At 59.8% G+C, this 56473-nt stretch carries 56 protein-coding genes (2 of these 56 running past the window's edge); 33 read left to right on the top strand and 23 right to left on the bottom strand.

What is annotated here, in order from left to right; translation table 11 throughout:
- Nucleotides 1-313, top strand: the 3' end of a protein-coding gene (locus tag FHX16_RS14890) for an adenylate/guanylate cyclase domain-containing protein (protein ID WP_259129350.1). The gene continues 755 nt to the left of window position 1, outside the view; the window shows 313 of its 1068 coding nt (coding positions 756-1068); its start codon lies off the left edge, out of view; its stop codon occupies nt 311-313.
- 45 nt (nt 314-358) lie between these two features.
- Entirely contained in the window at nt 359-1717 is a 1359-nt protein-coding gene (locus tag FHX16_RS14885; protein ID WP_259129348.1) for an esterase-like activity of phytase family protein, read from the top strand.
- A gap of 92 nt (nt 1718-1809) precedes the next feature.
- On the opposite strand, the gene FHX16_RS14880 is transcribed toward FHX16_RS14885, so the two are convergent.
- Together FHX16_RS14880 and FHX16_RS14875 are read right to left on the bottom strand one after the other, a co-directional pair.
- Entirely contained in the window at nt 1810-2430 is a 621-nt protein-coding gene (locus FHX16_RS14880) for a YdeI family protein (RefSeq protein ID WP_183859340.1), read from the bottom strand.
- 186 nt (nt 2431-2616) lie between these two features.
- Entirely contained in the window at nt 2617-3582 is a 966-nt protein-coding gene (locus tag FHX16_RS14875) for a DMT family transporter (RefSeq protein ID WP_259129346.1), read from the bottom strand.
- Between the two features lie 176 nt (nt 3583-3758).
- Between FHX16_RS14875 and FHX16_RS14870 the strand changes: the two genes are divergently transcribed.
- Complete coding sequence (locus FHX16_RS14870) at nt 3759-3926, top strand: hypothetical protein (protein ID WP_259129344.1); 168 nt, start codon at nt 3759-3761, stop codon at nt 3924-3926.
- 118 nt (nt 3927-4044) lie between these two features.
- Here FHX16_RS14870 and ppx read toward each other — a convergent pair whose 3' ends face one another.
- The 4 genes from ppx to FHX16_RS14850 form a co-directional block, all read right to left on the bottom strand.
- The gene (gene ppx, locus FHX16_RS14865; RefSeq protein ID WP_183859346.1) at nt 4045-5568 is read right to left on the bottom strand and encodes an exopolyphosphatase; all 1524 of its coding nucleotides are present in this window, start codon (nt 5566-5568) and stop codon (nt 4045-4047) included.
- Between the two features lie 12 nt (nt 5569-5580).
- Complete coding sequence (locus FHX16_RS14860) at nt 5581-7785, bottom strand: RNA degradosome polyphosphate kinase (protein WP_183859348.1); 2205 nt, start codon at nt 7783-7785, stop codon at nt 5581-5583.
- Between the two features lie 65 nt (nt 7786-7850).
- Nucleotides 7851-8564: a DnaA regulatory inactivator HdaA gene (hdaA, locus tag FHX16_RS14855; RefSeq protein WP_259129342.1), complete on the bottom strand. Its 714-nt coding sequence runs from the start codon at nt 8562-8564 to the stop codon at nt 7851-7853.
- A complete protein-coding gene (locus tag FHX16_RS14850) occupies nt 8561-9682 on the bottom strand; it encodes an AI-2E family transporter (protein WP_183751507.1) in 1122 nt (373 codons plus the stop codon). Before FHX16_RS14850 ends, hdaA begins: the two co-directional genes overlap by 4 nt.
- A 246-nt stretch (nt 9683-9928) precedes the next feature.
- Here FHX16_RS14850 and purM point away from each other — a divergent pair, with 246 nt between their 5' ends.
- Together purM and purN are read left to right on the top strand one after the other, a co-directional pair.
- Complete coding sequence (gene purM / locus FHX16_RS14845) at nt 9929-11002, top strand: phosphoribosylformylglycinamidine cyclo-ligase (RefSeq protein WP_183859352.1); 1074 nt, start codon at nt 9929-9931, stop codon at nt 11000-11002.
- Nucleotides 10999-11673, top strand: a complete 675-nt coding sequence (gene purN / locus FHX16_RS14840; RefSeq protein ID WP_183859354.1) for a phosphoribosylglycinamide formyltransferase — start codon at nt 10999-11001, stop codon at nt 11671-11673. The genes purM and purN overlap by 4 nt, the downstream gene beginning before the upstream one ends.
- Before the next feature lie 100 nt (nt 11674-11773).
- Here purN and FHX16_RS14835 read toward each other — a convergent pair whose 3' ends face one another.
- The 3 genes from FHX16_RS14835 to FHX16_RS14825 form a co-directional block, all read right to left on the bottom strand.
- Nucleotides 11774-12937 (bottom strand): alpha-D-ribose 1-methylphosphonate 5-triphosphate diphosphatase, encoded by a 1164-nt coding sequence (locus FHX16_RS14835; protein WP_183859356.1) that lies wholly within the window; start codon nt 12935-12937, stop codon nt 11774-11776.
- Nucleotides 12938-13035: 98 nt separating this feature from the next.
- The gene (locus tag FHX16_RS14830; protein ID WP_183859358.1) at nt 13036-13629 is read right to left on the bottom strand and encodes an NUDIX domain-containing protein; all 594 of its coding nucleotides are present in this window, start codon (nt 13627-13629) and stop codon (nt 13036-13038) included.
- On the bottom strand, nt 13626-15764 hold the full coding sequence (locus FHX16_RS14825) for a molybdopterin-dependent oxidoreductase (RefSeq protein ID WP_183859360.1): 2139 nt from the start codon (nt 15762-15764) through the stop codon (nt 13626-13628). Before FHX16_RS14825 ends, FHX16_RS14830 begins: the two co-directional genes overlap by 4 nt.
- Before the next feature lie 83 nt (nt 15765-15847).
- Here FHX16_RS14825 and FHX16_RS14820 point away from each other — a divergent pair, with 83 nt between their 5' ends.
- Complete coding sequence (locus FHX16_RS14820) at nt 15848-16717, top strand: 23S rRNA (adenine(2030)-N(6))-methyltransferase RlmJ (protein ID WP_183859362.1); 870 nt, start codon at nt 15848-15850, stop codon at nt 16715-16717.
- A gap of 58 nt (nt 16718-16775) precedes the next feature.
- Nucleotides 16776-17372: a glutathione S-transferase gene (locus FHX16_RS14815; RefSeq protein WP_183859364.1), complete on the top strand. Its 597-nt coding sequence runs from the start codon at nt 16776-16778 to the stop codon at nt 17370-17372.
- Here the strand turns inward: FHX16_RS14815 and FHX16_RS14810 are convergent.
- Nucleotides 17363-18268 (bottom strand): LysR family transcriptional regulator, encoded by a 906-nt coding sequence (locus tag FHX16_RS14810; RefSeq protein WP_183751521.1) that lies wholly within the window; start codon nt 18266-18268, stop codon nt 17363-17365. The genes FHX16_RS14815 and FHX16_RS14810 overlap by 10 nt on opposite strands.
- 113 nt (nt 18269-18381) lie before the next feature.
- Here FHX16_RS14810 and FHX16_RS14805 point away from each other — a divergent pair, with 113 nt between their 5' ends.
- A complete protein-coding gene (locus FHX16_RS14805) occupies nt 18382-19215 on the top strand; it encodes an oxidoreductase (RefSeq protein WP_183859368.1) in 834 nt (277 codons plus the stop codon).
- Between the two features lie 64 nt (nt 19216-19279).
- On the opposite strand, the gene FHX16_RS14800 is transcribed toward FHX16_RS14805, so the two are convergent.
- Nucleotides 19280-19912: an outer membrane protein gene (locus FHX16_RS14800; RefSeq protein ID WP_183751523.1), complete on the bottom strand. Its 633-nt coding sequence runs from the start codon at nt 19910-19912 to the stop codon at nt 19280-19282.
- 361 nt (nt 19913-20273) lie between these two features.
- Here FHX16_RS14800 and FHX16_RS14795 point away from each other — a divergent pair, with 361 nt between their 5' ends.
- From FHX16_RS14795 to FHX16_RS14775, 5 genes are all read left to right on the top strand, one after another.
- Entirely contained in the window at nt 20274-21041 is a 768-nt protein-coding gene (locus FHX16_RS14795) for an SDR family oxidoreductase (protein WP_183753819.1), read from the top strand.
- Nucleotides 21038-23074 carry an excinuclease ABC subunit UvrC gene (gene uvrC / locus FHX16_RS14790; protein ID WP_183859370.1) on the top strand — a complete coding sequence of 679 codons (2037 nt, stop codon included), beginning with the start codon at nt 21038-21040 and terminating at the stop codon, nt 23072-23074. Before FHX16_RS14795 ends, uvrC begins: the two co-directional genes overlap by 4 nt.
- A gap of 110 nt (nt 23075-23184) precedes the next feature.
- On the top strand, nt 23185-23775 hold the full coding sequence (pgsA, locus tag FHX16_RS14785) for a CDP-diacylglycerol--glycerol-3-phosphate 3-phosphatidyltransferase (protein ID WP_183751525.1): 591 nt from the start codon (nt 23185-23187) through the stop codon (nt 23773-23775).
- A complete protein-coding gene (moaD, locus tag FHX16_RS14780) occupies nt 23772-24026 on the top strand; it encodes a molybdopterin converting factor subunit 1 (protein ID WP_183751526.1) in 255 nt (84 codons plus the stop codon). Before pgsA ends, moaD begins: the two co-directional genes overlap by 4 nt.
- 1 nt (nt 24027) lies before the next feature.
- Complete coding sequence (locus FHX16_RS14775; protein ID WP_183859372.1) at nt 24028-24495, top strand: molybdenum cofactor biosynthesis protein MoaE; 468 nt, start codon at nt 24028-24030, stop codon at nt 24493-24495.
- Here FHX16_RS14775 and FHX16_RS14770 read toward each other — a convergent pair whose 3' ends face one another.
- Nucleotides 24496-25392 (bottom strand): branched-chain amino acid ABC transporter permease, encoded by an 897-nt coding sequence (locus FHX16_RS14770; protein WP_183859374.1) that lies wholly within the window; start codon nt 25390-25392, stop codon nt 24496-24498.
- A gap of 63 nt (nt 25393-25455) precedes the next feature.
- Between FHX16_RS14770 and FHX16_RS14765 the strand changes: the two genes are divergently transcribed.
- Entirely contained in the window at nt 25456-26007 is a 552-nt protein-coding gene (locus FHX16_RS14765; RefSeq protein ID WP_183751530.1) for a CGNR zinc finger domain-containing protein, read from the top strand.
- The gene (locus FHX16_RS14760; protein ID WP_183859376.1) at nt 26004-26507 is read left to right on the top strand and encodes a hypothetical protein; all 504 of its coding nucleotides are present in this window, start codon (nt 26004-26006) and stop codon (nt 26505-26507) included. Before FHX16_RS14765 ends, FHX16_RS14760 begins: the two co-directional genes overlap by 4 nt.
- A gap of 70 nt (nt 26508-26577) precedes the next feature.
- Here the strand turns inward: FHX16_RS14760 and ndk are convergent, their stop codons facing one another.
- On the bottom strand, nt 26578-27000 hold the full coding sequence (ndk, locus tag FHX16_RS14755; protein WP_016553456.1) for a nucleoside-diphosphate kinase: 423 nt from the start codon (nt 26998-27000) through the stop codon (nt 26578-26580).
- A gap of 337 nt (nt 27001-27337) precedes the next feature.
- On the opposite strand from ndk, the gene FHX16_RS14750 reads away from it, so the two are divergent.
- From FHX16_RS14750 to FHX16_RS14730, 5 genes are all read left to right on the top strand, one after another.
- A complete protein-coding gene (locus tag FHX16_RS14750) occupies nt 27338-28390 on the top strand; it encodes a diguanylate cyclase (RefSeq protein ID WP_183859378.1) in 1053 nt (350 codons plus the stop codon).
- 47 nt (nt 28391-28437) lie between these two features.
- On the top strand, nt 28438-30321 hold the full coding sequence (locus FHX16_RS14745) for an ABC-F family ATP-binding cassette domain-containing protein (protein ID WP_183859380.1): 1884 nt from the start codon (nt 28438-28440) through the stop codon (nt 30319-30321).
- A 128-nt stretch (nt 30322-30449) separates the two neighbouring features.
- A complete protein-coding gene (locus tag FHX16_RS14740; protein WP_183859382.1) occupies nt 30450-31277 on the top strand; it encodes a polysaccharide deacetylase family protein in 828 nt (275 codons plus the stop codon).
- A 95-nt stretch (nt 31278-31372) separates the two neighbouring features.
- Nucleotides 31373-32299 carry a Gfo/Idh/MocA family protein gene (locus FHX16_RS14735; protein WP_183859384.1) on the top strand — a complete coding sequence of 309 codons (927 nt, stop codon included), beginning with the start codon at nt 31373-31375 and terminating at the stop codon, nt 32297-32299.
- Between the two features lie 59 nt (nt 32300-32358).
- Nucleotides 32359-32904 (top strand): GrpB family protein, encoded by a 546-nt coding sequence (locus FHX16_RS14730; protein WP_183859386.1) that lies wholly within the window; start codon nt 32359-32361, stop codon nt 32902-32904.
- 1 nt (nt 32905) lies between these two features.
- Here FHX16_RS14730 and FHX16_RS14725 read toward each other — a convergent pair whose 3' ends face one another.
- Nucleotides 32906-33355, bottom strand: coding sequence for a DNA polymerase III subunit chi (locus tag FHX16_RS14725; protein ID WP_183751541.1), 450 nt, complete (start codon nt 33353-33355; stop codon nt 32906-32908).
- Entirely contained in the window at nt 33352-34845 is a 1494-nt protein-coding gene (locus FHX16_RS14720) for a leucyl aminopeptidase (RefSeq protein WP_259129333.1), read from the bottom strand. Before FHX16_RS14720 ends, FHX16_RS14725 begins: the two co-directional genes overlap by 4 nt.
- Before the next feature lie 219 nt (nt 34846-35064).
- Here FHX16_RS14720 and FHX16_RS14715 point away from each other — a divergent pair, with 219 nt between their 5' ends.
- From FHX16_RS14715 to rsmA, 7 genes are all read left to right on the top strand, one after another.
- A complete protein-coding gene (locus FHX16_RS14715; RefSeq protein ID WP_183860710.1) occupies nt 35065-35802 on the top strand; it encodes a phosphatase PAP2 family protein in 738 nt (245 codons plus the stop codon).
- 101 nt (nt 35803-35903) lie between these two features.
- A complete protein-coding gene (lptF, locus tag FHX16_RS14710) occupies nt 35904-37073 on the top strand; it encodes an LPS export ABC transporter permease LptF (RefSeq protein ID WP_183859390.1) in 1170 nt (389 codons plus the stop codon).
- Nucleotides 37070-38158 carry an LPS export ABC transporter permease LptG gene (lptG, locus tag FHX16_RS14705; protein WP_016553446.1) on the top strand — a complete coding sequence of 363 codons (1089 nt, stop codon included), beginning with the start codon at nt 37070-37072 and terminating at the stop codon, nt 38156-38158. Before lptF ends, lptG begins: the two co-directional genes overlap by 4 nt.
- On the top strand, nt 38158-40515 hold the full coding sequence (locus FHX16_RS14700) for an LPS-assembly protein LptD (protein ID WP_183859392.1): 2358 nt from the start codon (nt 38158-38160) through the stop codon (nt 40513-40515). The genes lptG and FHX16_RS14700 overlap by 1 nt, the downstream gene beginning before the upstream one ends.
- A gap of 185 nt (nt 40516-40700) precedes the next feature.
- Entirely contained in the window at nt 40701-41651 is a 951-nt protein-coding gene (locus tag FHX16_RS14695; RefSeq protein WP_259129323.1) for a peptidylprolyl isomerase, read from the top strand.
- 5 nt (nt 41652-41656) lie between these two features.
- Nucleotides 41657-42682, top strand: coding sequence for a 4-hydroxythreonine-4-phosphate dehydrogenase PdxA (pdxA, locus tag FHX16_RS14690; protein ID WP_183859396.1), 1026 nt, complete (start codon nt 41657-41659; stop codon nt 42680-42682).
- Nucleotides 42682-43509, top strand: a complete 828-nt coding sequence (rsmA, locus tag FHX16_RS14685; protein ID WP_183859398.1) for a 16S rRNA (adenine(1518)-N(6)/adenine(1519)-N(6))-dimethyltransferase RsmA — start codon at nt 42682-42684, stop codon at nt 43507-43509. Before pdxA ends, rsmA begins: the two co-directional genes overlap by 1 nt.
- 101 nt (nt 43510-43610) lie before the next feature.
- Here the strand turns inward: rsmA and gmk are convergent, their stop codons facing one another.
- From gmk to fabD, 7 genes are all read right to left on the bottom strand, one after another.
- Entirely contained in the window at nt 43611-44276 is a 666-nt protein-coding gene (gmk, locus tag FHX16_RS14680) for a guanylate kinase (RefSeq protein WP_016553441.1), read from the bottom strand.
- A gap of 3 nt (nt 44277-44279) precedes the next feature.
- Complete coding sequence (locus FHX16_RS14675) at nt 44280-45167, bottom strand: YicC/YloC family endoribonuclease (RefSeq protein WP_183859400.1); 888 nt, start codon at nt 45165-45167, stop codon at nt 44280-44282.
- Nucleotides 45168-45181: 14 nt separating this feature from the next.
- Nucleotides 45182-46423: an endolytic transglycosylase MltG gene (mltG, locus tag FHX16_RS14670; protein WP_210296582.1), complete on the bottom strand. Its 1242-nt coding sequence runs from the start codon at nt 46421-46423 to the stop codon at nt 45182-45184.
- A gap of 111 nt (nt 46424-46534) precedes the next feature.
- On the bottom strand, nt 46535-47797 hold the full coding sequence (gene fabF / locus FHX16_RS14665) for a beta-ketoacyl-ACP synthase II (protein ID WP_183751556.1): 1263 nt from the start codon (nt 47795-47797) through the stop codon (nt 46535-46537).
- Nucleotides 47798-47890: 93 nt separating this feature from the next.
- Nucleotides 47891-48127, bottom strand: a complete 237-nt coding sequence (locus FHX16_RS14660) for an acyl carrier protein (protein ID WP_003547058.1) — start codon at nt 48125-48127, stop codon at nt 47891-47893.
- A gap of 290 nt (nt 48128-48417) precedes the next feature.
- Nucleotides 48418-49155, bottom strand: coding sequence for a 3-oxoacyl-[acyl-carrier-protein] reductase (gene fabG / locus FHX16_RS14655; RefSeq protein WP_183751558.1), 738 nt, complete (start codon nt 49153-49155; stop codon nt 48418-48420).
- 29 nt (nt 49156-49184) lie between these two features.
- Nucleotides 49185-50129 (bottom strand): ACP S-malonyltransferase, encoded by a 945-nt coding sequence (gene fabD, locus FHX16_RS14650; RefSeq protein WP_183859402.1) that lies wholly within the window; start codon nt 50127-50129, stop codon nt 49185-49187.
- Nucleotides 50130-50335: 206 nt separating this feature from the next.
- On the opposite strand from fabD, the gene FHX16_RS14645 reads away from it, so the two are divergent.
- The 6 genes from FHX16_RS14645 (at nt 50336) to rplI (ending at nt 56031) form a co-directional block, all read left to right on the top strand.
- Nucleotides 50336-51379, top strand: a complete 1044-nt coding sequence (locus tag FHX16_RS14645; RefSeq protein WP_183859404.1) for an aldo/keto reductase — start codon at nt 50336-50338, stop codon at nt 51377-51379.
- 168 nt (nt 51380-51547) lie between these two features.
- The gene (locus FHX16_RS14640) at nt 51548-53323 is read left to right on the top strand and encodes an adenylate/guanylate cyclase domain-containing protein (RefSeq protein WP_183751566.1); all 1776 of its coding nucleotides are present in this window, start codon (nt 51548-51550) and stop codon (nt 53321-53323) included.
- Nucleotides 53324-53574: 251 nt separating this feature from the next.
- Nucleotides 53575-54033, top strand: coding sequence for a 30S ribosomal protein S6 (rpsF, locus tag FHX16_RS14635; RefSeq protein ID WP_183751568.1), 459 nt, complete (start codon nt 53575-53577; stop codon nt 54031-54033).
- 12 nt (nt 54034-54045) lie between these two features.
- Entirely contained in the window at nt 54046-54294 is a 249-nt protein-coding gene (rpsR, locus tag FHX16_RS14630; RefSeq protein ID WP_007531286.1) for a 30S ribosomal protein S18, read from the top strand.
- A gap of 156 nt (nt 54295-54450) precedes the next feature.
- Nucleotides 54451-55434 carry a DUF2232 domain-containing protein gene (locus FHX16_RS14625; protein ID WP_259129222.1) on the top strand — a complete coding sequence of 328 codons (984 nt, stop codon included), beginning with the start codon at nt 54451-54453 and terminating at the stop codon, nt 55432-55434.
- A 21-nt stretch (nt 55435-55455) separates the two neighbouring features.
- The gene (rplI, locus tag FHX16_RS14620) at nt 55456-56031 is read left to right on the top strand and encodes a 50S ribosomal protein L9 (protein ID WP_016553431.1); all 576 of its coding nucleotides are present in this window, start codon (nt 55456-55458) and stop codon (nt 56029-56031) included.
- A 59-nt stretch (nt 56032-56090) separates the two neighbouring features.
- Here the strand turns inward: rplI and FHX16_RS14615 are convergent, their stop codons facing one another.
- A protein-coding gene (locus FHX16_RS14615) for an HlyD family secretion protein (protein WP_183859408.1) crosses the window boundary here: on the bottom strand, nt 56091-56473 show its 3' end. The gene runs 682 nt beyond the window's last position; 383 of the gene's 1065 nt are visible here — the last part of the coding sequence; the start codon falls outside the window, past its right edge; it ends in the stop codon at nt 56091-56093.

The raw sequence follows: 56473 nt of genomic DNA, 5'->3' as shown, positions 1-56473 counted from the left end.
GCGCGCCGCCTTGCACGGTGGCACAGTCATCACGGCTGAAATCGGTGTCGACCATCACAAGATCACCTATTTCGGCGACACCGTGAACACCACGTCCCGACTGGAATCGCTTTGCAAGACGTTGAACCGCTCGGTCCTGATCTCCTCCGACCTCGCTCAGCGCATCAAGATGCCGGAGACGGTCTCGGCGCAGGACCTGGGAAACCATGCCGTCAAGGGTCGCGGCCAGAGCCTCGGCGTCATCTCGCTCGTCAAGGCGGACAACCGGCTGGCGTCACCAAAGCTTCACGCAAGCGTCAACGCGCCGACATGAAAGCATTGCTAATCGAAACCCGCATTCCATCCTTTGGGGGTTTCAATGAAAAATGCTCTTCTTGCTTCCGTTTCATTTGTTCTTTTGATCGCCGGTTCGGCCGCTGCTGACCAACAGGAATTTCCCGCCAAGCTCGCGGGCCAGGCGATCCTGCCGGCCAACACGCTGGTTGCGGCTCCGGCCGATGCGCCTGAGTTCCTCAAGCACTCCGGCAAGTTCACCACCGCCGACCGCAAGCGCACCGAAGCGCTCGGTAGCGTTCCCGGCAAGGACGGCGTTCGCGTCACTGATCTGAAGCTGCCGTTCGACGGCCAGCCGATCCAGGGCTTCTCCGGCATCAAGACGATGGCTGACGGCAGCTTCTGGACGCTCTCCGACAACGGCTTCGGCTCCAAGGCAAACTCCAGCGACGCGATGCTCTTCCTGCATCAGGTGAAATTCGACTGGCAGACCGGCAAGGTCGATGTCGTCAAGAACCTGTTCCTGTCCGATCCCGACAAGAAGGCCCCCTTCCCGATCGTGCTCGAAGGCGCGGACAAGCCCTATCTGACGGGTGCTGACTTCGATATCGAATCTGTACAGCCTGTCGCCGACGGCTTCTGGATCGGCGAGGAATTCGGACCCTATCTCCTGAAGTTCGACACCGAGGGCCGCCTGACCGACGTGGTCGCGACCACTGTTGACAACAAGCCTGTCATGTCGCCCGACAATCCGGTCCTCTCCGTTCCGGCGAACCCGACCGCCAAGATGCCGGTCTTCAACCTGAAGCGTTCGGGCGGCTTTGAGGGTCTTGCCATGTCGAAGGACGGTAGCAAGCTCTACGGCCTTCTGGAGGGCGCCCTCTATCAAGACGACGGCAAGATGGAATCCGTTGACGGCCATACTGCCATCCGCGTCATCGAGTTCGACACGGCTTCCAAGAAATGGACTGGGCGCACCTGGTTCTATCCGTTCGAGGACAAGGGCGTTTCGATCGGTGACTTCAACATGCTCGACGATGCGACCGCCCTCGTCATCGAACGTGACAACGGCGCCGGCACGAAGGACAAGGCTTGTGCCGATCCCAAGCAGCCGAAGCCCGATTGCTTTGAGGCTCCGGCTGAACTCAAGCGCATCTACAAGATCGAGTTCAACGACGCCAACGTCGGCAAGGCTGTCCGCAAGATCGGCTACATCGACCTGCTGAATATCAAGGACCCCGACAACAAGAAGAAGGCCGGCAACAAGGATGGCATCTATGACATGCCTTTCGTGACGATCGAAAACGTCGACCGCGTCGATGCCACCCACATCATCGTCGGCAACGACAACAACCTGCCCTTCTCTGCGGGCCGCGCCATCGACAAGGCTGACAACAACGAGTTCAGCCTGCTCGAAGTCGGTGAACTCCTGAACGCGAAATAAGCTTAAGTCTCACAAGGAAGGTCCCGCTTGAAAAGCGCGGGGCTTTCCAGAAATGAACGACGCCTGAGCGGCAAGCCTTTAGGAACCTCGAACTATCGCTCCGTAGCACCCTTTCCAGCGAGAATGTGATCTCGGAATTTAGCGATCCGCGTCGTTCGCGTTTCCGACTTCTTCACCCCGTTGAGATTGATCACGTAGCTCTTCTGTCGGCCAGGTGTCAGATCGTAAAACGCCTCGGCAAGTTCAGGATCGGAATCGAGAGCCTCAACCAGCTCATCGGGCAGATCGACTTCGCCTTGCCTTTTCGATGGCTTGATGCCCGCCTCGGCGTAGCCCATCGCTTCCTTCAGGTAGGACCGGATGACAGGTTCCATCTTTACGACCTGTGCGTTCTCCACAAAGCGGAGCATGTCGGGATGTTGAGTGTTCGGCCCCTGCTTCTCGAGGACGCCCTCGGAATCTCTCAGCAATGCGGCGTTAAAGAAAGTCAGGCGATAATCGCCGCGAAAGGCGCCCATTATGGCGATGTTGCGGCCTTCATGCATGTAGCAGGGATGCGCCCATTTCACCGTCTCGACGAGACCCACCTCACGACAGATGCGGCGGAGCTCGTTCAGGCCGTCAATCCATTGCCGCGTCGAACAGTCCGGCGTCGCAAAGCGCTCGCAGCGTCCGCATCCTTTCGTGAAAAAGTCCTCAATGTCGGTGATCATCACTCTCGCCCAAGCTCCTTTCGCAGTGGTTGGCTGCTCACTTGAAGCATCCCAAAGCAATACGTCAACTTAGGGCCGAAATCTTTACGAATGCGACGCAGGCGATTAACGCCTCCCCGGTGAGGGGCAAAGAGAGACGGCCGGCTTGTCGCGGGCAGGTTCGACTGTCGACGGTGGCCCGCACCCTCAGGCTTTTGCGGCCTGTGTCTTCGGCTTCAGGAAGATGATCAGAAGCAGACCGGCGACGATGAGAGCCGCGCCCTCGAGATGATAGCGTTGCAACTGTTCCCCGAGGATCAGATAGGCGAGGATCGCGATGAAAATCGTCTGGATGTAGAGAAGCACGCCAGCCCGCGCCGCACCCAGGGCCTCGATGCTACGATTGAACAGATAATACATGATCGCCCCGCCGGGGATCGCGACGTATGCGAGCGCAATGAGCCCGCTGGTATTGAGCGTCGAGCGTTCGTCCGAGGCAAGCTCATAGAGGTAGAAGGGCAGCGCCGTCAGCACCGCGGCGCCAAGAAGCAGCACAAGCAGCGCTAGGCGGTTCAAATCGAATTTCGCCCGGCGAAGCAACACCGTATAGAGGCTGAAACAGAACGCGCCGGCGACGATCCACAGTTCGCCCGGATTGAGATCGAGACGCATCAACGCAGCCGGGCTGCCTTTGATGATGATGACCACAATCCCGAAAAAGGCCAGGATCGATCCGATCACCTGCCAGCTTCCCATCGGTTCGGCGAGAAACAAACGGGCGAGGATCATGGTGATGATCGGGATCAGTGCGATAATGATGCCCGCAGTCGTGGCCTCGGCATGCTCCAGGCCGACAAAAATCAAGCCTTGGCAGATCGCAAGTCCCATGCCACCGACGACAAGCAGTTCCAGGCCGCGGGCTCGGATAAGAGCGACCATGTCGCCGAAATGCCGGCGCACGATGGGCATCAAAATCGCCCAGGCAATCAACACGCGCCAAAAGCAGAGCGTCCAGGGCGGCATCTCAGTCGAGACCCATTTCGCGGCAATATAGACGCCCGCCGATAGCAGCCAGCAGAGGATGCCCACGGAATAGGCGGTCGCAAGCGAACCGCCCGCTGCCTCTCCCGTTCCAACCGTGTCGCGATGGACCGTCACGCCATGTATCGCCATGGGTCAAAGTTATGCCACAGTTCCCCGCCTCTGCACAGGCGCTCCGCCACCATGATTGGTCTTGGCTCGTCGAGGTTGTTTTGCGGCTCGCTCCAACCACCATTCCTCGAAAAATTTGAACGAAATGGGCGTGGATTGGTTGTTCCAAGGTCACCACCTCAACAATGGAGACACTTATGAGCAAGACAGACGTGAAAGAAATCCAAAAGCGCACCGAGCGTCAGGTCGAAAACACCAGCGGTGGCGGCCATCTCGGCGGAACCTATTTTGGGCAACAACCTGACGGCAAGACTGCATCGGTTTCCAGCAAGGAAGGGCCGAAAGCAAGAGCCAACGATGGCTAAAACGGAACCCCGCCAAGAGCGGGGTTCCTCCGTTCTGGCATGAAGCATCCACATCGAGCCAAGATTAGCCAGCGGAAGATGCTTTTCGCCTCGCACCTCGGTCGTGCGTCCCCAATCGCTATTCGAAGCGGAAAGCCAAACGGTGGTTGGTCAGCTTGGCAAGTTGTTGCAGCCGGCCTTCAAGGCGCTCGCCGGCGAAGTCATGATATTCCGCCGGAACCACGAACTCCAGGTCGAGATCTGGTTGGGACGACTTCTGGAAGGTCAGGTTTCGCACGATTCCCGGCATGGATGCCGAAAAGAGATAGACCACCCGCAACAAACCGCCGAGCAGCTTGGCGCGCTCGATGAAGCGCGGAGTCGCGATCGCCGCAAGCGGGCCTGTGGCACCGTCATCGTACGGTCCTTCGAACCGGTAGTAATTCGTTAGCGCAATGAAGGCGCGGCCAGGATGACTGATGCCAACAAAGGACGAGTGCGCAATGATATTCAGCGCCTGTAGTCCACGGTAATCAGGGTGCGCGCGCCAACTGATGTCGGCAAGCAGGCAGGCTGCCTGACGATAGCGCGCCTCCTCCTCCGTCTCAGTGATGCCGAAATAGGGCATCATGCGGCCGGTCCATCCCGCCAGCTCTCTGGCGTGCTCTGGCGAACGTGCACGCAGAATGGCGAGTTCGCCGGCGGCCGCCAGCAGCGGATCGGTGCGACGCTCACCGTCCGAGAGCAGTGAATAGAGATAGCCTTCGCGCACGCCCTGCCCCGAAAACGAGATAACAGAGGGCTTCATTGCGCTTAGAACCTCTTTCATGGCCACGGCGCCGAAGGGAAGCAACGCGCGGCGATGCTTCGAAACAGCCATCCACGCAGGATCCTTTGAATCCCGTGCAATCTCCACCTGATCGAGGAAGTGCATCATCGCCTCGAGCGAAACTTCGTAGCCCTGCATCATGTGCAGCGGATACTGCGTCATCTCCATGTGCAGCTTGGCGATGTTTCGCCAAGTGCCGCCGACCGCGTAGAACGTTCGCCCGGCGCCCTTAGCGAGCAGCTTGGAACTGGTTTTCACATGCTTGCGGGCAAAGGTTCGAGCCTTCTCCAGCGAGCCGCCTGCATATTCCGAGAGGCGAAGGCCACCGAGCGGCAAGGTTACCCCCTTGCCGATTTCCTTACCCTTGATGTCGATCAATTCGAGTGAGCCGCCACCAAGGTCGCCGGCAATGCCGTCAGGCTCATAAAAGCCGCTGACGATGCCGAGTGCGGAGAACTTCGCCTCCTCCTCGCCGGAGAGAACACGAACTCTGCGCTGAAGGATCGTTTCTGCCTGATGGATGAAGTCTGGACCGTTCGATGCTTCGCGCGCCGCCGCCGTTGCGAGCACATACATCGTGGAAGCGCGCGCCTGGTCGGACAAAGCCTTGAAGCGATGGAGGGCGGCCAGAGCGCGCTCTACGCTCGCCTCATCCATCTTGCCGGTCAGCGCAATACCGCGGCCCAGGCCGCACAACACCTTCTCATTGAAAAGGATCGTCGGCGAGCGGGACATGCCTTCATAGATGACCACACGGATCGAGTTCGACCCGATGTCGACGACGGAGACCGGGGCAATCCCTGGAAGGCGCCCCTGGGCTTCTGATTCAACCATGCAGGTCCAATTTTACTTGTTGTTTCGACCGGAGAGGAGCCCGGCAATCAGCTTGGGTGCACTGGACTTCAAAGCTTCACCACGGCCGGACAGGCTTGGGTTTGTCATGAAATACTGCTGCGCGTTGAACGGCTCTTCGCCCTTGCGCACTTCCATGCGCCTTGACGTTCCGTCGGGCAATATCTCGTAGCTTTGCTGATTGTCAATAATATTGCCCAGCATAATCTGTGAGAGAACCTGCTCGTGCACGGTCGGATTGGTCAGCGGTACGAGCGTTTCGACACGGCGATCGAGGTTCCGCGGCATCATGTCGGCCGAGCCGATATAGACCAGGGCCTTGTCGGACGGCAGCCCATGACCATTGCCGAAGCAGAAGATACGGCTGTGCTCCAAAAAGCGCCCAACAATCGACTTCACCCGGATATTTTCAGAGAGGCCGGGCACTTGCGGGCGCAGGCAGCAGATGCCTCGGATCACAAGGTCGATCTCGACGCCGGCGCGGCTTGCGGTATAGAGCGCATCGATGATCTCGGGGTCGACAAGCGAATTCATCTTCATCCAGATCGCCGCTGGCGCGCCGTTCTGGGCATGCTTGATCTCTTCCTCGATGTGGCGAACGATGCGCGAGCGCAGCGTATACGGAGACACCGCCAACTTCATGCTCTGTTCCGGCTCGCCGTAACCGGTGATGAAGTTGAAGATATTCGCCATGTCGTGGGCAATCACCGGGTTGCAGGTGAAGAACGACAGGTCGGTATAGATTTTCGCGGTGACCGGATGATAGTTGCCGGTGCCGAGATGGCAGTAGCTGCGCAGCTTGCCTTCTTCGCGGCGGACGACCAGCGACATCTTGGCGTGGGTCTTCAGTTCGATGAAGCCGAAGACGACCTGCACGCCGGCGCGCTCCAGGTCGCGCGCCCAGCGAATATTCGCCTCTTCGTCGAAGCGGGCCTTCAGTTCGACGAGAGCTGTAACCGATTTGCCCGACTCGGCTGCATCGATCAGCGCACGGACGATCGGACTGTCGTTCGACGTGCGGTAAAGCGTCTGCTTTATCGCCAAAACGTCAGGGTCGCGTGCAGCCTGGAGCAGAAACTGGACCACCACGTCGAAAGACTCGTAGGGGTGGTGAACCACCATGTCCTTTTCCCGGATTGCGGCGAAGCAGTCGCCGGCGTGCTCTCGGACTCGTTCGGGAAATCGCGCATTGTAGGGCGGAAATCGAAGGTCTTCGCGCGGCGCCTTGGTGATCTCGGACAGCGTATTCAACGCGAGAAGTCCCGGCAGAACGGCAACCCGGTTTTCCGGAACACTCAGCGCCTGTACGACGAACTGGCGCAGCGACGCCGGCATTTCTGAATCGGTCTCAATACGGATCACCGATCCGCGGCGGCGACGCTTCAGCGCGGTTTCGAAGAAGCGCACCAGATCTTCGGCCTCTTCCTCAACTTCGATATCGCTATCGCGGATGATCCGGAATGTACCCGAGCCCTGCACCTCATATCCGGGATAGAGCCGGTGAATGAAGACGTTGGTGACGTCTTCAAGGGTGATGTAGCGGATCGTGTTACGGTCATCCGGCAGCCGCACGAAGCGGTCGAGTGCCGGCGGCAGGCGCAGCAGCGCCGTCATCGGTTCACGACCGTTCTTGCTGATCAACTGCAGGCCAATCGAGAATCCGAGATTCGGGATGAAGGGGAATGGGTGCGCGGGGTCGATCGACAGCGGCGTCAGTACGGGGAAAATGGCCTGCTCGAACTCCGTCGCGAGCCACGCGCGGTCAGTTTCACTAAGCGCTCCGGGGCGCACGATCAGGATATCTTCCTTGGCGAGATACTGCTGAAGCACGGCAAGCGATGCCTGTTGCTCCATCTGCAGATTGTCAATCTCCTGGAGGATGGCGTCGAGTTGCTCGGCTGGTGTCTTGCCATCAGGCGTACGCACGACGATATTCTGACGCACCTGACCTTCGAGACCGGCTACGCGGACCATGAAGAATTCGTCGAGGTTTGCGGCCGAGATCGACAGGAACCGAACGCGCTCTAGCAGCGGATGCTCGGTATTCAGCGTTTCCTCGAGAACACGGCGATTGAACTGTAACCAGGAGAATTCGCGGTTGATGAAGCGCTCGGGACTGGTCAGCAATTCTTCTAGAGAAGGCACAGCCTCGTTGGTTTCCGGAGTAGGTTCGTGATGCTCCGTTACTGCGCTATCCATGGTCTGATTGTCCCGTTTTCTTCGGTCAAGCGAATTATATCAGTTTCACGACAGAACTGTGACGGTCAATCCGCCGACTCCGAATTACCCAATTCATTCAATACCTCAGCGGCAAGAGCTCGGGTAATCTTAGTGCCTCTGGAAAGGGCAAGTCGATCAAGCCTGTCGACGATCGTCTGGGCCGCATTCAGGGATCGCTCCATCCGGTTAACGATATAGAGGACCAGTTTGTCATCAATATAAAGCTGTCGGTCGGCGAACAGCTTTACAATCACCTGGGACAGCAGTTCCTCATCCGGCTCACCGATCTCGACGACCGTCGCCGCCTTCAGACGCGAGCGCAAATCCGCCAGTTCGACGGGCCACGACATCGGCCAAAGGCGGCTCGTCATGAGAAGGCTGTGACCGTTTTCGCGCACACTGTTGATGACGTGAAAGAGTTCGTTGTCGTCGAAGCCAAGCCGATCGACATCCTCGAACAGGACCGGCCCATTGGCTGCATCGACGGCCGCGTTGGCGCCCGCCTTCGGATGAATCTCAATAGCACCGCTGTGATCCTTCCAGATGTTCGCGAGGTGCGACTTTCCGGAACCCACGGGGCCTGCGAGGATCACGACGGGCGAAGGCCAGTTCGGCCACGCATCGACGATCGACACGGCTGCCGCCAGCCGTTCGGAGATCAACAGATCATCACGCCCCGTTGCGGCATCGTGCGAAAAGGCCAAGGGAAGCTGCTCGACGGCATTGCGCCTTGGACCAGCATTTTTCACATCAGTCATTTGGGATCAGCTTTTGTCTTCCTGATCTGGCCGGTCTTTGCCGTGCCAGCATAAAGATCGCTTTGAAGGTAACGCGAAAGCGCAAAACGAACAAGCACACCAACCGCGGCGGCGGCGGGCACCGCGACCAGGAGCCCGACGAAACCAAAGAGTGCGCCGAAGGCAAACAGCGCAAACATCAGCCATACGGGGTGCAGGCCGACGCTGTGGCCAACAAGCTTCGGCTGCAGGATATTGCCTTCCATGAACTGGCCGCTGAAGAAGACCGCAAGCACGGCGCCAACCCAGAGATAGTCGGGCCAGAACTGGACGATGGCAACGCCGACGGCAAGAACGAGGCCGACCAGCGAACCGACATAGGGGATGAAGCTGATCATTCCCGCGAAGAGGCCGATCAACAGGCCGAAGTTCAACCCGATCAGCGACAAGCCGACGGCGTACCAGATCCCGAGGATAAGGCAGAGCGACCCTTGGCCGCGGATGAACCCGGCAATCGCCTGGTCGATCTCACGCATGATCTGATGGACGTTGGCCACATAGTCACGCGGAATATACTGATCGACCTTGGCGATCATGCGATCCCAATCCAGCAGCATATAGAAGGCCACAACGGGCGTGACGATCATCAGCGAGATGACATTGACCACGGCAAGGCCGGAACTCCAGACCTGACCGAACAGACCGGTGAGCAATCCAAACCCCTGTGACAGGATTTCCGAGAAGTTGTTCTTGATCGTGCCGAGCTGGCTCCTCACCCAATCCGGCATGAGGGAATTCTGGGACTGTATGATGAAGGTCTGCAACTGATCGATGTAACCCGGTAGACGGCCAGCAAAATCGCTGAACTGGCTCGCCAAAACCGGAATCAGTATCATCAATGCGAGTACGATAATGACGACGAACGCAATCAGGATGACGACCGTCGCCATCAGGCGGCTGAGACCGAGGCGCTCGAGCCGGTCGGCAATCGGGTCAAGGAAGTAGGCCAATGCCATCCCCGCCAGGAACGGCAGCAGGATCGAGCTGAAGAGGAAAAGGAAGCCAATAAAGAAGGCGAGCACGATCAGCCAGAAGATCACCTGGCGCTTCAGACCTGCCCCGCTAACCTGCTGTGGCATCACATTCCCCGCTGATCGACTGTCTCGATTTTTTGCATCATAGCGATGCAACCTTTCGAGCACATAGGATGTGGCCGAGAGAATGGTCAACCCCGGCGCTAAAAATCGAGAGAGCCCGCGTCAATTGAGCGGGAAATTGGGGCTTTTTCCATGCAATCCCTTGCATGTAGGCCCGTGTCATGCAATGGCGACCCGCATATCGAGGCGGTGACATTTCCCGCCCGCGCACAGCCATCGGAGAGCAGCATGAGCCAGTCTGGAAAAAACGGCCTGACCTATAGCGACGCAGGCGTCGACATCGATGCCGGAAACCTTCTGGTGGAGAAGATCAAGCCCGCCGTGCGCTCGACGCGCCGCCCGGGTGCGGACGGCGAGATCGGCGGCTTCGGCGGCCTGTTCGACCTCAGGGCTGCGGGTTTCACCGATCCGGTTCTCGTTGCCGCCAATGACGGCGTCGGCACCAAGCTGAAGATCGCCATCGATGCCGATTATCATGACACTGTCGGTATCGATCTCGTCGCCATGTGCGTCAACGATCTGGTCGTCCAGGGTGCTGAGCCACTTTTCTTCCTCGATTACTTCGCGACGGGCAAGCTCGATCCTGACCAGGGTGCGGCGATCGTCGAGGGCATTGCCGCCGGCTGCCGTGACGCGGGCTGCGCGCTGATCGGCGGCGAGACCGCCGAGATGCCGGGTATGTACTCTTCCGGAGACTACGACTTGGCCGGCTTTGCCGTCGGTGCGGCCGAGCGCGGCCAGCTGCTGCCGTCGGGCGACATCGCCGAAGGCGACGTGATCCTCGGCCTTGCCTCGTCGGGCGTCCACTCCAACGGCTTCTCTCTGGTTCGCAAGATCGTCGGCATTTCGGGCCTCGCCTGGGATGCCCCGGCTCCGTTCGCTGACGGCAAGAGCCTCGGCGAAGCCCTGCTGACGCCGACCCGCATCTATGTAAAGCCGCTCCTGAAGGCGATCCGCGCAACCAAGGCTATCAAGGCATTGGCGCACATCACCGGTGGTGGCTTCCCGGAGAACATTCCGCGCGTTCTGCCGAAGCACCTCGCAGCCGAGATTGATCTTGCTGCCGTCAGGGTACCGGCGGTTTTCTCCTGGCTTTCCAAGACGGGCGGCGTTGAAGCCAACGAAATGCTGCGCACCTTCAACTGCGGCGTCGGCATGATCGCGGTCGTTTCGGCTGAGAACGTCGCGACCGTCACTGCGGCTCTCGAAGCTGAAGGCGAGACGGTCGTAACGCTCGGTCGGATGATTGCCCGCGCCGAAGGTGCCGGCGGTACGGTTTACAAGGGCACGCTCGCCATATGACATCGCCGCGCAAACGCGTCGTCGTCTTCATCTCCGGCGGCGGTTCCAACATGATGGCGCTGGTCGCAGCCGCCAGGGCTGGCGACTTTCCGGCGGAAATCGTCGGCGTCATCTCCGACAAGGCCGACGCCGGCGGGCTCGCCAAGGCGGCAGCCGAAGGCATCCCCACCTTCGCTTTCGTCCGCAAGGACTATGCGAGCAAGGAAGCCCACGAGGAGGCAATCTTTGCCGCGCTCGATCAGCTTTCGCCCGACATTCTTTGCCTTGCCGGCTACATGCGGCTGCTGAGCGGCATCTTCATCCAGCGCTACGAGGGACGGATGATCAACATCCACCCTTCCCTGCTGCCGCTGTTTCCCGGCCTGCACACGCATCAGCGCGCGATCGACGCCGGGATGCGGATCGCCGGCTGCACCGTGCATTTCGTCACCGAAGGCATGGATGAGGGACCGGTTATCGGCCAGGCCGCAGTTCCTGTCCTTTCCAGCGACAATGCCGACAGCCTTGCCGCGCGCGTGCTCACAGTCGAGCATCAGCTTTACCCGCAGGCGCTGCGGCTCTTTGCTCAGGGCAAGGTGAAGATGGAGGGCGGCAAGGCCGTCAGCACCGACGCTGCAGCAGCGCCGGCGGAACGTAGCAGCGTTATCTCGCTGATCGGCGAAGGCGCCTGAAGCACGGCGCGATCCTTTGGATCCCCCCCTGCTCTAATTCTCTGTTTCTACGCATATCCATGTCCCGAAAGGCTCCGCTTTCGGGACATATTCCGTGCCCTCAGGCGGCAAGCGCCCGAGGCTGATGAAGCGTGCCGTCGCTGTAGACAAATAGGCCCTTGCGGAAGGTGGCGCGGATGCGATGCACGTCACCGGCTTCGATGACAACCAGGTCGGCCTGCTGACCGACGGCAATTTCACCACGATCGAGAAGACCGGCGGAGCGCGCCGCATTGCGGGTCGCCATTGCGACGGCGTAAGGCAGGCTCGTGCGATCGGCGATCTTGAAGATGCCGGGCACGAAGGCCGCAGGATGATAGTCGGCAGCAATGACCGTCAGAAGGCCGGCGGCAGCGGCATCCAATGCGCTGAGATTGCCGGACATCGATTGGCCACGCAGCGCGTTCGGTGCGCCCATCAGCGTCCAGAGGCCGCGACGCCGCGCTTCTTCCGCTGCCGGGAGCGTCACCGGAAATTCGCTGATCGTTACGCCGAGATCGTGCATCTGCGCGACCTTCTCGGCGCTATCGTCATCGTGGGAGGCGAGCGACAGGTTGTGCTTCAGCGCGAGATCGACAACCTGCTTCAGCTTGATCTCGATGTCGGGATTGTTGCGCATCTCGATACGCTTGGCGACCATCTCGGCGGCCATCTCCTCGGAAATGGCACGGCGCTCGGCGATGCTCAGGATGTAGCTCTCGATGTTGTTATACTGCCCCTGCCCCGGCGTGTGATCCGTCAGCGAGACCATGTCGACATGGCCGGCATCGAGCAGCTTTTCGAGCGTCGGCGCGGCGCCGAGATTGGTGATCTCGTAGCGCGCATGGACACGATGATCGATGAGCAGGTTGTTCTTCAATCGGCTGATGCTTTCGATCACGGCCGATGTTGTCTCAAGCGAGCGGACGTGGCCGTAGACGCTTTCCGTTGCGAAGGAGACGGCCGCGAATGCGGTCGTGACGCCTGCGGCTGCGAGCTTCTTGTCCAGTTCGTGGATGCTGAAATCGATCGGCATCGGTGCATTCGGGCGCGGCGCGATCTCCCGTTCGACCATGTCGCCATGAAGGTCCACGAAGCCCGGCATCAATAGGCGCCCACCGCCATCGATCGCACCGTTGGCGACCGGTTCGGGCCTGATTTCGGCAATGACGCCATCCTCGACGCGGACCGAGCCGTGGCTCACGATCTCATCTGGAAGGACAAGAGTAAAATTGCTGAGCCACATCGGTTTTTCTCCAGGCAGGGATTTATGACAAGGCGGAGCGCTTAGCGCTGATTCATGACATCGGTGTGAAGGATAAGCCTCGCAAATTGGCCCATGCCCTAGCGCAGCGCGCCGCGGTTCATTGCCGCCCATTGCAGCAGCGTGATCGTCTTCAAGTCGATGATCGCGCCGTGCTCGATCATGGCCATCGCCTTGTCGAGCGGCACCTCCAGAACCTCGATGTCCTCGTGTTCGTGAGCAAGGCCGCCGCCATCGGAGACGCGGTCAGCGGTGTCGATCGAGGCGGCAAAGAAATGCAGCAACTCCATGCTCGAGCCCGGCGAACTGTAGGCCTTGAAGAGAAAGCGGACGTCGCGGACGCGGAAACCGGTTTCCTCCTCGGCCTCGCGGCGGATCGCCGCTTCCGGGGCATCGCCATCCAATAGCCCCGCCGGGGCTTCGATGATCCAGGACGGCTCGCCGTGAAGGAAGACCGGGAGCCGGAACTGCCGCACGAGGACAACGGTGTCGCGCTTCGGATCATAGAGCAGGATCGTCGCGGCCGGCGTGCGATGGTAGACCTCGCGCTGCAGGCGATGTGTCTCGCCATCGGAATCCGTGTAGTCGATCTGGAAGCCGCTCAGGCGCGTCCAGCCGTTCGAGAGCGTCTTTTCGTCGACGATCTCGGCTTTCGCCTTGTCAAATTTCGTCATGCGACATCCTTGCGCAGCCAGACCTTGTTGTCGTGAACCGCCGCGCCGCCATAGGGCGCCACCGGATCGGCGCCGGTCAGGACGTTGATCCCTTCGCCGTCGACATGCGCCTTGTTCGACCAAAGGCCTTCGGCAATCAACACGCCGGGCTTGACCTCTTCGGTGACCCGCACATGGATCCTGAGGTCGCCACGGTCGTTTCCGATCCGCACGAGATCGCCATGGTCGATACCACCGGCAAGGGCGTCGGCCGGGTTCATCATCAGTTCCGGCCGCCCTTCCTTCTGGCGCGAGGTCTTCGTTTCAGCGAAGCTCGAATTCAGGAAATTGCGGGCCGGCGACGTTGCGAGGCGGAACGGATGCTCGGCATCGGCAAGCTCGATGACATCGACCTGATCCGGAAACGCCGGAAGCTGCTCGTGTGGTCCGAGAGCACCGACAGCGGCCGGCGGCTTGTTCGGCGCAGGGCCTTCGACCCAGTCCGGGCGGAAATGGAACTTACCGTCAGGATGCGCGAAACCTTTGAGAAAATGCGCGTCCTCGAACTCCGGCTGACGGTCGAACCATTTGTGTTCGAGGAAATGATCGTATCCCGGCAAATTGCTGTCCTGGAGAACACGGTCGATCATTTCGCGCGCGGTGAAGCCGAAGCCCGGACGATCTGCAACACCGAGGCGCTTGGCCAGTTCCTCGATCACGAACAGGTTCGTCCGCACCGTTTCCGGCGGTTCGACAAGCTTGGGGCCGAGCAGGATGTGGTTCTGGCCTCCGGCGCGATAGATGTCGTCATGCTCGACGAACATCGTTGCCGGGATGACGATATCGGCCATCTCGGCGGTATCCGTCATGAACTGCTCGTGCACCGCGACAAACAGGTCGTCGCGGGCAAAGCCGCGCTTCACCAACCGTTGTTCGGGGGCGATGTTTACCGGATTGGTGTTCTGGATCAGCATGGCCGTCACGGGACCGCGATGGCGGAGCGCTACGGCATCGCCGGTCAGCGCGCGACCGATCTGCGACTGATCGATCATGCGGATATCCGCGTCCTTCATCGACTTGCCGGTCAGTTCCGCATTGTTCATACGGAAGATATCGCTGTTGGAGTGGAAGGCACCGCCGCCTTCGTACTGCCAGGAGCCGAGCACCGTCGCGATCGAAGCTGCCGCATGCATGGCGACGGCGCCGTTGCGCTGGCGGGTGAAGCCGTAGCCGAGGCGGAAATAGCTCTTCTTCGTCGTGCCGACGAGGCGCGCGAAGGCCTCGATCTCGTCGACGGAAAGGCCGGTGATGGCGGCCGCCCATTCGGGCGTCTTCGTCTTGAGATGCCCTTCAAGGCCGGCGGGATCGTCGGCGTACTTCGCCATGTATTGACGATCGGCATAGCCATCGCGGAAGGCGATGTGCATGACGGCGCAGGCGAGCGCCGCATCCGTGCCCGGCTTGACGATCAGCGCCATGTCGGCCTGCTTCATCGTCGGATTGTCGTAGATGTCGACGACGACGATCTTGGCGCCGCGCTCCTTGCGGGACTTGATGGCATGGGTCATCACGTTGACCTGCGTCGACACCGCATTGGTGCCCCAGATCACCACGCAATCGGTGCGGCCCATCTCGTGCGGGTCGGGCCCGCGCAGCGTGCCGGTGGCCATGGTGAAGCCGGTCCAGGCCGGATTGGTGCAGATCGACGAGAAGAACCCGGAATAGCGCTTGGCGTGGCGCAGGCGCTCGATCGAGTCGCGCTGAACCCAGCCCATGGTACCGGCGTAGAAATAGGGCCAGATCGCTTCGCTGCCGTCCCTCGCTTCCGCCTTGACGAAGGCTTCGGCGATTTCATCGAGAGCTGCGTCCCAGGAAATCTGCTGCCACTGCCCTGCTCCCTTGGCGCCCGTTCGGCGCAGCGGATGCATCAGCCGGTCCGGATGATAGAGCCGCTCGGCGTAGCGCGCGACCTTCGCGCAGATGACGCCCGAGGTGTAGCTGTGATCGTTTGCGCCCCGTACACGGCCGATGCGGCCGTCGTCGCCGATCTCCACCTCCAGCGCGCAGGTGGAGGGACAGTCGTGCGGACAGGCGGTGTGACCGAGCCTGACATTCGACTTGGCGGATTTGGCGTGAATGGGGGTCGCAATGTTCATGGCTTTTCTATATTCGAACCGGAAACCAGCCAAAAGTCAGAAATGACGTTGATCAGGCGAATTCATCACGGGCATCAGCGAAAATGAACTACCGCCACATCTATCACGCGGGCAATTTTGCCGATGTGCTCAAGCACGCCGTTCTGGCGCGGCTGATCCGCTACATGCAGAAGAAGGATGCTGGCTTTCGCGTGCTCGATACGCATGGCGGCATCGGGCTCTATGACCTCTCCTCCGAGGAGGCGCAAAAGACCGGCGAATGGAGCGACGGCATCGGCAAGCTTCTGGACGCGGAACTTGCCCCGCAGGTCGCCGAGCTGCTGGAGCCCTACCTCACCGCCGTGCGTGAACTGAACCCGGAGGGCGGGATCCGCTTCTATCCCGGCTCCCCTAAGCTCGCGCGCATGCTGTTTCGCCCACAGGACAGGCTCTCCGCGATGGAACTGCATCCGGAGGATTTCGCGCGACTGCACCGGCTGTTCGAGGGCGACCATCATGTCCGGATTACCGAACTCAACGGTTGGCTTTCGCTCGGCGCGCACCTGCCGCCGAAAGAGAAGCGCGGCATCGTGCTGGTCGATCCGCCGTTCGAAGAGGATGGCGAATACGAGCGTCTGGTCGATGGCCTGGCGAAAGCCTATCGCCGCTTCCCCGGCGGTACCTACTGCCTGTGGTACCCGCTGAAGAAGGGCGCACCAATCAAGGAATTCCATGAGGCGCTACAGGACCTCGACATTCCGAAGATGCTCTGCGCGGAACTCAGCGTGCGTAGCGACCGCGGGATCACCGGCTTGACCGGCTCAGGGCTTGTTATCGTCAACCCGCCCTTCACGCTGAAGGACGAGTTGCACGCCTTGCTGCCCGCGCTCAAGGATCTCCTGGCGCAGGATCGCTACGCTTCGCATCGCGCGTTTTGGCTGCGGGGCGAAGGCAAGATGGCAAAGGACGGTTGACCGACTCTTGCCGGCGCGAAATAGTCGCGCCGCAACATTACCATAGGGAAGAGCGACCATGAAGATCCTTTGCGCACCGACGTCTCCCTATTCCAGCAAGGTACGCATGGCCGCGCGCTACTTGGAACTGGATGCGATCGAGATCCGCGTGGATACGAACGCCGGGCCTGCCGTTCTCGTCGACAACAATCCACTCGGCAAAATCCCGACATTGTTGACCGACGACGGGCTGTCGATCTTCGACAGCGTCGCTATCATGCACTATTTCGACCGATTGAAGGGCAAGAAGCTTTACCCATCCAAGAGGGGTAGGCGGACGGAGGTCGAAATTCTCGAATCCCTGTGTGACGGCATCTGCGATTGCCTGCTCGCCATCGTCTACGAGCGGCGCTTCCGCGACGAGGAAAAGGTGCACCAACCCTGGATCGATCGACAGTGGAAGAAGGCTGTCTCCGGCTTGAACCATCTCAGCGTCCACCTGCCGAAAATAGGCAAGCGGCTGCACGGCGGGCACTTCGCGCTAGCAGCGACGTTGGGCTACCTGGACCTCCGTTTTCCGGGCCAGTGGGAGGCGGAGCACTCCGAACTCATCGGCTGGCGCCGGGAGTTTGAAAAGAAGTTTCCTGCCTACAGCCAACTGAAACCTCAGACCTGAGGCGTTCCCTTGTCAGTCTTCACGAAATCGATGAAGGCCCGCAGCGCCGTCGGGAGTTGTCGACGGCTAGGATAGTAGAGGAAGAAGCCCGGATAGAAGGGACACCAGTCCTCCAGCACGCGGATCAGCCTGCCTTCTGTGATCGCGGCTTGCGCCTGCTCTTCGAAAAGGTATCCGAGACCGCAGCCGCGCAGCACGGCATCATGGATAATGTCCTGGTCGCCCAATGTCAGCGGACCACCGACCTCGATCTCCAGTTCGATGCCGCCACGCTCGAACTCCCATCGATAGAGAGCGCCGCCGGAGAAACGATAGCGCACGCATTCGTGGTCGCGCAGATCGTGCGGTGTCACCGGCCTGGTTCTGCCTTCGAAGTAACTCGGCGCGGCGACGACCGCGAAGCGATGACGCGGGCCGATCGGCACCGCAATCATGTCGGCAGCGATGCTTTCGCCGAATCGAACGCCGGCATCGAAACCTGACGACACCATATCAACCAGTCCGTCATCGATGACGATCTCGACCTCGACGGAGGGATAAGCCTTCAAGAAACGGGCGACGATCGGCAGAAGCACGAGTTTCGTGGAGACGCGCGCCGCATTGATGCGGAGCTTCCCGTGCGGTTGGCCGCGAAAGCTATTGAGGTCGTCGAGGGCGGCATCAATGTCGAGGAAGGCCGGCCGGATCCGGTCGAACAATCGCTCGCCGGCCTCAGTCAGCGCCACGCCACGCGTTGTCCGGTTGACCAGACGCACCTCAAGTCGCTCTTCGATCGCCCGCAGCGCATGGCTTAAGGCGGAGGCCGTAACACCCAACTCGACCGATGCCCTCCGGAAGCTTCGGTGGTTGGCGATCGCCAGGAAGATCGCCAGATCGGTCGAGCGGACACGTTTCATTGATGAATTTTTCTCAGTAACCTATGAACAACAACGTAAATTCTCTCACCTATGCCAATACGCTACCTTCACTCCGTAAGCAAATCGCAGCGCAAAGGACAAAGGAGATCGTCATGCGTGTTTGGTTCATCACAGGGGCTTCGCGTGGTTTTGGTGCCCTCATCGCCCAGGAAGCTCTCAATGCAGGTGACGCCGTCGTCGCGACGGCGCGCAACCCGAAGGGGCTGGAAGAGAAGTTCGGCAATCATCCCAATCTGCTCGCCGTGTCGCTCGACGTGACCGACGAAGCTTCCGCGCACAAGGCAGCTGAAGCCGCCGTCAAGCGCTTCGGCCAGATCGACGTGCTGCTCAACAACGCCGGTTTCGGCCTGCTGGGTGCCGTGGAGGAGGCTACAACTGACGAGATCGAGAGGCTCTACGCCACAAACGTCTTCGGCTTGTTAAAGGTCACCCGTGCGGTCCTGCCACACATGCGTCGCCAGCGCTCGGGTCACGTTCTCAACATCTCGTCCATCGGCGGCTACGAGTCGCACGCCGGCTGGGGTATCTATTGCTCCACGAAGTTCGCGGTCGAAGGCATCACCGAGGCGCTCGCTGCAGAAGTGGCACCGCTCGGAATCAAGGCGACGGTCGTCGAGCCCGGCTTCTTCCGCACCGACTTCCTGGACGAGAGCTCACTCGCCGTCAGCCCGAGCTCGATTGCCGACTACCAGGAGACGCCTGTCGGCGCGATGCGCGAATTCGCTGCCGGCCATAACCACCAGCAGCCCGGCGACCCCGCTCGGCTTGCCAAGGCGATGGTCACTCTGGCGCATTCGGACAATCCTCCACTGCGTATGCCCTTCGGCAGCGACACCGTGGCGGTCATCGAAGCGAAGAATGCCCACGTCGCCAAGGAACTCGCTGCATGGCGCGAGCTTGCGGTCTCGACCGACTTCCCCAAATAGGCCGCGGCTAATCGCACAAACAAAAAGGCCGGGCTGGAGCCCGGCTTTTCTGTATTCGTTCGGCTTAGAACTTGACGCCGATACCGACCTTGACGCTGTGCTCGTCGTAGCCGCGCGAAATGTTTGCGCCGCCGACATGGAAATCGCTGTCGGCGTAATTGGTGTAGCGGTACTCGACACGCGCCGTGATGTTGTTGGTCACGAAGGTTTCGGCACCCGCACCAACCGTGTAGCCAAACGAGCTGTCGGTGTCAGAGCCGGCAGCATTGCTGAACTTGTTCTTGGTGGCGGCAAGACCAGCCGTACCATACAGCAGGAACGGGTTCAGATCGTAACCGACGCGACCGCGGATCGAGCCGTTGACTTCGTTCTTGCCTTCGCCGCCGCCAGCAGCGCCGTCAGCGCCGGAATAGCCGATGTCGGCTTCCGCACCGTAAACGATCTGGCCAGCCTGCCAGTTGTAACCGGAATAAATCTGACCGCCGAGAGCACGAGCGTTGTACTTGTCGCCAAAGCCGCCTAGGTTGTAGGTGCCGGCACCGCCGAGGTAAAAGCCCTGCCAGCTCGCCGCGGGAGCCGGCTCATTCTGTGCAACCGGAGCTTCCGGGATCTGATCAACGGCATCGGCTGCATATGCGGCGGAAAACCCACCAAGGGCAACGGTCGAAACCAACAGACTAGCAATAAACGTACGCATACTCTTCTCCTTTCAGCCCGCGTCCTTCGTCAACTATCCTACAGCGAAGCATTCGCGGGTTATTACAAATGTCCCTTGCGGTTCGGAAGGGAAATTGATGCCCAATTGAGGATTTGAAAGAGCCGAATTGTGATTTGATTGCGGCGTGCGGGCGGCTAAAATTCGATGTTGCTTTGCCGCAACAGAATATTTGTTAACCATAACGAATGGTTAAATCATGAATACTTATTTTAATGAATTATATTCTTCAATAGTACACCTAGTAGTTCCGACGACATCGCAATGAAAACGGCTATTTATCTCACCTTCTCCCACGCCTATATAAGCAGCGAACAGAGTTTCGCGGCGAAAAGGCATGATTTTGAACGGGAAAAGACTTCGCACAGCACTCGTGACCGGGGCGGCCAAAAGAATAGGCAGGGCAATCGTCGAGGATTTGGCTGCGGATGGCTTCGCAGTCGCGATTCATGCCAGCCGTTCGATTGAGGAGGCCGAGAATTTCGCGGCGGAATTGCGGCAAAGAGGCGCCAAGGCAGTCGCCGTTCGGGCTAACCTGCAGAAAATCGATGAGACCAGCGACCTGGTAAAAAAGGCGTCGGACGCGATCGGACCACTCGATCTACTTGTCAACAACGCCTCGGTTTTCCACGAGGATTCCGTCCGCCATATCAATGCCGAGGCATGGGACGAACATTTCGCCGTCCATGTCCGCGCGCCCTCGATTCTGTCGGCCGGCTTCGCCGCGCAACTGCCGGACGGGACGGACGGACTCGTCGTCAACATCATCGACCAGCGTGTCTGGGCGCTGCGGCCGAGCTTCTATTCCTATACGCTGTCGAAGTCCGCCTTGTGGACCGCGACGCAGACCATGGCGCAGGCGCTGGCGCCACGCATCCGCGTCAACGCCGTCGGCCCCGGCCCCTCGATGCCGAGTGAACGGCAGTCGCAAGAAGACTTCCAAGCGCAGGTTTCAGCGCTTATCCTCAAGCGAGGGCCGCAGCTTGAGGAATTCGGCAAAACGATTCGCTTCCTCTACGAAACGCCCTCGATCACCGGCCAGATGATTGCCCTCGACGGCGGCCAGCACCTCGCTTGGCAGACGCCCGATGTGGCGGAGATTACGGAATGAATTCAAGAAAGCTGCCGGATGGCGGCGTTCTTTACGACGAGACTGATGCAGACGACGATATCGAAGTGGAGAGCGACGCCTCCACGGCGGCGCCGGCGGCTGCAATCGATTGGAACGAAGGCGGGACCAACGAGACCGGCCTTGTTGGCGCGGATCTTATCGCGGAGTTCGTCAAGCGACTGCCGAACAGCCCCGGCGTCTACCGCATGTTCAACGAGGCCGGCGACGTTCTCTACGTCGGCAAGGCACGCAGCCTGAAGAAGCGCGTCGGCAACTACGCGGTTGGCCGGGTGCACTCCAACCGTATCGCGCAGATGGTGCGACTGACGGCGAACATGGAGTTCGTGACGACTCGCACGGAAACCGAAGCGCTGTTGCTGGAAGCGAATCTCATCAAGCGCTTGCGCCCGCGCTTTAATGTGCTGCTGCGCGACGACAAGTCGTTTCCCTATATCCTGATAAGCGGCGACCACCGCGCTCCTGCGATCCTCAAACATCGCGGCGCCCGCGCCCGCAAGGGCGACTATTTCGGCCCGTTCGCCTCAGCCGGTGCCGTCGGCCGGACGATCAACTCGCTGCAGCGCGCCTTCCTCATCCGTACCTGCACCGACAGCGTGTTCGAGACGCGCACCCGTCCCTGTCTGCTCTATCAGATCAAGCGCTGTTCCGGCCCCTGCACGCACGAGATCAGCGACGAGGGCTATGCCGAACTCGTCCAGGAGGCGAAGGACTTCCTTTCCGGCAAGAGCCAGAAGGTCAAGGAACACATCGCCGAGGCGATGAACCTCGCGGCCGAAGATCTCGATTTCGAGCGTGCTGCCGTCTATCGCGACCGCTTGGCCTCGCTCTCGCATGTGTCCAGTCACCAGGGCATCAATCCCGCGGGCGTGGAGGAGGCTGATGTCTTCGCAATCCACCACGAAGGCGGCATTTCCTGCATTCAGGTGTTCTTCTTCCGCACCGGACAGAACTGGGGCAACCGCGCCTACTTCCCAAAGGCCGACCCGCAGCTCTCGGCTGCCGAGGTGTTGAACGCCTTCCTCGCGCAGTTTTACGACGACAAGCCGGTGCCGAAGCAGATCCTGCTGTCGGAGACGGTCGAAGAACTGGAACTGCTCGCTGCCGCACTCGGCGAGAAGACCGGGCATAAGGTCTCCATCCTCGTGCCGCAGCGCGGCGAGAAGCGGGATCTGGTCGAGCATGTGATTGCCAATGCGCGCGAAGCGCATGGCCGGAAGCTTGCGGAAACGGCGTCGCAGTCGCGGCTGCTCGAAGGTTTCAAGGAGACCTTCAAGCTTGGCTATGTGCCGCAACGCGTCGAGATCTACGACAACTCGCACATCATGGGCACGAACGCGGTCGGCGGCATGGTGGTCGCAGGGCCGGAAGGCTTCGTGAAGAGCCAGTACCGGAAGTTCAACATCAAATCGACCGACATCACGCCGGGCGACGACTTCGGCATGATGCGCGAGGTGATGACCCGCCGCTTCTCCCGCCTACTCAAGGAAGAAGGTCTGCCCGACCGCAGCCAACCGGCATCGCCGACAGATGCGGCCGACATGCCCTTCCCCGCCTGGCCCGATGTGATCCTGATCGACGGCGGCCAGGGACAGATGACAGCCGTGCGTGGGATCCTCGAGGAATTGGGAATCACTGATAGCGTCATTGCCATTGGGGTTGCCAAGGGCGTCGACCGCGACGCCGGGCGCGAGCGTTTCTTCCCGCAAGGACGCGAGAGTTTCACCCTGCCGCCGCGCGATCCGGTCCTCTACTTTATCCAGCGCATGCGCGACGAAGCGCACCGCTTCGCCATCGGCTCGCATCGCGCCCGGCGCAAAAAGGAGATGGTCAAGAACCCACTCGACGAGATCGGCGGCATCGGGCCATCCCGCAAGCGCGCCTTGCTGCAGCATTTCGGAACCGCGAAGGCTGTCTCCCGTGCCGCGCTCTCCGACCTGATGGCGGTCGAAGGGATTTCGGAGACTGTCGCCAAGCAGGTTTACAATCATTTTCACGACGACGCCGCGAAATAGGTGGCGCCAGTCGCAAATTCCACGCAAAGGCAGCGGAAAAATAGAAAGAATGTTGACGCTTTACGGTCAAAGCCGTCATCTACGGGCACATCACTTCAGAGACATGTTTCATGGCATCGCGCGCATATAATATTCCGAACCTGCTGACATACGGCCGCATTCTGGCAGTGCCGCTGATCGTGCTGTGCTTTTTCCTCGAAGGAAAGCTGGCGATCAGCAACACGGCACGATGGGTGGCGCTGTGGATCTTCGTCATCGCGTCGCTCACCGACTTTCTCGACGGCTACCTCGCCCGGATCTGGAACCAGACGTCGAACATCGGCCGGATGCTTGACCCGATCGCCGACAAGCTGCTGGTCGCGTCCATTCTGCTGCTGGTCGCCGCTGACCAGACGATTGCCGGCTGGTCGATCTGGGCGGCGATCACCATTCTTTGCCGGGAGATTCTAGTCTCCGGTTTGCGCGAATATCTGGCCGCCTTGAAGGTCAGCGTGCCTGTCACCCGCATTGCCAAGTGGAAGACGACCGTACAACTCGTCGCGATTGCGTTCCTGCTTGCCGGCCCTGCAGGTGACGAGATCTTCCCTTACACGACGAAGACAGGCATCGCACTTCTCTGGATCGCGGCACTGCTGACAATCTACACCGGCTATGACTATTTCCGTGCCGGTCTGAAGCACATCGTGGATGACGAAGAATGACAAAGCTCGTCTATTTCGCCTGGGTGCGCGAACGGATCGGCAAGGCCGAAGAGGAAATGGTCCTGCCGTCTTCCGTCGTTACCGTTGCCGATCTTCTGAATCATTTGAAGACGATGGGCGAAGAATATGAGACCGCGCTTCAGTTTCCCGACGTGATCCGGGTCGCAATCGACCAGGAGCACGTCGAGCACGACGAGCCGATCGGAAATCCCAGGGAGATCGGCATTTTCCCGCCGATGACCGGAGGCTGACGTGACCAGCAAGGTCGAGCCGGATATTCGCGTCCAGCGCGAGGATTTCGACCTTCAAGCGGAAGTCGATCGGCTTGGCAGGCGAAACGGCGGCATCGGCGCGATCGTCACATTCTCGGGCTTGTGCCGTGACGAAGGCGGCAGGCTCGCGGCGCTCGAACTCGAGCATTATCCCGGTATGGCCGAGGCGGAAATGAGCCGGATTGGCAGCCTTGCGATCGAACGCTTCGGGCTTATGGGCCTGACGGCCATCCATCGCTACGGCAAGATCGCCGCGCGCGAGAATATCGTCCTTGTCATCGCCGCGGCGCCCCATCGCCAAGCCGCATTCGACGGCGCGAACTTCGTGATGGACTATCTGAAGACGGCCGCTCCCTTCTGGAAGAAGGAACACGGCAAGGATGGCTCCACCGGCGAATGGGTCACGGCCAAGGACGCGGATGACGCGGCCCGCGACAAGTGGAAATAGTCAGGGTATTACCCTCTCCCTCCTGCTGAGGACCAACAGGAGCACGAGCAGCGAGAACACCACAAGGTCACGCCAGAGATAGGGGCCGTAGGCGCTCCACATCGTTTCCGCTACACCGAGACCGGCTGCACCGCCAGCCGACTTCAAAGGGTCCGAATAACCTCCAACCGCGGCGACCATCAAAACCTTGAGGCCGAACATTAGGCCGGCGCCGAAATCCATCGTGCCGTAGTAGAAGGTGGCGAGGATGCCGCATACGGTAGCAATCAGGCCTGCCGCCGCATAAGCGACGAGGAAGACGCGGTCGGCGCTCGTCCCGCACAGTTCTGCCGCAAGAGGATCGTCGGTCACGGCGCGCCAGAGGCGCCCCCACGACGTGCCTCTCATGACGGCAACGCCGAGCGCGACCATGGCGCACATCAATCCGGTATTGATCAGCTGTATCTCGGTCAGCGTCACCTTGAACGCCCCGTCACTCCAGAAGACGACAACGCTGTTCAGGAACGGCGAAAGCCATATGCTCTTGGTGTCGGATGCGAACCTCGCCGTTTCCATCAGCACGATGGTAATGCCGAGGGCAGCGACGATCACCGTGTTCGATGACTGGCGCACTAGGGGCAGCATGATGGAGCGCCCAATCCAGACCGCCGCCAGCATAGAATAGACCGTCGAGAACAAGGCGCCCAGCACCAGTGCAGCCGGGAGGATCAGAAACAGCCTGTTGTAGCCGATGTCGGTGAAAAGCAGCAGAATCTGGCCCGAAAACGCGAAGATCGCCCCATAGGTAATATCGGCACGCTTGGTGACCCCGAAGGCAACGGCGTAGCCAAAGGCAAGCGCAGCATAGAGCGCAGCCAGCGGTACCGCGTTCGCCAATTGCTGAAGCAGATAGGCCATGAAAAACTCCTGATTGTCGAAATAATAACTAGCAAAACATATTTTACCAGTTATATTTTCATTATGAGCTTTACCTGGACCCCACACCGCTTTTCCGGAGGCGCATTGGCGCTGGATGTCGCCAACAGCGTTGTGCTTCGGCATGACGAGACGCGACGGATCGACCGTTTCGAAGCATCAGCCCAGCTGGAAGCCTTTCCGCAGGCTGCGGCCGAGTTCTGTGCGGAGCGGGCGCTCTTCGGTGAGATGGTTGGTCCGGCACCACAGAACAGGCGAAACTTCCTGGCGTTGCGCGAGGCGACGGACCGCTACTTCCGGGCCCGTGTTTCAGGCGAAGGCAATGACCGACTGCTTGCCGATCTTCTGGAGGCGCTGGCGCGCACCTTGCGTGGCGCCAACGAAGCAAACGGCCTCGACGCGGCAACCGCGCATTCGGTGTTGCGGCTGATCGCCATGCCGGATCCAGAGCGCATGAAGATCTGCCGCAATTGCGGCTGGCTCTTCATCGACCGCAGCAAGAACAGGAGCCGCGCCTGGTGCGACATGGCGGTGTGCGGCAATCGCGCCAAGGCGAGCCGCCACTATCGCCGGAGGAAAGAGGAGGAAGCGCCATGAAAGCGCTGTCGATGGCTGTTTTTATTGCAGCCGCCGTGCTGACGGGATGCCAGCGAGAGACCGACAAGCTGGTCGAGATCAGCGGTCGCGTCTTCGTTTTCAACTATCGGATCGCGGTTGCGACCTATGTCGTGACCTTGAACAAGAAGGCGCCGATTCCGGAAGGCACGGTCGCCATCGCGGAATTCGAAAACCCGGCGGGCGGCGACGTGCTGGTCACCAACGAGAAGGTCTATCCGTTCTGGGACAAGATCACGCTGCAAAGCCCCGCGCTTCATTGCGTCAAGAAGGATAAGCCCTACGCCGTGAACGTTCGCTTGGTCGATGCCAAGGGAGAGACCTTGCAGAGCCTGAAGACCGAGGTGATCTCCAGCCTCGACCAGTCGGTCATGCCGGGCAAGCCACTCGTTGTCGGGCCACTCTATACGAAGAACCCCGAGGTCTTCAAACCGGATGGCAGCGTGGACTACGACTCTGCCGCCACCTGCCCTTCAACGTAAAAAAGCCGGAGCAGAGCCCCGGCTTTCAGAGTCAATTCAATGGCTTCAGCGGTATCGCTGAGAGCCTGAATCAGCCGACGATTTCGGTGTCGGAGAACCAGTACTTGATTTCCTGTGCAGCGGTTTCCGGAGCGTCCGAGCCGTGAACCGAGTTCTCGCCGATCGACAGGGCGTGAACCTTGCGGATCGTGCCTTCGTCAGCGTTTGCCGGGTTGGTCGCACCCATGATTTCGCGGTTCTTCAGGATGGCGCCCTCGCCTTCCAGAACCTGAACGATGGTCGGGCCAGAGGTCATGCCTTCAACCAGTTCGCCGAAGAAGGGGCGTTCCTTGTGAACGGCGTAGAAGCCTTCGGCTTCGCGCTTGCTCATCCAGACGCGCTTGGAGGCGACGACGCGCAGGCCGGCATCCTCGAGCATCTTGGTGATAGCGCCCGTCAGGTTGCGCTTCGTTGCGTCCGGCTTGATCATCGAGAAAGTGCGTTCAATCGCCATGGGTCGAATTCCTTTATTTCGTGGGAAAAGTGGGCGGTGTTTACCCGCCTGATAGCCCGAAAACAAGTGGGCACAGGCAATTTCACGCGGCTGTCATGCAACGATTGCCTCACGTCGAGCGAAAGCCACTCCTCCGCCCGCGCGATAACGCTGCCGCTTCGATGAACATCAAACGTCCGCCAGGACAGTAAATGTCTGTTGGATACGCTCCATTAACCGCGTTTCACTGTTCAGCAGCGTAATTCAACTACAAACGACCGAGCTTAAGCTATTTTTAGCGCGCTAGTTGCATAGAGAAACCAAACGCCGATGCCAAAGTCGGAGCGAGGGGAACGTCATGCGAACTGCGCCAAACTCACAGGTACAACGAGAAGCAGCACAGCGCCCGGCCGCCGCCCCGACCGATCTTCAGCGGATCGCCCAGCATATGACCCGGCTTGCAATCGCCGGCCTGCCACGTAACTACGAACTCCTGCATGAGGCGATCATCGGCCAGAACGCCGCCCTCGCACAGGATATCGCCGCGCTCGGACCGAGCCCGCGGCAGGCCTCGCTCGATGAAATCGGCCTGAAGTATCGGCTCGTCAGCCATTGCGGTCTCGCAAGCGAGATTTCGCATGCCGAAACAAGCAGGATGCTGCGTGATGCGGCGGATAGACTTTCGGACAGCTTGCGCCAGAAGCAGGCCTTCCTGCGCGCGGCGGAGAGGACGCTTCAATCGATAGCGGGGAATGCCGACCAAAACCTTGGCGCGATCATGAGCGAGATGGAGTACCTGTCGACCTCTCTCTCCAACGTCCTGGCTTCCGAAAAGGATATCGAGGCCCGGCTGAAAAGCGACGTCGAACGCCTGGAGGCGATCGAGCTTGGTATCGCAGCGGCTCACTCAGCATCGGCAACGGACAAGCTGACCGGAATCCCCAACCGCATCGCCCTCAACAAAGCGATCGCCGATCTCTACGACCGGGAAGAAGGCGCCGCCGGCAGCGCCCTCATCATGGTCGACGTTGACGACTTCAAGGCATTCAACAGCCGCTACGGTACACAGGTTGGAACGCGAGTGCTGAAGAAGCTTGCTGATCTCTTCCGAAAGTCGATCAAGAAGAACGATCTTGTTGCACGGATCGATGGCGACGAATTTGCTTTCCTGTTTGCCAATGTCGGCATGCAGGAGGCTCTTGCGATTGCCGATCGCCTCCGAGCCTCGGTGGAAGACCACATGACGTTCGCGGCATCCGACAACACTGCCTCGGCCGGGCTTACAATTTCGCTCGGGATCGCCTTGAGCGCCGACGCAACGACGGCATCGCAGTTGCAGGCAAATGCACGCGTCGCGCTCCACGCCGCTCAGTCAAATCGCCGGCAGCCCGTGCAAGCCTTCGGTCGGTGAGCCACAGGCTCTTGCGCTGATCACGGCTTTCGGCCAAAACGCCGGCCATGATCACGATTTCCGACATCTCCGCACGTATTGCCGGCCGACTGCTTCTCGATCACGCCAGCGTTTCGCTGCCAGCCGGCACGAAGGCAGGTCTTGTCGGTCGCAACGGCGCGGGTAAATCCACGCTATTTCGGGTGATTACCGGCGATCTGGCCGCGGAGAGCGGCTCCGTCTCGATCCCGAAGAATACGCGCATCGGACAGGTCGCGCAGGAAGCACCGGGAACGGAAGACGCGCTGATCGAAATCGTGTTGGCCGCGGACAAGGAGCGCTCAGCGCTGCTGGCGGAGGCGGAAAGCGCCACCGATCCCCATCGCATCGCGGAAATCCAGATGCGGCTGGTGGATATCGATGCGCATTCCGCGGAGGCCCGTGCTGCCAGCATTCTGGCGGGCCTCGGCTTCGATCAGGAAGCGCAGTCGCGGTCGGCCTCCTCCTTTTCGGGCGGTTGGCGAATGCGCGTCGCTCTCGCTGCGGTTCTGTTCTCCGAGCCGGACCTGCTGCTTCTCGACGAGCCGACCAACTATCTCGACCTCGAAGGCACCTTGTGGCTTGAGGATTATGTACGTCGCTATCCGCACACGGTCATCGTCATCAGCCACGACCGCGATCTCCTGAACAACGCGGTCAACGCGATCGTTCATCTCGACCAGAAGAAGCTGACCTTCTATCGCGGCGGCTACGACCAGTTCGAGAGGCAGAAGGCCGAAGCGGACGAGTTGCAGACGAAGGCGCGGGTGAAGAACGAGGCAGCCCGCAAACACCTGCAGAGCTTCATCGACCGCTTCAAGGCAAAGGCCTCCAAGGCACGCCAGGCACAGAGCCGCGTCAAGGCACTCGAGCGCATGGGAACGGTAGCCGCCGTCATCGAGGATCACGTCCAGCCGATCACCTTCCCCGAGCCGGAAAAGCAACCTGCCTCCCCCATCGTCGCCATCAGCGGCGGCGCTGTCGGCTACGAACCTGGCAAGCCCATCTTGAAGGGGCTCAATCTGCGGATCGACAATGACGATCGTATCGCGTTGCTCGGCTCCAACGGCAACGGCAAGTCCACTTTCGCCAAATTCATTTCCGGTCGCTTGGCGGCGGAGGCAGGCGAGGTCAAGCTCGCTCCCAACCTCAAGATCGGCTTCTTCGCGCAACACCAGCTCGACGATCTGATCCCGGACCAGTCGCCGGTCGAGCATGTACGTCGCCTGATGTTGGACGCGCCCGAAGCAAAGGTGCGGGCGCGTGTCGCCCAGATGGGCCTCGCGACGGAGAAGATGTCGACTGCGGCAAAGGATCTCTCCGGCGGCGAGAAGGCGCGCCTGCTGATGGGGCTCGCTGCCTTCCACGCGCCCAATCTCCTGATCCTCGACGAACCAACGAACCACCTCGACATCGACAGCCGGCGAGCGCTCATCGAGGCGCTGAACGATTACGAAGGCGCGGTCATTCTGATTTCGCACGATCGCCACCTTATCGAGGCGACTGTCGATCGGTTGTGGCTCGTCAACAAGGGCACGGTCACGACCTTCGAAGGCGATATGGATGAATACCGCGACCTCGTTGTCGCATCTGGCAGGAAGAAGGACGAGAAACCCCAGCTTGCGGAAGAGTCCGCCTCGAAGGCGGACCAGCGCAAGCTGAACGCCGAAAAGCGCGCATCGCTCGCGCCGCTCAAGAAAAAGATCAACGAAATCGAATCCTTAACCGGCAAGCTGGAGAAACAGATTCAGGCGCTTGATGCGGAACTTGCGGATCCCCTGCTCTATGAAAGAGCGCCTGCGAAGGCTGCGGAGAAGGCCAAGCAGCGCGGTGAGGCTGCCGCAAAGCTTGCCGCCGCCGAGGAGCAGTGGCTCGAGCTCTCTTCAGAATACGAAGACGCTATGGCGGGATAGCCACAGCTCTTTGTCAAGGCTCGTCGGACCCCGCACTATTCAGTGCATTGCAAAGCGATCGAAACCGATCGTTAACCATAATCATAAAGGTTGTCTCAACATTCATTACTGATTTGTTGAGCCCTTTCATGCATCGCGTCGCCTTCCTTTCCGGTCTCATCTTGAGCGTGGCCCTCGCCGGCTGCCAATCTGCCAGGCGGACTGCGCCCGATACCACGATCAAAACCTCCTCAATTGTCGCGCCGGAAGGCCAGATCTCGGAAACCGAAGGTAGCCCCCTCCAAATGTCTCGCGATAGTCTCCAGCATCACCTTGCTGGTCGAACGCTGACGGTCGCCTCCATCCATGATCTGCGCCTTGAGGACAAGGAAGTCATCCTCAGCTTCGACGACGGCCCGATTCCCGGCCGCACGGACCGTGTCCTTGCGACGCTGGATCAGTTCGGCGTCAAAGGCGCATTCATGATGGTCGGCGAAATGGCGGAGTTACATCCGGAACTCGCCCGCAGGGTCGCTATGGAAGGCAACGCGATCGGCAGCCACACCTACCGACACGAGAACCTGGCGGCGCTGACCTTCGACATGGCGATGAAGGAGATTACCCGGGGCGAAGCCGCTGTCACCAGGGCGACGGGAGTCGAGGTCAACTTCTTCCGCTTTCCATATCTTGCCGACAGCCACCAGCTTCGTGCCGCCGTTGCAATGCGCGATATGGTCGTGATGGATGTCGACGTGGACAGCAAGGATTACTTCAGCACATCGCCTGCCGCCGTGACCAAGCGGACGATGGACCTGCTGCACAAGCGGGGACGCGGCATCATTCTCATGCACGACATCCACAATCGCACGGCGACCATGCTGCCGACACTGCTTTCAAGGCTCGAGGTCGAGGGGTATAAGGTTGTAACGCTGCAATTCAAGAAGCCGACTGCCCCCGCCGAGATGGCGTCTCTTTGATAGACCATCGACGCTTGCCCGCCAGTTTGTTTCTGCTAAAACAGGCGCAAAATAAGTCATACTTTTGAGCGAAACACCGAATGCGAGCCACCAGCATGTCACCTATCAACCTCGCCATCGTCGGCGTCGGCAAGATCGTCCGCGACCAGCACCTTCCTTCGATCGCCAAGAATTCCGACTTCAAGCTCGTAGCCACGGCAAGCCGTCACGGCACCGTCGAGGGCATCGAGAGTTTCACGACGATCGATGCGATGCTCGACGCCGTCCCTGATATCGATGCGGTTTCGCTCTGCATGCCGCCGCAGTATCGCTACGAAGCGGCACATAAGGCACTTTCGGCCGGCAAGCATGTGTTCCTCGAGAAGCCCCCGGGCGCCACCTTGAGCGAAGTGGCCGATCTCGAAAGCCTCGCTGCAAGCAAGGGCGTTTCGCTGTTTGCCAGTTGGCATTCGCGCTATGCGGCTGCTGTCGAGGCCACGAAGTCCTTCCTGGCTTCGACGACCATCAACAAGGTCCACGTCATCTGGAAGGAAGACGTTCGCCACTGGCATCCGAACCAGGAATGGATCTGGCAGGCCGGCGGTCTCGGCGTTTTCGATCCGGGCATCAACGCCCTGTCGATCGTCACTCACATTCTGCCGAAGGCGATCTTCCTGACCGGCGCAACACTTGAATTCCCGGAAAATCGCGACGCGCCGATCGCCGCTGATCTGCATTTCAAGAATGCCGATGGCGTGCCTGTTCATGGCGAATTCGACTGGCGACAGACGGGCAAGCAGAGCTGGGATATCCTTGCGGATACCGCGGCCGGCCACATGGAACTGGCAGAGGGCGGCTCCAAGCTCTCAATCAACGGTGAACTGAAGTTTTCCGCTCCCGAAGAGGAGTATCCGGCGCTCTACCGCCGATTCGCGGAAATCGTCAAAGCCGGCAAGTCGGATGTCGACCTCGCGCCGCTTCGGCACGTCGCCGATGCCTTCATGCTCGGCAAGCGCAAGTTCGTCGAGGCTTTCTACGATTGATTCAAGCACGCCGAACCTCGTGATATTGTGAAGTCTCACGGTCTTCAGGGAGGTTCGGCATGCGAGACGATCCGGCTTACGGCCTTGGCTTGAAGAATTTGACGGTTTCGCTGGCCGAGCCCAATGCCTTTTGGGAGCGAGCCTATGCCAGCGAAGCGCATGCCATCGGCCAAGCACTCGGCGGCGCGGTAATCGAGATTCAACATGTCGGCAGCACAGCCATTCCCGGCATCAAGGCAAAGCCTATCATCGACATCGCTGTAGGTGTTAAGCACCTCGACGACGGTCTGGGCTGCATCGACGCCATGAAAGCAATCGGCTATGACTATGCCGGTAACGACATTGTCCCCAACGACCACATTTTCGGTCGTGGCGTCACGGATGAGAGCCGCACCCATCTGGTCCATGTCGTGGAGCATCGTGGGGATAACTGGAACCGCATGATCGCTTTTCGCGACGCCCTGCGCAGCGATATCCGGCTCGCACGCGCCTACGAGCAGCTCAAGGTTGGGTTGGCTAGCGAGCATGCGGAGAGGCGCGCGGAATATACCAAGGCAAAGCGGGACTTCATTGACAACGTCCTGATGGCTTCCGGCCTACGCTAGTTCAAGCCTTCTTCTCCCATCGACGCTCCGGCGTCTGCTGCCAGTATGTCAGGCTGTGCCCCTCGCCTTTCAGCTTCTTCCACTGCGCGCGGGCAGCCTCAAGCTGCTCCTGGTCATAACCATCGAACATGAAGACAATCCGCTGGTAAGAATCAACAGCAGGCGGCTCTGCGCCATCGACGATAAATCGCACCGTCGCAGCATTGGCGTTTCCTTCGGAGATCGTGAGGAGAACTGGCTGATTTGCCGCCATGTCCCCCTCATCCGTGCCATGCGGCAAGAAACTATCCTCGCGAAATGTCCAGAGATGCTGATCGAGGAAATCGCGCCGCGCAGCATCCTTCAACTGGATGGAGACCCGCCAGCCGCGCTCGACGCTTTTTTCGAGCAGCGGCGGGAGGGCATCTTCCAGCTTCGATTCCGTAAGGTGATAGAACAGGACTTCCGTCATGACTCGTAGTTGGTGCGCACCAGCTCGTCGAGTAGCCGCACGCCGTAGCCGGATCCCCAGGACTGATTGATCTCATCCTGCGGCGAACCCATGGCGGTTCCCGCAATGTCGAGATGCGCCCAGGGCGTGTCTTGCACGAACCGCTTGAGAAAATGGGCCGCGGTGATCGAACCCGCATGTCGACCGCCTGTGTTTTTCATGTCGGCAAACTTGCTGTCGATCATCTTGTCGTATTCTTTGCCGAGCGGCATGCGCCAGAGCTTTTCGCTGGTTTTCAGGCCAGCGGCTGTCAGTTGGGCCGAGAGCTCGTCGTCGTTCGAGAACAGACCGGCATGGACATTGCCGAGTGCAACAAGAATGGCGCCCGTCAATGTCGCCAGGTTGATCACGAACTTCGGCTTGAATCGGTCGTTGCAATACCAGAGGGCATCACAGAGCACGAGCCTGCCCTCCGCATCCGTATTGATCACCTCGATCGTCTGGCCCGACATGGACGTAACGATATCACCGGGACGCTGTGCGTTTCCGTCGGGCATGTTCTCCACCAGGCCGATGATTCCCACCACGTTCACGGCCGCCTTGCGGGCAGCGAGCACGTGCATCAGACCGGTGACGGCTGCGGCACCGCCCATATCGCCCTTCATTTCTTCCATGCCGGCCGCGGGCTTGATCGAGATGCCGCCGGTGTCGAAAACCACGCCCTTGCCGATGAAGGCAATTGGGCTCTCTCCACTCTTGCCGCCCCTCCACTGCATGATTGCCAACCGCGGAGGCCTCACCGACCCCTGCGCAACGCCCAACAGCGCGCCCATGCCAAGCGTCTGCATTTCCTTCTCGGTGAGGATTTCGACCTCGACGCCGAGCTTTTCCAGTTCGCTTGCCTTGGCGGCGAACTCCACCGGCCCCAGGACGTTCGGCGGCTCGTTCACCAGATCGCGAGCCAGGTTGACGCCGGCGGCAACGGCTTCCGAAACCTTGAATGCCTTTGCTGCATCCGCTGCATTTGCCGTAACAATGGTCACGGCGACCTGCCCATTGCGGCCGTTGCTGTCCTCGTCCTTCTTCTTCGTCTTGTAGGTATCGAAACTATAGGCGCGCAAAAGCATGCCAAGCGCAAAGTCCGCAGCCTCTTTCGCGCCAACGCCGACGCCTGGCGCATCGACGAAGATAACCACCTTTTCGGCCTTCTTGATCTTGGAGGCGGCGACGCCACCCGCCTTCAACCAATCGTGAGCAGTGAGTTCCTCCGGCTTGCCGAGGCCAACGACGAAGAGCCGCTCCGCTGCTGAACCTTCCGGTGCAACGAGATCCAATACGGTCGTCGGCTTGGCAGAAAACGCTGCGATCTTTGCGGCCCTGGCGATCACACCGGCGGGATCTGCGATCTTGGCCCCTGCGGCACGATCCGAACCGCTTCCCTGCAGCAGCACCGCATATCCCCCGGCGATCTCGGCGGTTGTCACAAATGAAACATCGAACTTGGCTGACATATCTTCTCCAGTGGGATTTTCCTAAATCCGCTCCATCCGATCATTTCGAGTTTCATCCTCGAAGACAAGCCTTGGCCCGACGACATGGCTGTTGACCAACCCTGACCTCGTTAACCGGATGTCATCTTCGCCGCATATTCCTCCCGTCGTATTGAGTCTACAGGAAACGCAAGATTGCTTACGGCATTTGGACTATTTGGGGGACGCCCCCCTTGGCGTATCGCTGCATCGGATCGCGCCGCGCCCTCCCGTACATTTGCCGGCCTCTTCTGTCTCTGGTGGGGCCTCCTCGCCCTGTTCAATGCCTTTCCCGAGATCGATATCTACGCCGCTGCGCACTTTTTTGTTCAGGAAAGCTGCGCCAACGCTGCCATCGGGAAATTCTGTGGCCATTTCCCCTACCGGCAAGAGACCTATCTCGCGCTCCTGCGAACTCTCTTCCTCCGGCTCCCGTATGCCATCGCTTTGATCATGCTTTGGAAGCTTGCGGCGTGTTATTGGCACTATGGAGCCACCTTCAATGCCGTACGCGCCCGTGCCTTCAAGGTGGCGCTCGCCTCCCTGATCATCGGTCCAGTGATTTTGGTAAACTTCGTCCTCAAGGCATACTGGGGACGGCCACGGCCCTACCAGACAGTGGACTTCGGCGGCCACCTCGACTTCGTACAGGCGGGTTCGATGGCTGGAAAGTGCATGGCGAACTGCTCGTTCATCTCAGGCGAAGCCGCTGGCGCGGGTTGGGTCTTCTGTCTCATTTTCCTGCTCCCGCAGCCGGCGCGTACCGCGCTTGCCCTGCCGCTCGCCGCCATCTCTTTCCTGGCGCCTGCGATGCGCGTTGCTTTCGGCGCGCATTATCTCTCGGACGTAGTCCTCGGATGGCTGTCGTCCGTCGTTATATTTGCAGGTTTTCTTGCACTCACCGATTCGCCACAGGGCAAAAAAAAATCTGAAATTTGAATGAATTTTCGACGCTGCCTTGTCGCAAAAGCGAACCAAAGAGCGTAGATGGATTTCGCTGCGCAGCGGCATCGGTTCGCAAATGGCGTTCAAGGGCATGAATGAAACTGCTTGAAACATATATACTCCGGCGCGTTGGCCAGATGTTTCTCGTTGCCCTGTTGCCGGTGCTCGCGATCATTTGGACGACTCAGGTCCTGCAGCGCGTCAATCTGGTGACTGATAGCGGCCAGTCGATGGGATCGTTTGCCAAGCTGGCGACACTGATCCTCCCTTCGATTATTCCGATCGTGCTACCCTTCGCAATTGTCATCGGCGTCACGCAGACACTGACGACCATGAACAATGATTCGGAACTGACCGTTATCGATGCGGCAGGCGCCAAGCGCGGAATCATCCTGCGACCGATTCTGATTCTTGCAGCGATCATCAGCGCCTTTTCTTTTTTCGTAGACAACGTTGTCGAGCCGAAGGCCAAGACCGGCGTTCGCCAGATGGTGGCCGCCGCCTACGCAGATCTGCTTTCCACGGTGATCGAAGAAAAGAACTTCCGCCGCATCGATACGGGTCTTTACGTGCAGATATCGGAGCGATTGGCCGGACGTGTGCTCAAGGGGCTGTTCGTCGTCGATGAACGCGATCCTGCTTTCGAGCTCATCTACTATGCACGCGAGGGCGCCGTTGACGAGAAGGGTACGTCGCTCATCATGCATGACGGCGAGGTTCACCGCAAAACGCAGACTGGTGAAGTCTCCGTCATTCGTTTCGATTCCTACTCCTTCGACCTTTCCGACCTCACACAGAACCGTGGCCAGGCGACGCTTCGCGCCTCCGACCGCGAGCTGCCGTTCCTGTTCAATCCAGATCCGAACGATAAGGACTACATCGCCAAACCAGGCAGTTACCGAGCCGAATTGCATCGGCGCCTGACGGATTGGGTTCTGCCGATGGTCTTTGCACTGATTTCGCTCGCGATTGCCGGCGATGCGCGTTCCCACCGTGAAGCCCGGCTGCATCCGATGGTGTCTGCACTCGTGTTCGCATTCGCAATTCGCTGGGCCTCGTTTTATGCCGCCAATCAGATCGACACGGATCCTGAGTATATCGGTGTGCTCTATTCGATTCCTGTGATCGCCAGCGTGCTCGCGATCGCGTCTCTGTCGCTTCACAAACGTCTATCGATTGTGTCTACGGTCAGCGACCGGATCGCCGCGCTCTGGCAGAAGCTGTTCAAGCGTTCAGCCGATCCGTCAGCGGGAGGCAGCGCATGATCTTCGGAACGCTCGGTCGCTACTTTTTCCGCCGCTACCTGCTGACGACAATGTGGTTCTTCCTTGGCGTGATCGGCATCGTCTACCTCGTCGATTTCAGCGAGACGGCGGGTCGCCTCTCGGGTCTTCCCGGCTATACCGTGACCGGTGGCCTGGTGATGACCGCCGTGCGCCTGCCGCTCATTTTGCAGCAGACTGTTCCCTTCATTGCCCTCTTCGTCGGCATGACGGTTCTGATTGCCCTCAATAGAAAATACGAACTGGTCGTGACGCGCGCCGCTGGCGTCTCGGTTTGGCAGTTCATGTCGCCTTTCCTTGCTGGCGCCTTTTTGCTCGGCGTTCTGGTTATGACCGTTCTCAATCCGCTGGCTGCGTGGGGGCAACGCCAGGCCGCCATCGTCGAAAGCAACTGGCGCGGAGAAGGCTCGGCTTCGAACACCGCCCCGCAAGTTCCGTGGATTCGCCAGATCAGCGGTGGCGACGATGCCGTCATAGGCGCGCACACGATTCTCGAGAACGGCACGCTGCTAATGGATGCAGTATTCGTGCATTTCGATTCGTCCGATCACATCATCCTGAGACAGGACGCCGCTTCGGCAAAATTGGAAGATGGTTACTGGCTTCTAAAGAATGTTGTGGAGCGTCGCCCGGGCGAAGTCGCCGTGCGCAAGGATGAGGTGCGAGTCCGCACCAATCTGAAACAAGATTTTGTCCAGCAGAGGCTCACAGCCCCTGAAACTGTTGGATTTTTTGACCTTTCGAGGCGAATTGACGCTGCGAAATCCTTCGGGATTCCGAGCAAGGCACTCGAGACCCAATTTCATTCGTTGTTGTCCCAACCGCTGTTGCTCGTGGCCATGACTCTCATTGCTGCAACAGTGTCCCTAAAATTTAGCCGGTTCAACCAATCGAGGTCAGTGATTCTGGGTGGAATCCTTTCAGGCTTCGTGCTTTATGTGGTCACCGTGCTTGTAAAAGCATTCGGAAGCAGTGGGGTTGTCCCGCCTTTCGTGGCGACGTGGATTCCGGTCACCGTTGCCCTGGCTTTGGGTGCAACAATTCTGCTTCATCAGGAGGATGGCTAGTGGCGGCAGGCGACCGCAAGACTTTTAGTAAACAGTTGGTTGCCCTGCTCGTAGGCGCAGCTCTGTCTACCTATTCCAACGGCTTTCCTGCTGCCTTCGCACAGGATGCCCTGCAAGGTATGAAGCCGAACGTTTCGGACGACCAGAAGCTGATTCTGTCTGCAAACGAGCTGGTCTATAACAAGGACTCACAGATCGTTTCGGCCATTGGCGGCGTGCAAATAAATTACGCCGGCTACAAGATGGTGTCGCAGCGCGTCGAGTACAATCAGCAGACCAGACGCCTGATGGCGCTTGGAAACGTTGAACTTGTTGGCCCTGACGGCAATCGAATGTATGCCGACAAACTTGACGTCACCGACGACTTCGGAAACGGCTTCGTAAACGCGCTCAGAATTGAGACCGCCGACAATACGCGCCTGGTAGCCGAAACCGGCGAGCGCGTTGGCGGCACGCAAATGATCCTGAACAAGGGCGTTTATACAGCCTGTTTGCCGTGCGCCGAGAGACCGGAAAAACCTCCGTTCTGGCAGGTCAAGGCCGAACGAGTCATCCAGGACGGCGTCAAGCATACGATTCGCCTCGAAAAGGCGCGCTTTGAGCTCCTCGGACAACCGCTGGCCTACGTTCCGTGGATCGAAGTTCCGGACAATACAGTGAAGCGGAAATCCGGCTTCCTTTTCCCGAGCTACGTAACGGCCCAAAATCTCGGCTTTGGCGTTTCTGTTCCCTATTATTATGTCATCTCGCCGAGCAGCGATGTTACGGTGACTGGCACGGGCTACACTACCCAAGGTTTCCTGCTGGACGCGGAATATCGCCAGCGGTACGAAAACGGCACGCATATTTTGCGGATGGCCGGGATAGATCAGGCGAGCCCGGGGACCTTCACGCCGGGCACCAGTGACGCCGAAAAAGACTTCCGAGGCGTAGTTGCATCTAAGGGGGATTTCCAAATCAACCCGCGCTGGGCGTTCGGTTGGGACGTTATGGTGCAGAGCGACAATAACTTTGCCCGTACCTATAGTCTTAAAGGTCTGGATTACTCGACGAAGACAAACCAGGTTTACCTGACGGGCCTCGGCAAGCGGAATTATTTCGATCTGCGGTCGTTCTATTTCGATGTGCAGAACGCCGATCCGAACGATGTCGCCGAGAAGCAGCAGGCGATCGTCTATCCGGTGATGGACTATCACTTCGTAGCGCCGCAGCCGCTAGCCGGGGGTGAACTCTCCGCCGATGTCAACTTCACGAACCTGTCGCGTTCCCACGACGACTTCTACAGTGTCGCCGGCTTCGACCGATTCCGTGGTCTCGACGGGCAGACGTCGCGCCTGACGGGGGAACTCGAATGGAAGCGGACTTTTGTGACGCCCGAAGGCTTCCTTATCACCCCATTGCTCGCTGCGCGCGGTGACGCCTTGGCGTTGAACATGACAGCACCGCCGACCTCTGGCACGTTTGTCTATGATGGCAACTACGATGACAGCAACGCTGCGACGCGTTCGATGTTTACCGCCGGGCTGGAGATGCGCTACCCGATCCTCGGGACGACAGCAAACAGCACGCACCTCTTCGAACCCATCGTTCAGATCTATGCTCGACCTGACGAACGGCTTGCCGGTGCTCTTCCAAACGAAGACGCACAGAGCTTCGTTTTCGATGCGACCAATCTTTTCGAGCGCGACAAGTTCTCTGGTTACGACCGCATTGAAGGCGGCACGCGCGCCAATGTCGGTTTCCAGTACACCGGCACGTTTGACAACGGCTACAAACTTCACGGGATTTTCGGCCAGTCCTATCAACTCGGCGGTCAAAACTCCTTCGACACTGCCGACCTGGTGAATGTCGGTGCAGAATCCGGTCTGGAAAGCGACGTCTCCGACTTCGTCGGGCTTGGCGGCATCGAGACGCCGCAGGGCCTCGCACTCGCCGCCTCCTATCGGCTTGACGAGAAGAGCCTGGCTTTCCGCCGCGGCGACCTGACAGCAGGTTTCCAGAACGACGATTTCCAAAGCCAGTTGATCTATACGCACGTTTCGGCGCAGCCGGAGTATGGCTTTGCCGAAGACAACGATGAAATCCAGGCGAAGGGTTCTGTTAAATTCAAGGACTATTGGTCGGTATTTGGCGGCATCGCGTGGGATCTTCAGGACAATAGCCTCGTTAGGAAGACATTCGGTCTGACCTACGAGGACGAATGCACGATCTTTACGATCGCCTATAGCGAGAAGCGTGACACCACTGCGGAAACCGCTAGTGACTGGAGCATCGGTGCCAGGTTGACCTTCCGGACGCTCGGCGACATCAACCTTGGCGGTCCCGTAGATACCAGCACGAGCATCTACCAGAATTGATGGGCAGTTCTGCTTACGGCGAAAGAAAGGGCCTTTCTTTCGCCGTAAGACTATGCAGGACATTGTCGCCAGTTGAGATCTAGGGCATATGCTGAATTTTCAGTTTAGAGCGGCACCACCCGTTTGGTCTTGGGAAGGTATGTGCGCCGCAACGTGAACGCGCGGCGTCAATGGGAAGGGTCGATATGATTGGCGCAAGAAAAACCGTAACAACGATGATTGCCGGCGCGGCTTTCGCGATCCTGGCGGCTTTTGCCACGCCTCAGACGGGTTCTGCCTTTGCTGCAAGCGAAGTCCGTGTGGTTGTCAACGGCACCGCAATTACCAGCGGTGATGTCGCCAAGCGCCAGGCCTTCCTTCGGCTCCAGCATCAGAAGGCGGATGCCAAGGCGGCTGAAGAGCAGCTGATCGAGCAAACGCTGAAGCAGCAGGAAATCTCGCGCGTGCGCATGTCGGTTTCAACAGATGACGTCAATGCATCGTTCGTGCGGTTCGCCACCGGCAATAAGCTGACGACTGATCAGATGACGCAGATTCTCGATCGCGCCGGCGTTGGTGTCGACCACTTTAAGGCCTTCATTGCGGTACAGATGAGCTGGCCGCGTCTCGTCAATGCCCGTTACGGCTCAAGCAACCGTATGTCGAACTCCGACCTTGTTGCCCGCATGATGGAGAATAAGCAGAAGCCGGAAACCACCGAGTATATTCTGCAACAGATGATCTTCGTCGTCCCCGCCAGCAAGAAAGGCATCGTCGGCAAGCGCAAGAGCGAAGCCGAAGCATCCCGGTCGAAATATCCAGGTTGCGATCAGGCAAAGGTCTTCGCAGCAACGATGCGGGACGTATCGGTCCGCGACCTCGGTCGCGTTCTTGCCCCTGAACTTCCGGCTGAATGGAAGCCGCTTGTGGAACAGGCCAAGGGCAACACGACGGCGACGCGCGTGACCGACAGGGGCGTCGAATACATCGCAATCTGCAGCCAGCGCCAGGTGTCGGACGACCAGGCTGCGGAAATGGTGTTCCGTCAGGAGGATCTCGACAAGGCGAAGGCAGATAAGAACGCCCCTCCGGACAACCCCAACGCCAAGAAATACATGGACGAGCTGCGCAAAAAAGCGCAGATCATGCGTCCCTGAGCACGATGTCGATCTCATTCTCGCGCCCCCTTGCGCTGAGCCAGGGTGACCCGGCCGGTGTCGGGCCAGACATCACATTATTGGCCTGGATGCGACGCAGGGAGCTTGGGCTCCCTCCATTCGTGTTTATCGGCGATCCCGATGTGTTGGCCTTGCGCGCCAAGCTGCTTGGCGTGACGGTTGCCATTCGCGAGACCGATTGTGCCAATGCCGATGCCATTTTTGCCGATGCCCTCCCCGTGCTGCCCGTAGCTGCAGGCGTCGAGGTCGCGGCAGGCAAGCCCCACGTCGCAACAGCGAAGGCCACGATTTCTGCGATCGAGACTGCCGTCGCGCTGACGATATCGGGCGAGGCGCTTGGCGTCGTCACCAATCCGATTGCGAAGTCGGTGCTCTACGAGTCCGGCTTCCCGTTCCCCGGACACACCGAATTTCTGGCGGATCTCTCCGCACGAGCAACGGGACAGGCGGTGATGCCGGTGATGATGCTCGCCGGTCCGAAGCTCCGCGCCATTCCTGTGACAATCCACATCCCCCTCAAGGACGTGCCTCAGTCTCTGACGGCAGAACTCATCATCGAGACCTGCCGGATCGCTGACGCCGATCTCCGACACCGTTTCGGCATTGAGCAGCCCCGGCTCGCGATTGCCGGACTCAATCCGCATGCTGGTGAAGACGGCACGATCGGCAAGGAAGATGAGGCTGTGATCAGGCCCGCCATCCAATTTCTGCGGTCTGAAGGCATCAATGCGATCGGCCCCCTGCCCGCCGATACCATGTTCCACGACGAAGCTCGGGCGCGGTACGACGTCGCAATCTGCATGTATCACGACCAGGCCCTGATACCCGCAAAGGCGCTTGGTTTCGACGATTCCGTTAACGTGACGCTTGGATTGCCCTTTGTGCGCACCTCGCCCGATCACGGGACCGCGTTCGGCATTGCCGGTAAGGGGCTTGCTCGCGAAGGCAGCCTTGTCGCGGCCCTGAAGCTGGCCGGCCACCTTGGGCGCACCGCAGAAGGGCGCCGTTAATGGCTGCCTTGGATGGGCTTCCGCCCCTTCGCGACGTCATTCAACGTCATGGCCTCGATGCACGTAAGGCGCTCGGCCAGAACTTCTTGCTCGACCTAAATCTGACCCAGAAGGTCGCGCGAACGGCTGGCTCGCTCGAAGGCGTTACCGTCTTTGAAGTTGGCCCCGGTCCGGGTGGCCTGACGCGCGCCATACTGGCACTTGGCGCGAAGAAGGTGATCGCCGTCGAACGCGATTCTCGTTGTCTGCCTGCTCTTGCCGAGATTGCGGACCACTATCCGGGACGGCTCGAGGTCATCGAAGGCGACGCCTTGAAGACTGATTTCGAGACCTTGGCTCCTGAAGGCCCGGTGAAGATCATTGCTAACCTGCCCTATAACGTCGGGACGCAGTTGCTGGTCAATTGGATCTTGCCGAAGCAATGGCCCCCCTTCTGGGAATCGCTGACGCTGATGTTCCAGAAGGAGGTCGGCGAGCGCATCGTGGCAACGGAAGACGGCGACCACTATGGACGGCTGGGTGTACTCTGCGGATGGCGTACGAATGCGCGTATGGCGTTTGACGTCCCACCGCAGGCCTTCACGCCTCCCCCAAAGGTCACGTCGACGGTCGTCCACCTGACGCCGAACGAGAGCCCGATCCCTTGCTCTGTCACCGCCTTGGAGAGGATCACGCACGCTGCCTTCGGCCAGCGCCGCAAAATGCTGCGGCAAAGCCTGAAGCCTCTCGGAGGCGAGGCCTTGTTGAACAACGCTGACATCGACCCGCAGCGACGCGCCGAAACGCTTTCGGTCGTCGAGTTTGTTCGACTGGCGAATTGTCTCTAAGCTGCCTCCGCTTGGAGCGGTAGGCCAGGCCTGCAAGGTATTGGAACGGCCGACACCGGGCTCGCGTTGAGCCCATAACATCACTGGATCGACCTGCTGGCTTAGAGCTTCGGCTCTTCGGTCAGCAGCCCGTTGACGAAATCGAACAAACCGTGGCGCCGGTCTCGGCGGACGCGTTCGGCATTGACGATGCAGCTGACGTTGCGAAACGCCTCGTCAAGATCGTCGTTGACGATGACATAGTCATATTCCCGCCAGCGTTCGATCTCTGCGCGAGAATTTAGAAGGCGCGTGCGAATAACCTCTTCCGAATCTTCAGCGCGACGATGCAGGCGCGACTGCAGTTCGGTCATTGTCGGAGGCAGCACGAAGATCGAGACGATATCGGCCTTCATCTTGTCCTGAAGCTGCAAAGCGCCCTGCCAGTCGATATCGAAGAGCATGTCGCGGCCTTCAGCCATAGCGGCTTCCACCGGCTCCCGCGGCGTGCCGTAGAAATTGCCGTGCACCTCCGCCCACTCGAGCAGATCGCCCGCGTCGCGCATCCTCTCGAACTGGGGCACAGTGATAAAGTGGTAGTGCTTACCGGCGATTTCGCTCGGTCGCTTGGCTCTCGTAGTAACGCTGATAGAGATTTCGAGACTATGGTCGTCCCGGAGGAGGTTGCCGGCAATCGTCGACTTGCCTGCCCCGGACGGCGAAGACAGAACAAGCATCAGCCCGCGCCGGGCGATCTTCGTTGGTGTGCTCGACTGGGCCGGGTTCATAATTCACTCCAGATTCTGGACCTGCTCGCGGAACTGGTCGATGACGACTTTCAGCTCGATGCCGGCGGCCGTGACAGCCGCGGCATTCGACTTGGAGCAGATGGTATTCGATTCTCGGTTAAATTCCTGTGCAAGGAAATCGAGCTTACGCCCGACCGGGCCGCCTTTGCCGAGGAGGTCTCGGGCAGCGACCACATGTGCCTTCAGACGATCGATCTCTTCACGAAGATCGGCTCTCGTGGCGAGCAGCGCCGCTTCGGCGTGCAGCCTCTCGCGATCGAGCTTTGCCGACGCCTCCAGGAGCAGAGACACCTGAGCCGCCAGCCGCTCGGCAATCTCCTTGGGAGAACGGGAGGGGTCACGCTCGATCGTCAGCGTCAGTGCTTCCATCGTCGAAACGTGATCCAGAAGCACGCGCGACAACGCGGCGCCTTCCAGTTCACGCATGTGCCGCAACTCGGCAAGAGCGGCAAGCAACCCTTCGACGACGTCTTTGTCGCGGGCTGCGATGGCCTCGTCGCCATCTTCGGTCTCGCGAAACTCGACAATACCTCTGATGCCCAGCAGTGTATCCAACTGCAGTGGCGTGGGATCGATTATGCCACCAAGCTGGTCGCGCAAGGATAACACAGCCGAAAGTGCTTCCTGGTTCAGCACCGTCTCGACGCGACTTTCGCCGGCAGACACCGACAGCGACGCCTGCATGTTGCCCCGGCTGAAGTGCTCAGCGGCAAGACGACGGACATCATTCTCCATGCGCTCCAGCCCGGGTGGAAGGCGCAATCGCAGATCCAGACCCTTGCCGTTAACCGAACGCAGTTCCCAGGCCCAACGCCAGCGGCCGCTGGTGCCCTCACGCCGCGCAAAACCGGTCATGGACTGCAAAGCCATGCGAGCCTCCAAAATCAGTTGGTCTTCTTTTTCTTTTGGGCAGCAGGCGCAGCAGGCGTTTCCGGCTGCGTCTGGCTCTCCGGCTGTCCGTCGACCGCAATATTGGGGTCTGCTCCCTTCGCAGCTTCCAGTTGGCGCCAGCGCTTGACGTTGGCGTTATGGTCTTCAAGGGTGGCCGCGAAAACATGACCGCCGGAACCATCAGCAACGAAGTAGAGATCCTGCGTCTTCCACGGATTGGCGACAGCCTCCAACGCGTCTCGGCCCGGATTGGCGATTGGCGTCGGCGGAAGGCCCTTGATCACATAGGTGTTGTAGGGCGTTTCCTTCTTGAGGTCCGATTGATAGATCGGACGATCCGCCGGCTTTCCATCGCCGCCAAAGAGCCCGTAGATGATCGTCGGATCGGACTGCAGCCGCATCCCCTTGCCCAGCCTGTTGAGGAAGACGGAGGCAACATGGGCGCGCTCGTCGGGAACACCGGTTTCCTTTTCGACGATCGAAGCAAGGACGACCAGTTCATCCTTTGACTTGAGCTGCAGCGACGGATCGCGCTTGTCCCAAACCTGATCGACAAGCTTCTGCTGGGCCGCCGCCATCTGCTCGATGATCTCTGCCCGCTTCGTTCCACGGGAGAACTTGTAGGTATCGGGACGCAGGCTTCCCTCTGCAGGGACCACGGCCGGCAGGTCGCCTTCCAACACGGCGTCCTCGTTCAGACGATTGAACATCTGGCGGACGGTAAGGCCCTCAGGGAACGCGACAGAGTACAGAATCGACTTACCGGATTTCAGCAATTCCATGATGTCGTTCATGGAAGCATGTGCCTTGATCTCGTATTCACCCGCCTTGAGGCTCTCGCCATCATCCAGATGCGTTGCAGTGAGGTAACGGAAGATACGGGCGTCCGACACGATGTTGTTGCGCTCAAGACTTGCGGCAATCTCGGCCACGCCAGCGCCGTTTCGCACAATGAAATTTGTGTTCGTCTCCAGCGGCCCAGGGTTCTGGTACGTCGAGATCGCGTAGTAGAAAAGGAAGACGGCGGCTGCACAACCGAGAACGACAAGCGTCATCAGGAAATTCAGGAAAATGATAACCTGGCTGCGCGCTTTCTTCGAGCGCTTCGGCGGCTCGGGCACGCGTTCCGGCCGAAGCGCCTCGCTTGGCGACTTGGGAATAATCGGCCCACTCTGGGTCTGCTGGCTCTCTTCGCCGATCGTCCCGTTGTTCTGGTTCGTATCGTTCACCGGCAATCCTCTAAACTTGGCCTCAAGTCCCGCTTCTTGCTAAGCAATGCGGCAAAATGCAGGTGGGGCCACGCCGCGCAAGGTGCAGCCCCACTGCCAGGACGTCAACACCTGAGATCAGGCGACGTAGCGGCGAAGCACCAACGAGGCATTCGTGCCGCCGAATCCGAAAGAATTCGACAGGGCGACGTTGATTTCCCGCTGCCGCGCCGTATGCGGGACGAGGTCGATCGCGGTCTCGCGCTCCGGATTGTCGAGGTTGAGCGTTGGAGGCGCAATATTGTCTCGGATTGCAAGCGTTGCGAAGATCGCCTCGATTGCGCCAGCGGCACCGAGCAGGTGACCTGTTGCAGACTTCGTCGACGACATCGAGATTTTGGAGGCTGCATTGCTAACCAGCCGCTCGACCGCACCGAGCTCGATCGTGTCGGCCATCGTCGATGTGCCATGGGCGTTGATGTAGTCGATATCGGCAGGCGTCAACCCGGCACGCTTCAACGCCATCGTCATGCAGCGTTGCGCACCTTCGCCGTTCTCGGACGGGGCCGTGATGTGATAGGCATCACCCGAGAGACCGTAACCGACCACCTCGGCATAGATCTTGGCGCCGCGCGCCTTGGCGTGTTCCAATTCTTCGAGAACGACAATGCCGGCACCCTCGCCCATGACGAAGCCGTCGCGATCCTTGTCGTAGGGACGCGACGCCTTGGTCGGATCGTCGTTATGCTGCGTCGAGAGCGCCTTGCAGGCGGCAAAACCAGCCAGTGAGATGCGGCTGACCGGGGATTCCGTGCCACCGGCGACCATCACGTCGGCATCGCCGAACGCGATGAGACGGGCGGCATCGCCGATCGCGTGAGCGCCGGTCGAACATGCGGTGACCACCGAGTGGTTCGGACCGCGCAACTTGTGACGGATCGATACCTGGCCGGATACGAGATTGATCAGGCGACCGGGAATGAAGAACGGCGAAATTCGGCGCGGGCCCTTGTCGCGCAGCGTATAGCCAGCTTCGACAATCCCTTCGATGCCGCCGATGCCGGAGCCGATCAGGACACCGGTCGCAACCTGGTCCTCATCGCTCTCGGGGTGCCAGTTCGCATCGTTCAGCGCCATGTCGGCCGCTGCCATGCCGTAGATGATGAAGGGATCGACCTTGCGTTGTTCCTTAGGCTCCATCCAGTCGTCGGCGTTGAAAGTGCCGTCGCTACCGTCGCCAACCGGAATGCGGCAAGCAATCTTCGCAGGAAGGTCGTCGACTTCGAACTCAGTGACCAGACGGGCGCCGTTCTGACCCGCAAGCAAGCGGGACCACGTCACTTCCGTTCCGCATCCCAAAGGCGATACCATGCCGGTACCTGTTATTACGACCCGTCTCATCGACTGCATTCCCCCGCCTTTTTTGTTCTTGGAGAACCATGCCAGAAATAAAAAGGGCGGACTCCGGGTCCGCCCTTTCTCAAATGCTCAGGATTAAGCCTGGGCCTTTTCGATAAACTTCACGGCATCGCCGACCGTCAGGATCGAGTCAGCTGCATCGTCCGGAATCTCAACGCCGAATTCTTCTTCGAACGCCATGACCAGTTCGACAGTATCGAGCGAGTCAGCGCCCAGATCGTCGATAAAGCTGGCGCTTTCGACAACCTTGTCGGCATCCACGCCAAGATGATCAATAACAATTTTCTTTACGCGTTCTGCGATATCGCTCATGTCGGTTTCCTCGACCTTATGTCTGATCAGAATGCCTTGTGACATCCCTACCCTGTTTCAGCCTGCGGCGCCCCTTGAAGCTACCCTCGGCAAACTCTTTGAACCCGGCTACCAGAAATGTCCCAGGCTTGCACAAAAGCCCGCCGGTCCGTCTGCTTTCTCGGGAGACTGTTCACAGTCATGGCCCGCTTAACACGGTTTAAGTCTGCCGCAAAGCCAGAAAATCAACCCCACCGGGTTGGTCAACACGCTATTGCGGCGAAAACCGCCTCGAAAGGCAGTTTACCGTTTCAGATCATGGCCATGCCGCCGTTTACGTGCAGCGTCTGGCCTGTCATATAAGAGGCTTCCGACGAAGCGAGATAGGCGACCGCGGAGGCGACTTCAGCGCCCGTGCCCATGCGCTTCATCGGGATCGCTCCCATGATCGCTTCCTTCTGCTTGTCATTCAGCTTGCCGGTCATGGCGGATTCGATGAAGCCCGGTGCCACGCAGTTGACCGTGACGTTGCGGGTTGCAATCTCCTGAGCAAGCGACTTCGTGAAGCCGATCATGCCCGCCTTGGACGCGCAGTAGTTCGCCTGGCCGGGATTGCCGGTGACGCCGACGACCGACGTGATGTTGATGATGCGGCCATAACGGCGGCGCATCATCGGGTGGGTCAGCTCGCGCGTGAGACGGAACATTGCGGTGAGGTTCACCTCAATGACGTTATCCCAGTCTTCGTCGCTCATGCGGACGAACAGGCCGTCCTTGGTGATGCCGGCATTGTTGACGAGGATGTCGACGCCCTCGAGATCGGCTTCGGCCTTGACGCCGAGCGCCTTGACCTCATCGCGGTCAGCAAGGTTCGCCGGGAAGATCTTGACGCGATCGCCGAGATCGTTGGCCAGCGCCTCGAGCTTCTCGACGCGGGTGCCGTGCAGGCCGACAATCGCGCCCTGCTTGTGGAGGATGCGGGCGATTTCTTCGCCGATACCGCCGGACGCGCCGGTGACCAGAGCCTTGCGGCCGGAAAGATCGAGCATGGAAGTGTTCCTTGTATTCGTTAAATCAATCAGGCCATCAGGGCGGCAACCGCCGCGTCGATATCGGCGGGCGTGTTGACCGCGATGCCATTCACCGTCTTGTCGATGCGGCGCGCAAGGCCGGTCAAAACCTTGCCGGACCCGAGCTCATAAAGTGTTGTTGCGCCATTGGCCGCAAACCATTCGACCGTCTCGCGCCAGCGGACCTGGCCCGTCACCTGCTCCACCAACAGCTTGGCAATCTCGTCGGCGTCGGTCACCGGCGCAGCTCGCACGTTTGCGACAAGAGGCACGACCGGGCTGGACTTCTTCACGCCGGCCAGAGCTTCGCGCATCGCTTCGGCGGCAGGCGCCATCAGCGATGAATGGAAGGGAGCGGAGACCGGGAGCAGGATCGCGCGCTTGGCGCCCTTCTCAGTTGCGATCGTGGCACCCTTTTCGACAGCCGCCTTCTCACCCGAAATGACGATCTGGCCGCCGCCATTATCGTTGGCGATCTGGCAGGAGCCGACGGCAGAGGCTTCCTCGCAGACCGCTACGACGTCAGCATGCTCAAGGCCGATGATGGCAGCCATGGCGCCAACGCCAACCGGAACGGCGGCCTGCATGGCATTGCCGCGGATGCGAAGCAGGCGTGCGGTGTCGGCAAGCGAGAAAGTGCCTGCGGCGCAAAGCGCGGAGTATTCGCCGAGCGAATGGCCGGCGACATAGGAGACCTTCGCCTTCAGGTCGACGCCCTTGGCTTCGAGGACACGGACAACCGCCATCGAGACCGCCATCAGGGCCGGCTGCGCATTCGCCGTCAGCGTCAGCGTGTCTTCCGGTCCGTTGAACATCGTCTCCGACAACTTTTCGCCCAGCGCTTCGTCGACTTCTTGGAAGACGGCGCGTGCCTCAGCGAAGGTTTCGGCGAGTTCTTTGCCCATGCCGACAGTCTGGCTGCCCTGACCCGGAAATGTGAAAGCGATGGTCATCCTACGTCCTTCGTAAATGGACCTCTGGTTATTTCGCCTCCAATTGACATTCTTTCCTGCAGAGTCAAGTGCCGGAGGCCCGCGTTCCAAGGCTTTTGCGGGCGCGAGAAACCTTCGCGATCCCCCTTGCGCTTGCGCAATTCCGGTCTAGATTTGCGCCGCCCTTCCAGACCATTTCTTTTCCAGATCACTTTCAAGGCTTTCAGATGAAATACAGGAAACTTGGCCGCACCGATATTTCCGTGTCCGAAATCTGCCTCGGCACCATGACATGGGGCACCCAAAACACGGAGATCGAGGCACACGAGCAGATGGACTATTCCGTCGAGAAGGGCGTCAACTTCTTCGATACGGCCGAGCTCTATCCGACAACGCCGGTTTCCGCGGAGACCCAGGGCCTGACTGAAGACTATATCGGCACTTGGTTCCAGAAGACGGGCAAGCGCAAGGATATCGTGCTCGCCACGAAGGTCGCCGGACCCGGCCGTTCCTATATCCGCAACGGCGACGGTGCCGACGCGAAAAACATTCGCCTCGCGATCGAGGCAAGCCTGAAGCGCCTGAGGACCGACTATGTCGACCTCTACCAGATTCACTGGCCGAGCCGCGGGCATTTCCATTTCCGTCAGGCTTGGCACTACGACCCCTTCAAGCAGGACCACGCCAAGGCCATCGCCAATATCACCGAGACATTGGAAACAATGGGCGCCCTTGTGAAAGAGGGCAAGGTTCGCGCCTTCGGCCTCTCCAACGAAACGACGTGGGGCACCCAGAAGTACCTGACGCTTGCCGAGCAGCTCGGTCTGCCGCGCGTTGCCACAATCCAGAACGAATATAATCTGTTGTATCGTCATTACGATCTGGATCTGGCGGAGCTGTCTCATCACGAGGATGTCGGTCTGCTCGCCTACTCCCCGCTAGCCGGCGGTATCCTCAGCGGCAAGTATATCGACGGCGCGAAGCCGGAAGGCTCGCGCGGTTCGATCAACGGCGATCTTGGCGGCCGTCTGCAGCCTCTGCAGGAAGCACCAACGAAGGCCTATCTCGACATCGCCACACGTCACGGGCTCGATCCGGCTGCGATGGCGCTCGCCTTCTGCCTACACCGCCGCTTCATGGCATCGGTGATCATCGGCGCGACGACGATGAACCAGCTCGATACTGACCTGAGCTCTGTCAATCTCAAACTGTCGCACGACGTCTTGGCTGAAATCGAGACGGTTCATCGCCAGTACCCGATGCCGATCTAGGCTGCGGTACAAACAGCCACGATCTGGCCAAGGAAGGCCAGATCGTCTCCCGCAAACATCACAACGACAAGTTTCGACAACTTTGCCGATACGGCAATTTCCGCTTCTCCGACTTGTGCAATTCGGCTAGTTTTGTAGGGCTCTGTGCCGAGCGCGGGGGCTTATTCCGTGGAACGGAAGCTCGCAGTCATACTTGCCGGCGATGTCGCCGGCTACAGTCGCCTTGTTGCAACCAACGAGGAGGATGCGCTTGCGACACTCGGCATCTACAACGCCACGATAGGCGACCTCGTGCAGGAGCACGGCGGACGGATTTTCGGCAGCGCCGGAGACAGCGTGGTGGCGGAATTCCACAGCGCGGTGCAGGGCGTACGCGCGGCCGTCGCCATCCAACGCGCCCTTAATCGCCGCAATGCAGACCTGCCGCCTGACCGGCGCATGGAGTTTCGCCTTGGGCTCAATCTCGGCGATGTCGTCGTCTCGGGAGACAATCTGCTCGGCGACGGCGTGAATGTCGCGGCGCGTCTTCAAGAGGTGGCGCTGCCTTCCGGCATCTGTATTTCCGGCGCGCTGCGGCAGCAGATCGAGGGAAAACTCGACTTCCCACTCATTCCGATGGGAGACCGCACTCTCAAGAACATCCCGCGCCCGGTGCCGGTCCACCGGGTACATTGGAGTCGCGAAGACCCTGTGGAAGCGGGAGCGCTCGGCGGGCCACTCAGGCTGCCTGACAAGCCCTCGATCGCCGTATTGCCCTTCGTCAACATGTCGGACGATCCCGAGCAGGAGTTTTTCGCGGATGGCCTCACCGAAGACATCATCACGGCGCTCTCGCTTTACCGCTGGTTTTTCGTCATCGCCCAGAATTCGTCCTTCGCCTACAAGGGGCGCGCGGTCGACGTGAAGCAGATTGGCCGCGATCTCGGAGTCCGCTATCTCGTCGAGGGTAGCGTACGCCGGTCGGGAACGCGGGTTCGCGTCACCGGGCAGCTGATCGAAGCGGAGACCGGCGTTCACCTCTGGGCGCAGCGCTACGACCGCGAAATCGCCGACATTTTCGCCATTCAGGACGAACTCACTCAAAATGTCGTCGGCGCCATCGAGCCGGAAATCCTGATCGGCGAGAGCCGCCGGGCATTGCTCAGAACGACGGACAATCTCGACGCCTACGAGAGCCATATGCGCGGCACTTGGCTGCACAATGCCCAGGATACCGCCGAGCATTTCATCGAATCCATAGCCTGGCATCGGCGAGCCATCGAGCTCGATCCCGAATTCGCGCGTGGCCACATGATGCTCGCTCGATCCCTCTACGCACGCTGCTTCCACGGTTTCAGCGAGGATGTCGACAAGGACAGCACGGAACTTCGGACAGAAGCGGAGCGCGCGGTCGCACTCGATCCGCGCGACCCCTATTCACACTACGCAATGTGTCTTGGCCATTTCGTCGCCCACAATGCGCCTGCCGCAGTAGAAGAGGCGCAGCAGGCGATCGACCTCAACCCCAATTTCGCCCTGGCGCATATGGGTCTTGGATGGGCCAGAATCTTCACGGGCAATTTCGCGGAAGCTTACGATCCTCTCCACATGGCCTTGCGGCTCAGCCCGCATGATCCCCTTGCCTATCTCATCCTCGATCGCCTTGCCCTGTCTCACTATCACCTCGGCAACTACGAGGAAGCGATTCACTATTCCGAACGTGGGTTGTCGCTCAGGCGCGCCTATTTCAACCGCGTCGTGCTTCTCGCAAGCTTGGGGCAGCTCAACCGCCAAGAGGAAGCTCGACGGCTGATACCCGAGATCCTGGCGAATGTTCCTGCCGATCTCGAGCATTACTGGAAGATCCTGACGCCCTACGTCGACCCCAGTCACTACGACCATTTCGTCGACGGGCTGCGCAAAGCGGGACTGCCTTCGCTGAACTCGCAGCGAGAACATTGCTGACGCTCTTGCGTTTCCGCCAAAAATCCGTATAAGCCGCCCTGTTCGCAAACCCGGTCTTCTGGCTGGTGGCTGAACGGAGGGCCGGTTTCCCACGGGAAATCGTTCGGAACGGAAGCGTTCCAGCCTCCCGTGTCTCCGCTCTCGACCGTCTCGGAACGCTTTTCTTGCCTGGGTTCGCCCAATCAGGAGCAGTCGTTGAGGCTTAGCCGCCGAATATCGGGTTGAATAAACGCAAGAAAGGCAAAGCTGTCATGGCTCTTTATGAACATGTATTCCTTGCCCGACAGGATATTTCCGCTCAGCAGGTTGATGCCCTCGTAGAACAGTACAAGGGTGTCCTCGAAGCTAACGGCGGCAAGGTCGGGCGCGTAGAAAACTGGGGCCTCAAGTCCCTCACCTACCGCATCAAGAAGAACCGCAAGGCTCACTACGTTCTCGTCGACATCGACGCGCCGGCTGCTGCCGTGCAGGAAATGGAACGTCAGATGCGCATCAGCGAAGACGTCCTGCGCTACATGACGATCGCTGTTGAAAAGCACGAAGACGGCCCGTCTGCCATGATGCAGAAGCGCGACCGCGACGACCGCGGCCCGCGTGAAGGCGGCGACCGTGGCCCGCGCCGCGAATTCGGCGATCGTCCACCGCGTCGTGACGGCGACTTCCAGCGTGGCCCGCGTCCCGATCGCGCTCCGCGCGAAGACCGTGCATAAGGAGAACTGAGAATGTCTGAATCTTCCTCCGCACCGGTTCGTCGCCCGTTCCACCGTCGTCGCAAGACTTGCCCGTTCTCCGGCGCAAACGCTCCGCGCATCGACTACAAGGACGTTCGTCTCCTGCAGCGCTACATTTCCGAGCGCGGCAAGATCGTTCCTTCCCGTATCACGGCTGTTTCGCAGAAGAAGCAGCGCGAACTCGCCCAGGCGATCAAGCGCGCCCGTTTCCTCGGCCTGCTGCCGTACGTCGTCGCTTAATCAGCTGACGAGACCAAATCGAGGGAAGGCAGCAATGCCTTCCCTTCTCCCTTTCGCGATGGGCGCGGATCGGAACTCTTAAAACCCATGTTGAGGCCTTTCTGAAATCGATTCAGGAAACGCCCTCTAACTGCTTGATGAAGCAGGACAGCGACCGTGAAGCAACTGAACACAAAAACGCTAGGCATCGGCGCACTCGCCGGATTGACCGCCGCACTTCTAGTGCTCGGCGCAAGCCTCCAGCCGTCTTTCAGTGCGGTTCTCTATGCGGCCTCTGCCCTTCCCATTCTTCTCGTCGGCCTCGGCTGGGGCAACATGGCGGCGATCTCCGCCGTCGTCACCGCCGCTGTCGTCGGTGCGATCGCCATCTCGCCGTCCTTCGCGCTGATGATGACGCTGGTCACGCTGCTGCCGGCTGGCTGGCTCAGCCACCTTGCAAATCTCGCCCGTCCCGCGTCCGAACTTGGCGGCCCTGAGCATCTGATGGCCTGGTATCCGCTTTCGGATATCCTGCTGCATCTCTGCGGCCTGGTCACGATCGCCGTCATCGTCGTCGGCGTGATGATCGGTTACGGTCCTGAACTGATCGACCGGCTGGTCGACGTGCTGTTCGGCTCGCTTGCACAGCAGCAGCCCGAGTTCTCGCCCGATCCGGCCGTGACCGCGCAAACCAAGGCGCTGGTACTGCTCATGCTGCCCGCTATTCAGGGCGGCATGTGGGTGGTCATGCTGTTTGCCGCCTATTACATCGCAACCCGGATCGTCAGCGCATCCGGCCGTGGTCTGCGCCCGCGCGAGGATATCCCCTCGGCGCTGCGAATGAACCGCAATTCGATCTTCGTCTTTCTCGTCGGCCTTGCCGCCACCTTCTTCGGCGGCATGGCGGCGATGATCGGAGCAACTGTCGTCGGCACCTTCGGCGCCGGCTTCCTGCTTTCCGGATTCGCCGCGCTGCACTTCCGCACGCGCGGCAAGGATTGGCGCCTGCCGGCGCTGATCCTCTGCTACCTGGCATCGCTGATCGTGATGGTGCCAGCCTTTTTCATCCTCGTGTTGGGCTTGAGCGATACCCGCAAGGCGATCGCGCTGACCCCGAACAAGGATGCTGATGCCCCCAAACAGACAGATACAAAAATCTAGAGACACGAAAGGAACACGAACATGGAAGTCATTCTTCTTGAACGCATCTCCAAGCTCGGCCAGATGGGCGAAACCGTAAAGGTTCGCGACGGCTTCGCTCGTAACTACCTGCTGCCGCTCGGCAAGGCTCTCCGCGCCAACGAAGCCAACAAGAAGCGTTTCGAATCCGAGCGCGCAACACTCGAAGCTCGCAACCTCGAGCGCAAGTCGGAAGCACAGAAGGTCGCTGACGTTCTCGACGGCAAGTCCTTCATCGTCGTTCGCTCGGCTGGCGAAACCGGCCAGATGTACGGCTCTGTCGCTGCTCGCGACGTCGTTGAGATCCTCGCTGCCGAAGGCTTCAACATCGGTCGCAACCAGGTTCACCTGAACACGCCGATCAAGTCGATCGGCCTGCACAAGGTTGAACTGCAGCTCCACGCTGAAGTCGAAATCCACATCGAGCTCAACGTCGCCCGTTCGGCTGACGAAGCTGAGCGTCAGGCCAAGGGCGAAACTCTTAACTCGGTTGACGCGATCTACGGCGTTGACGAAGACGCTCTTCGTCCGGAAGACTTCTTCGATCCGGAAGCCGACCTCGAAGGCGACGAAGCTTAATTTTCCGAGATACAATCTCCGGAAATGGACGAAAGCCCGGCTCACGCCGGGCTTTCTGCTTATTTGGCTGCCGTGTTCTGTTGGGGAGCAGCGCTCTTGTCGACATCGACGACGACCGAAAGCCCAGGCCCCAAGTCCTTGATCGCCGGCTGATCGGGATCGAAGCCAATGCGAACGCCGACTCGCTGCGCAATCTTCACGAAATTGCCTGTCGCATTGTCGGCCTTGATGACCGCGAATTCGGATCCGGCCGCCGGCGAGAAGCGCTCGATGTATCCCTTCAGCCGCTGCTTGCCGAGTGCATCCACCGTGATGGTAACGGGTTGCCCGACCTGCATCCCGTAGACCTGTGTCTCCTTGAAATTCGCGACGACCCAGACATCCTCCGGCACCACGGCCATGAGCTGCGTTCCCGCCGTCACGTACTGCCCGACGCGCACGC

This window comes from Rhizobium sp. BK661 (genome assembly GCF_024808825.1).
Classification (GTDB): Bacteria; Pseudomonadota; Alphaproteobacteria; order Rhizobiales; family Rhizobiaceae; genus Rhizobium.
The sequence above is the reverse complement of the archived record's forward strand: the minus strand, read 5'-3'. Positions and strand labels throughout refer to the sequence as shown.

Bases quoted from the DNA above. Each gene is read 5' to 3' on its own strand.
- FHX16_RS14880 (WP_183859340.1), bottom strand. From the start codon at position 2,430: ATGATCACCGACATTGAGGACTTTTTCACGAAAGGATGCGGACGCTGC.
- uvrC (WP_183859370.1), top strand. From the start codon at position 21,038: ATGAATTCAAGAAAGCTGCCGGATGGCGGCGTTCTTTACGACGAGACT.
- FHX16_RS14730 (WP_183859386.1), top strand. From the start codon at position 32,359: ATGCGAGACGATCCGGCTTACGGCCTTGGCTTGAAGAATTTGACGGTT.
- fabD (WP_183859402.1), bottom strand. From the start codon at position 50,129: ATGACCATCGCTTTCACATTTCCGGGTCAGGGCAGCCAGACTGTCGGC.
- rplI (WP_016553431.1), top strand. From the start codon at position 55,456: ATGGAAGTCATTCTTCTTGAACGCATCTCCAAGCTCGGCCAGATGGGC.
- hdaA (WP_259129342.1), bottom strand. From the start codon at position 8,564: ATGACTGATGTGAAAAATGCTGGTCCAAGGCGCAATGCCGTCGAGCAG.
- FHX16_RS14815 (WP_183859364.1), top strand. From the start codon at position 16,776: ATGAAGATCCTTTGCGCACCGACGTCTCCCTATTCCAGCAAGGTACGC.
- ppx (WP_183859346.1), bottom strand. From the start codon at position 5,568: ATGGTTGAATCAGAAGCCCAGGGGCGCCTTCCAGGGATTGCCCCGGTC.
- FHX16_RS14735 (WP_183859384.1), top strand. From the start codon at position 31,373: ATGTCACCTATCAACCTCGCCATCGTCGGCGTCGGCAAGATCGTCCGC.
- purN (WP_183859354.1), top strand. From the start codon at position 10,999: ATGACATCGCCGCGCAAACGCGTCGTCGTCTTCATCTCCGGCGGCGGT.
- FHX16_RS14740 (WP_183859382.1), top strand. From the start codon at position 30,450: ATGCATCGCGTCGCCTTCCTTTCCGGTCTCATCTTGAGCGTGGCCCTC.
- purM (WP_183859352.1), top strand. From the start codon at position 9,929: ATGAGCCAGTCTGGAAAAAACGGCCTGACCTATAGCGACGCAGGCGTC.
- FHX16_RS14800 (WP_183751523.1), bottom strand. From the start codon at position 19,912: ATGCGTACGTTTATTGCTAGTCTGTTGGTTTCGACCGTTGCCCTTGGT.
- lptG (WP_016553446.1), top strand. From the start codon at position 37,070: ATGATCTTCGGAACGCTCGGTCGCTACTTTTTCCGCCGCTACCTGCTG.
- gmk (WP_016553441.1), bottom strand. From the start codon at position 44,276: ATGAACCCGGCCCAGTCGAGCACACCAACGAAGATCGCCCGGCGCGGG.
- FHX16_RS14805 (WP_183859368.1), top strand. From the start codon at position 18,382: ATGCGTGTTTGGTTCATCACAGGGGCTTCGCGTGGTTTTGGTGCCCTC.
- FHX16_RS14835 (WP_183859356.1), bottom strand. From the start codon at position 12,937: ATGTGGCTCAGCAATTTTACTCTTGTCCTTCCAGATGAGATCGTGAGC.
- FHX16_RS14870 (WP_259129344.1), top strand. From the start codon at position 3,759: ATGAGCAAGACAGACGTGAAAGAAATCCAAAAGCGCACCGAGCGTCAG.
- FHX16_RS14660 (WP_003547058.1), bottom strand. From the start codon at position 48,127: ATGAGCGATATCGCAGAACGCGTAAAGAAAATTGTTATTGATCATCTT.
- FHX16_RS14645 (WP_183859404.1), top strand. From the start codon at position 50,336: ATGAAATACAGGAAACTTGGCCGCACCGATATTTCCGTGTCCGAAATC.
- fabG (WP_183751558.1), bottom strand. From the start codon at position 49,155: ATGCTCGATCTTTCCGGCCGCAAGGCTCTGGTCACCGGCGCGTCCGGC.
- FHX16_RS14745 (WP_183859380.1), top strand. From the start codon at position 28,438: ATGATCACGATTTCCGACATCTCCGCACGTATTGCCGGCCGACTGCTT.
- FHX16_RS14695 (WP_259129323.1), top strand. From the start codon at position 40,701: ATGATTGGCGCAAGAAAAACCGTAACAACGATGATTGCCGGCGCGGCT.
- FHX16_RS14810 (WP_183751521.1), bottom strand. From the start codon at position 18,268: ATGAAACGTGTCCGCTCGACCGATCTGGCGATCTTCCTGGCGATCGCC.
- FHX16_RS14675 (WP_183859400.1), bottom strand. From the start codon at position 45,167: ATGGCTTTGCAGTCCATGACCGGTTTTGCGCGGCGTGAGGGCACCAGC.
- rsmA (WP_183859398.1), top strand. From the start codon at position 42,682: ATGGCTGCCTTGGATGGGCTTCCGCCCCTTCGCGACGTCATTCAACGT.
- FHX16_RS14820 (WP_183859362.1), top strand. From the start codon at position 15,848: ATGAACTACCGCCACATCTATCACGCGGGCAATTTTGCCGATGTGCTC.
- ndk (WP_016553456.1), bottom strand. From the start codon at position 27,000: ATGGCGATTGAACGCACTTTCTCGATGATCAAGCCGGACGCAACGAAG.
- FHX16_RS14720 (WP_259129333.1), bottom strand. From the start codon at position 34,845: ATGTCAGCCAAGTTCGATGTTTCATTTGTGACAACCGCCGAGATCGCC.
- FHX16_RS14825 (WP_183859360.1), bottom strand. From the start codon at position 15,764: ATGAACATTGCGACCCCCATTCACGCCAAATCCGCCAAGTCGAATGTC.
- FHX16_RS14760 (WP_183859376.1), top strand. From the start codon at position 26,004: ATGAAAGCGCTGTCGATGGCTGTTTTTATTGCAGCCGCCGTGCTGACG.
- pgsA (WP_183751525.1), top strand. From the start codon at position 23,185: ATGGCATCGCGCGCATATAATATTCCGAACCTGCTGACATACGGCCGC.
- rpsR (WP_007531286.1), top strand. From the start codon at position 54,046: ATGTCTGAATCTTCCTCCGCACCGGTTCGTCGCCCGTTCCACCGTCGT.
- rpsF (WP_183751568.1), top strand. From the start codon at position 53,575: ATGGCTCTTTATGAACATGTATTCCTTGCCCGACAGGATATTTCCGCT.
- FHX16_RS14725 (WP_183751541.1), bottom strand. From the start codon at position 33,355: ATGACGGAAGTCCTGTTCTATCACCTTACGGAATCGAAGCTGGAAGAT.
- FHX16_RS14830 (WP_183859358.1), bottom strand. From the start codon at position 13,629: ATGACGAAATTTGACAAGGCGAAAGCCGAGATCGTCGACGAAAAGACG.
- FHX16_RS14875 (WP_259129346.1), bottom strand. From the start codon at position 3,582: ATGGCGATACATGGCGTGACGGTCCATCGCGACACGGTTGGAACGGGA.
- FHX16_RS14885 (WP_259129348.1), top strand. From the start codon at position 359: ATGAAAAATGCTCTTCTTGCTTCCGTTTCATTTGTTCTTTTGATCGCC.
- FHX16_RS14770 (WP_183859374.1), bottom strand. From the start codon at position 25,392: ATGGCCTATCTGCTTCAGCAATTGGCGAACGCGGTACCGCTGGCTGCG.
- moaD (WP_183751526.1), top strand. From the start codon at position 23,772: ATGACAAAGCTCGTCTATTTCGCCTGGGTGCGCGAACGGATCGGCAAG.
- FHX16_RS14850 (WP_183751507.1), bottom strand. From the start codon at position 9,682: ATGCCACAGCAGGTTAGCGGGGCAGGTCTGAAGCGCCAGGTGATCTTC.
- pdxA (WP_183859396.1), top strand. From the start codon at position 41,657: ATGTCGATCTCATTCTCGCGCCCCCTTGCGCTGAGCCAGGGTGACCCG.
- FHX16_RS14750 (WP_183859378.1), top strand. From the start codon at position 27,338: ATGCGAACTGCGCCAAACTCACAGGTACAACGAGAAGCAGCACAGCGC.
- FHX16_RS14765 (WP_183751530.1), top strand. From the start codon at position 25,456: ATGAGCTTTACCTGGACCCCACACCGCTTTTCCGGAGGCGCATTGGCG.
- fabF (WP_183751556.1), bottom strand. From the start codon at position 47,797: ATGAGACGGGTCGTAATAACAGGTACCGGCATGGTATCGCCTTTGGGA.
- FHX16_RS14860 (WP_183859348.1), bottom strand. From the start codon at position 7,785: ATGGATAGCGCAGTAACGGAGCATCACGAACCTACTCCGGAAACCAAC.
- lptF (WP_183859390.1), top strand. From the start codon at position 35,904: ATGAAACTGCTTGAAACATATATACTCCGGCGCGTTGGCCAGATGTTT.